At 56.3% G+C, this 41,152-nt stretch carries 37 protein-coding genes and 1 tRNA gene; 18 read left to right on the forward strand and 20 right to left on the reverse strand.

Annotated features, from left to right (window positions below):
* Window positions 1-383: 383 nt before the first annotated feature.
* The 6 genes from VGN12_06760 to VGN12_06785 all read right to left on the reverse strand — a co-directional run bounded on the left by VGN12_06760 (window position 384) and on the right by VGN12_06785 (window position 5,249).
* The gene (locus tag VGN12_06760) at window positions 384-755 is read right to left on the reverse strand and encodes a hypothetical protein (GenBank protein HEY4309137.1); all 372 of its coding nucleotides are present in this window, start codon (window positions 753-755) and stop codon (window positions 384-386) included.
* Window positions 756-959: 204 nt separating this feature from the next.
* A complete protein-coding gene (dapB, locus tag VGN12_06765; GenBank protein ID HEY4309138.1) occupies window positions 960-1,751 on the reverse strand; it encodes a 4-hydroxy-tetrahydrodipicolinate reductase in 792 nt (263 codons plus the stop codon).
* Window positions 1,752-1,853: 102 nt separating this feature from the next.
* A complete protein-coding gene (thrC, locus tag VGN12_06770) occupies window positions 1,854-3,257 on the reverse strand; it encodes a threonine synthase (protein HEY4309139.1) in 1,404 nt (467 codons plus the stop codon).
* 107 nt (window positions 3,258-3,364) lie between these two features.
* Window positions 3,365-3,739: a hypothetical protein gene (locus VGN12_06775; protein HEY4309140.1), complete on the reverse strand. Its 375-nt coding sequence runs from the start codon at window positions 3,737-3,739 to the stop codon at window positions 3,365-3,367.
* Window positions 3,740-4,203: 464 nt separating this feature from the next.
* On the reverse strand, window positions 4,204-4,431 hold the full coding sequence (locus VGN12_06780) for a hypothetical protein (protein ID HEY4309141.1): 228 nt from the start codon (window positions 4,429-4,431) through the stop codon (window positions 4,204-4,206).
* 413 nt (window positions 4,432-4,844) lie between these two features.
* A complete protein-coding gene (locus tag VGN12_06785) occupies window positions 4,845-5,249 on the reverse strand; it encodes a hypothetical protein (GenBank protein ID HEY4309142.1) in 405 nt (134 codons plus the stop codon).
* Window positions 5,250-5,371: 122 nt separating this feature from the next.
* Between VGN12_06785 and VGN12_06790 the strand changes: the two genes are divergently transcribed.
* The 6 genes from VGN12_06790 to VGN12_06815 all read left to right on the forward strand — a co-directional run bounded on the left by VGN12_06790 (window position 5,372) and on the right by VGN12_06815 (window position 9,175).
* Window positions 5,372-5,512 carry a hypothetical protein gene (locus VGN12_06790; protein HEY4309143.1) on the forward strand — a complete coding sequence of 47 codons (141 nt, stop codon included), beginning with the start codon at window positions 5,372-5,374 and terminating at the stop codon, window positions 5,510-5,512.
* 167 nt (window positions 5,513-5,679) lie between these two features.
* Window positions 5,680-6,051 carry a TraR/DksA family transcriptional regulator gene (locus tag VGN12_06795; protein ID HEY4309144.1) on the forward strand — a complete coding sequence of 124 codons (372 nt, stop codon included), beginning with the start codon at window positions 5,680-5,682 and terminating at the stop codon, window positions 6,049-6,051.
* A 337-nt stretch (window positions 6,052-6,388) separates the two neighbouring features.
* On the forward strand, window positions 6,389-6,955 hold the full coding sequence (locus VGN12_06800; protein HEY4309145.1) for a signal peptidase II: 567 nt from the start codon (window positions 6,389-6,391) through the stop codon (window positions 6,953-6,955).
* Window positions 6,956-7,195: 240 nt separating this feature from the next.
* The gene (locus VGN12_06805; GenBank protein HEY4309146.1) at window positions 7,196-7,645 is read left to right on the forward strand and encodes an Rrf2 family transcriptional regulator; all 450 of its coding nucleotides are present in this window, start codon (window positions 7,196-7,198) and stop codon (window positions 7,643-7,645) included.
* 252 nt (window positions 7,646-7,897) lie between these two features.
* A tRNA-Ala gene (locus VGN12_06810) sits at window positions 7,898-7,970 on the forward strand.
* A 143-nt stretch (window positions 7,971-8,113) separates the two neighbouring features.
* Window positions 8,114-9,175, forward strand: coding sequence for a site-specific integrase (locus VGN12_06815; protein HEY4309147.1), 1,062 nt, complete (start codon window positions 8,114-8,116; stop codon window positions 9,173-9,175).
* Between the two features lie 826 nt (window positions 9,176-10,001).
* Here the strand turns inward: VGN12_06815 and VGN12_06820 are convergent.
* From VGN12_06820 to VGN12_06860, 9 genes are all read right to left on the reverse strand, one after another.
* Window positions 10,002-10,265 (reverse strand): hypothetical protein, encoded by a 264-nt coding sequence (locus VGN12_06820; GenBank protein ID HEY4309148.1) that lies wholly within the window; start codon window positions 10,263-10,265, stop codon window positions 10,002-10,004.
* Window positions 10,266-10,275: 10 nt separating this feature from the next.
* Window positions 10,276-10,836 carry a hypothetical protein gene (locus VGN12_06825; protein ID HEY4309149.1) on the reverse strand — a complete coding sequence of 187 codons (561 nt, stop codon included), beginning with the start codon at window positions 10,834-10,836 and terminating at the stop codon, window positions 10,276-10,278.
* Between the two features lie 3 nt (window positions 10,837-10,839).
* Window positions 10,840-12,285 (reverse strand): hypothetical protein, encoded by a 1,446-nt coding sequence (locus VGN12_06830; GenBank protein ID HEY4309150.1) that lies wholly within the window; start codon window positions 12,283-12,285, stop codon window positions 10,840-10,842.
* 4 nt (window positions 12,286-12,289) lie between these two features.
* Window positions 12,290-13,102 (reverse strand): ParB/RepB/Spo0J family partition protein, encoded by an 813-nt coding sequence (locus VGN12_06835; protein HEY4309151.1) that lies wholly within the window; start codon window positions 13,100-13,102, stop codon window positions 12,290-12,292.
* Window positions 13,103-13,112: 10 nt separating this feature from the next.
* The gene (locus VGN12_06840) at window positions 13,113-13,385 is read right to left on the reverse strand and encodes a DUF1232 domain-containing protein (GenBank protein HEY4309152.1); all 273 of its coding nucleotides are present in this window, start codon (window positions 13,383-13,385) and stop codon (window positions 13,113-13,115) included.
* A gap of 391 nt (window positions 13,386-13,776) precedes the next feature.
* A complete protein-coding gene (locus VGN12_06845; GenBank protein ID HEY4309153.1) occupies window positions 13,777-14,028 on the reverse strand; it encodes a hypothetical protein in 252 nt (83 codons plus the stop codon).
* A 192-nt stretch (window positions 14,029-14,220) separates the two neighbouring features.
* Window positions 14,221-16,077, reverse strand: coding sequence for a HEAT repeat domain-containing protein (locus VGN12_06850; protein ID HEY4309154.1), 1,857 nt, complete (start codon window positions 16,075-16,077; stop codon window positions 14,221-14,223).
* A 355-nt stretch (window positions 16,078-16,432) separates the two neighbouring features.
* A complete protein-coding gene (locus tag VGN12_06855; protein ID HEY4309155.1) occupies window positions 16,433-19,687 on the reverse strand; it encodes a WD40 repeat domain-containing serine/threonine protein kinase in 3,255 nt (1,084 codons plus the stop codon).
* A gap of 89 nt (window positions 19,688-19,776) precedes the next feature.
* Window positions 19,777-20,457 carry a sigma-70 family RNA polymerase sigma factor gene (locus VGN12_06860; GenBank protein ID HEY4309156.1) on the reverse strand — a complete coding sequence of 227 codons (681 nt, stop codon included), beginning with the start codon at window positions 20,455-20,457 and terminating at the stop codon, window positions 19,777-19,779.
* Window positions 20,458-21,061: 604 nt separating this feature from the next.
* Between VGN12_06860 and VGN12_06865 the strand changes: the two genes are divergently transcribed.
* Window positions 21,062-21,778 (forward strand): hypothetical protein, encoded by a 717-nt coding sequence (locus VGN12_06865; protein ID HEY4309157.1) that lies wholly within the window; start codon window positions 21,062-21,064, stop codon window positions 21,776-21,778.
* A gap of 233 nt (window positions 21,779-22,011) precedes the next feature.
* Here the strand turns inward: VGN12_06865 and VGN12_06870 are convergent, their stop codons facing one another.
* On the reverse strand, window positions 22,012-24,471 hold the full coding sequence (locus tag VGN12_06870; protein ID HEY4309158.1) for a S8 family serine peptidase: 2,460 nt from the start codon (window positions 24,469-24,471) through the stop codon (window positions 22,012-22,014).
* A 279-nt stretch (window positions 24,472-24,750) separates the two neighbouring features.
* On the opposite strand from VGN12_06870, the gene VGN12_06875 reads away from it, so the two are divergent.
* The gene (locus VGN12_06875; GenBank protein HEY4309159.1) at window positions 24,751-25,356 is read left to right on the forward strand and encodes a hypothetical protein; all 606 of its coding nucleotides are present in this window, start codon (window positions 24,751-24,753) and stop codon (window positions 25,354-25,356) included.
* A 246-nt stretch (window positions 25,357-25,602) separates the two neighbouring features.
* Here the strand turns inward: VGN12_06875 and VGN12_06880 are convergent, their stop codons facing one another.
* Complete coding sequence (locus VGN12_06880; protein ID HEY4309160.1) at window positions 25,603-26,271, reverse strand: hypothetical protein; 669 nt, start codon at window positions 26,269-26,271, stop codon at window positions 25,603-25,605.
* A gap of 183 nt (window positions 26,272-26,454) precedes the next feature.
* Here VGN12_06880 and VGN12_06885 point away from each other — a divergent pair, with 183 nt between their 5' ends.
* From VGN12_06885 to VGN12_06910, 6 genes are all read left to right on the forward strand, one after another.
* The gene (locus VGN12_06885; protein HEY4309161.1) at window positions 26,455-26,796 is read left to right on the forward strand and encodes a hypothetical protein; all 342 of its coding nucleotides are present in this window, start codon (window positions 26,455-26,457) and stop codon (window positions 26,794-26,796) included.
* A gap of 409 nt (window positions 26,797-27,205) precedes the next feature.
* Window positions 27,206-27,526 carry a LuxR C-terminal-related transcriptional regulator gene (locus VGN12_06890; protein ID HEY4309162.1) on the forward strand — a complete coding sequence of 107 codons (321 nt, stop codon included), beginning with the start codon at window positions 27,206-27,208 and terminating at the stop codon, window positions 27,524-27,526.
* Window positions 27,527-27,893: 367 nt separating this feature from the next.
* Window positions 27,894-28,667 (forward strand): PEP-CTERM sorting domain-containing protein, encoded by a 774-nt coding sequence (locus VGN12_06895; protein HEY4309163.1) that lies wholly within the window; start codon window positions 27,894-27,896, stop codon window positions 28,665-28,667.
* A 253-nt stretch (window positions 28,668-28,920) separates the two neighbouring features.
* Window positions 28,921-29,460, forward strand: coding sequence for an ankyrin repeat domain-containing protein (locus VGN12_06900; protein HEY4309164.1), 540 nt, complete (start codon window positions 28,921-28,923; stop codon window positions 29,458-29,460).
* Window positions 29,461-29,971: 511 nt separating this feature from the next.
* Window positions 29,972-31,258 (forward strand): hypothetical protein, encoded by a 1,287-nt coding sequence (locus VGN12_06905; GenBank protein ID HEY4309165.1) that lies wholly within the window; start codon window positions 29,972-29,974, stop codon window positions 31,256-31,258.
* Window positions 31,259-31,365: 107 nt separating this feature from the next.
* On the forward strand, window positions 31,366-31,821 hold the full coding sequence (locus tag VGN12_06910; protein HEY4309166.1) for a hypothetical protein: 456 nt from the start codon (window positions 31,366-31,368) through the stop codon (window positions 31,819-31,821).
* Between the two features lies 1 nt (window position 31,822).
* Here VGN12_06910 and VGN12_06915 read toward each other — a convergent pair whose 3' ends face one another.
* Window positions 31,823-33,067, reverse strand: coding sequence for a hypothetical protein (locus tag VGN12_06915; protein HEY4309167.1), 1,245 nt, complete (start codon window positions 33,065-33,067; stop codon window positions 31,823-31,825).
* Window positions 33,068-33,625: 558 nt separating this feature from the next.
* Here VGN12_06915 and VGN12_06920 point away from each other — a divergent pair.
* Window positions 33,626-34,714 carry a hypothetical protein gene (locus VGN12_06920; protein ID HEY4309168.1) on the forward strand — a complete coding sequence of 363 codons (1,089 nt, stop codon included), beginning with the start codon at window positions 33,626-33,628 and terminating at the stop codon, window positions 34,712-34,714.
* 81 nt (window positions 34,715-34,795) lie between these two features.
* Here the strand turns inward: VGN12_06920 and VGN12_06925 are convergent, their stop codons facing one another.
* Window positions 34,796-35,206, reverse strand: coding sequence for a hypothetical protein (locus VGN12_06925; protein ID HEY4309169.1), 411 nt, complete (start codon window positions 35,204-35,206; stop codon window positions 34,796-34,798).
* Window positions 35,196-36,992 (reverse strand): AAA family ATPase, encoded by a 1,797-nt coding sequence (locus VGN12_06930; protein ID HEY4309170.1) that lies wholly within the window; start codon window positions 36,990-36,992, stop codon window positions 35,196-35,198. Before VGN12_06930 ends, VGN12_06925 begins: the two co-directional genes overlap by 11 nt.
* A gap of 1,205 nt (window positions 36,993-38,197) precedes the next feature.
* On the opposite strand from VGN12_06930, the gene VGN12_06935 reads away from it, so the two are divergent.
* From VGN12_06935 to VGN12_06945, 3 genes are all read left to right on the forward strand, one after another.
* Complete coding sequence (locus VGN12_06935) at window positions 38,198-38,413, forward strand: hypothetical protein (GenBank protein ID HEY4309171.1); 216 nt, start codon at window positions 38,198-38,200, stop codon at window positions 38,411-38,413.
* Between the two features lie 67 nt (window positions 38,414-38,480).
* The gene (locus tag VGN12_06940) at window positions 38,481-38,957 is read left to right on the forward strand and encodes a hypothetical protein (protein ID HEY4309172.1); all 477 of its coding nucleotides are present in this window, start codon (window positions 38,481-38,483) and stop codon (window positions 38,955-38,957) included.
* 310 nt (window positions 38,958-39,267) lie between these two features.
* Window positions 39,268-39,708, forward strand: a complete 441-nt coding sequence (locus VGN12_06945) for a hypothetical protein (GenBank protein HEY4309173.1) — start codon at window positions 39,268-39,270, stop codon at window positions 39,706-39,708.
* Window positions 39,709-41,152: the final 1,444 nt, after the last annotated feature.

Here is a 41,152-nt window from a genome sequence, read left to right on the forward strand (position 1 = left end):
CGATGCATCGCGCAGTCCAGGTCCTCGGGACGGGCGACAGGGCAAGAACTAGACCCATTTGCCGCCGAACGTCGTTAACAAACACAATCGGCCCTCAGGCCGAAATCGGCTAACCACGACTATGCCACAAACGCTGGCCTAGTTTCTAGAGGAAAAATTCGTGGGCAGTCGGCAGCGGGCAGTGACGAAGAAACAGAATGACGAAAGTCTAATGTCGAAAGAAATCTGAAGGGCGGAATGACGAATGGGGTGCCGAAACATTTGCCGCGTTGGTGCAACTCGCAGAACACCGCGCTGCGACGAGCGCTTCGTCATTCGACATTCCTCATTTTGTTTTCTTTAGACATTTGGAATTAGACATTCGACATTACCGCTTCGCGGCTCTACAGCGCTTTGTCGGCATTGCGGGCGCGGATTTCGGGGAGGGGGTAATCGATGATCGCTAGTCCCTCCTGGCCAGAGAGCTCGCGCAGTCGACGCCAACCGCGGGTGACCAGCATTTCACGTTCGCGCACATAGGCCCGATCGAGCGCTCGCTTATCAAAAGGCCCCTCGACCACGACCGGCGCGAATTCATCGTCGACAATGAATTGCGCGAGCGCCGGATTGCAGCGGATATGGCGCTCGGCGGTCGTATGCAGCGTCTCGGGATCGATCATCCCGATCACGTAGCGAAGGTACAGATCGCTATCGACGATTTCCTCGACGTCGCCGCCGCACACGTCACAGAGATAGCCTTCTTCGCATTTAGCCATTAGAAGTCGGCAGAGGGCAGTTGGTTGGCGGGAAGAAAGTACTCGGTAACCGGTAGCCAGTAGTCGGTCGTCGGTAGCTAGACACGATCGAGTGCGTTTTTAGAACCCCTCTCCCTCTGGGTGAGGGCAGCGTGAGGGACGATGCGATCGGATCGTGCAGCTAATCCGCGCGTCGATTTCAAATCACCGCCCAACTACCGCATTCTACAGTCCCAGCACGTCGCCGATGCCGTACAGGCCGATCGGTTTGCCGGCCAAGAATCGTGCCGCACTCAACGCGCCGTGGGCGTAGCAGTCGCGATTGGTCGCCCGGACGGTGATTTCCATGGTCTCGCCCAACAGGCCGAAGATGATCGTGTGCTCGCCGGGATTGTCGCCGGTCCGGACGGCGTGAAAGCCGATTTCGCCATGCGGGCGAGCGCCAGGCCGGCCTTCGCGACCATGCTGCTGGTGCTTCTGCCCCATCTCGCCGGCAATGATCTCGCCGAATCGGAGCGCCGTGCCGCTGGGGGCATCTTCCTTAAAACGATGATGCCGCTCGATGATTTCAACGTCCGCGCCGGTTGGATGATCCTTAAGCGCCGCGGCGGCCACGCCTGACAGTTTCATCGCCAGGTTCACGGCCAGGCTCATGCTGGGGGACCAGAGCAGCGGAATCTTCGTGGCGGCCGCTTTGACGTCAGCCAGTTGGGCAGCTTCGAGTCCGGTCGTCGCCACGACCAGCGGCAACTTCTTGTCGACGCACGTTTTGGTGATCGCCACGGCGCCGGCGGGGCTCGAAAAATCGATCACCACATCGGCCGGCACGTCGAGCGTACTGCTCAGCTTCACGCCGAGCGGGCTGACCCCGGCCAACGGTCCGGCGTCCTGTCCGAGTTGCGCGTGGCCCGCCCGATCGATCGCCGCAACGATCTGCAAATCCTTTTCGGCCGCGGCCAGCGCAATCAAGCGTTGTCCCATGCGGCCCGCGGCTCCGTGAATGGCAATGCGTGTCATAGCAGGCAGTTGGCTGAGGGCAGTTGGCAGTGAATGAATTCGGCAAGCAGTTATGAAGGAAGCGGACCGAGCAGTTTCTTACTGCCCACCGCCTACTGCTCACTAACTATAGAGTTGAATCGCTTTGACGATTTCGTCGAAGTCGTTGGGCACGGCGACGGCGCGGTTGGCGTAAGCGGCCCGTTGCACGCCCCGGCTTCCGAGCACCTCGTTGAACTTGTCTTGATCGGTCGTGTGATAGGCCACGGTGGCAGTCGGATCCTTCAACTGGTGGCCCGTCAGGATGCAGACCACGCGTTCGTTGGCGCCAATGACGCCTTCGTGACGAAGCAATCTTGCACCGGCGACGCTCGCGGCGCTGGCCGGTTCGCAGCCCAGCCCACCGGCGCCGACCTGGGCCTTGGCGTCCATGATTTCCTGGTCCGAAACCTCGCGGACCACGCCGTCGCATGTTTCCAGGGCACGCAAACACTTGTTAAGGTTCACGGGCCGATTGATTTCGATGGCGCTGGCAATTGTCGAAGCCCGGCGTCCTAGGCGATCGAGCTCGCCGTAATACGTTTCGACGACGTCGACATTGGGCGTGCCGTCGTTCCAACGCACGCCGCGGCGATCGTATAGTTCGTACAGCGTATTGGCGCCGGCCGCATTGATCACCGCCAATCGTGGCACGCGATCGATCAGACCAAGGTCGCGCAGCTCGGAGAAGGCCTTGCCGAAGGCGCTCGAGTTGCCGAGGTTTCCGCCCGGCACTACGATCCAGTCAGGGACCTGCCAGCGCAGCCCTTCCAGGACCCGGTACATGATCGTTTTCTGCCCTTCCAGCCGGAAGGGATTCACGCTGTTGACCAGGTAGATGCCCAGTTCGCGCGAGGCTTCTTTGACGCGCGCCATGGCGTCGTCGAAGTCGCCTGCAATTTGCACCGTCAGCGCGCCATAATCGAGGGCCTGCGATAGCTTGCCGTAGGAGATCTTGCCCGTGCCGATGAAGATGACCGCCTTCATCAACTTCGTCACTGAGCAGTAGGCCGCCAGCGAGGCGCTAGTATTGCCGGTCGAAGCACAGGCCGCGCGGCTGGCCCCGATCGTGCGGGCGTGCGTGAACGCGGCCGACATGCCGTTATCTTTGAAGCTGCCTGAGGGGTTCATCCCCTCATATTCCAGGTACAGCCGGTCGGGCTGCAAACCGACGAAGCGGGCGACCGAGGGGGCCAACTGCAAAAGGGTCTGCCCTTCGCCGATCGTGACGATTTGCGACAACGGGGCGAACGGCAGCAGCTCATGAAAGCGCCACACGCCGCTCAGGCAGAGCGGATCGAATCGGCGCGACCATTTCTCTTCGAAGTAGGCCAGCGACGTGGGGGGGCGCAGCCGGTCCCAGTCGTAAACGACGTCCAGCAGATCGCCACACGCCTCGCATTGGACCCGGACCTCGTCGATGCCGTAGGTCGTCCCGCAGCGCGGCGAGATGCATTTCTGGAAGGCGAGATCGGTCTTCGCTGCCACGCTAATTGCTGACGCCTCCGGCGGTTTGGCGCGTCAACGACGCGCAAGAGAAATAGTCTACGCCAGGGTCGTCAGAGCATCAAGTTCGGACGATTGCCGGTGGTGCGTCAGTCTGAAATTATCTCAGGGTGCTCGACGGTCAAAATGCTGACGCACTGATCGTCAACAAGCAGGTATTCTCGCAGCCCTTTGACGACAACGTGAGAGTTAAAAAGCGGTCGCTTTTTCTCCAGTTCAAGCCATCCTCCTTGCTCAACCTCGTAGAGCCATCCGTTGCCCTCGTGGTAATTATCCCAGAACTCGCATAGATCGCGCTCGTCCAATACGCGAAACCATACCGGATTATGAAAGATGACTCGTAACGTGGATGGTCCCACCGCCTGAATCCGAATTACTAAGTCCCCGTCAAATTCAATGGATTGAATTTCGGTTCGCTTGAAGCGAGCAGCGGGCGGAAATGGCAGGCATTTGGGCTGGTTCATGCCCCCATGATATACCGCAGGATGGGCGCATGAAAAAGCCGCCCTGAGGGGTTGTGGGGCATTCTGAAATCAGGAATTAACCATATATGCTGACGAGGAAATAGAACAACGCGGAAGCGATCGCCTCGGTGGCCGCAAATAAGACCAAGAGTGTCAAACTTGCCTGTTTGCGGCCGAGCAAAAAGCCCGCAAAACCAATGGGAATCCATATCGGGCTAAGGGCAATAATTAGAAACCAAGCCTCCGCGCCGATACTGCGAGCGACGAACCTTATTGCCGCCAACGTGATGGCACCGAACGTGATGACGAGAAACGCGGTGGCAAGCGAAAGATGAAGTTTCCTGCCGCGATGGTACCTGGCGGGATGGTTACGGACGAACGCAGCCTAGACATCGCCGATTGCAGAACGACCAGCTACCCATCGCCAATGGTGGTCAGTTTGAAGCTTGAAGTCCAAAGGCTATTCACCCGAGCAAGCGTTGTCGGGCACGCTCAACGGCATGGAGGAAGTCGCACAATTCGACGCTGTGCAAGATTGCCGCCTCGTTCAATCCAGGGCCGGGCGTTTCAAGCATGATCGTTCCGTCATCGCATGAAAGGCGAGCAAAAAACTTACCGCGAAAATAGATCTCGGCGAACAGGCCGTCGTAGTCAGGCTCGCTCGCAAGAATGATCTCGGCTTCGCTCATCATTCTATGATACCCGGCGGGAGGGACGGCTTGGAAATCGCAGACTCAACTACTGCCCAATCGCAGTCAGTTTGAGGTTGGCGATCAGGAAAACCTGTGGTGGTCTCGCCGGAGTTCATCGGCCCAAGCACGCAACTGTTCGGCGTGTACACCGGGGAATGTTGAAGGATTTTCCGGTTCTATTTCGAGCCGGACGAGTCGGACGCGGACCGATTCGAGCAATGTGTCGTGGTAATGCTCAATGACGAATCGCGACCAATTCTCTTTATCCAAGTGACCGGCGGCCAACGCAGTCAGGAAAGTGGCAAAATCTTCGCGAAGTGATTCGTTGATTTTACTCATCACCCCATGATAGCCGGCGGGAGGGGCGGCTTGGAAATCTCGGACCGCACCACGACCCCATCGCCGGATGTGAGTTAACTCGGGTCGGTTGTCGGTCGTAGGTGCCAATCAGCGCCGCATTCCAGGCATTGCTGGGCTAACGGGGCTCGTAATGGCTTTCCGCAATGCGAACACAGGACGACGGGCCGCTCCGTTACCTTTTTCGGTACGAGTTTGACATCTGCGCCATCCAAGCTTTGCCGCAGGAGATCGAGAAAATCGGTTGTGCCCAGGAGCGCCCGATAGCGGACCACCTGCTGGGCAATGACACGGCGACCGTCACTGCCGCGCACTAAGGCGTCTTGGTAGCCCGACCACCCACGCCAGCGCTCCTTGGCCCGGCGCAGCGTGTCAAATGCCAATATTGTCTTTTCCTGCATGACGGTTCGCCCCATGTGGTAATTGTCTTCGGCAGGAGGGCAGATTTCTGGGGGCCGCATCCGTCGTTGTATTGCTTGATCACCCGCGGCTGTCGCTGGCAGAATCCGTCTACCACATTGAGGGTGACGGTATGTCCTTTAGATTGCGGACCTAAGCGCCAAACTCTAAAAACACTGTCAGAATGAGTAACCTACTGGCAGTGGATCTGTTCATCCACGACACGTATTTCATCGTTGGTTGGCCGCAGGCGGCGATCCTAGGAATCGCGCTGCTCGCCATCCCGGCCGGCATCGCCTGGGCTGTCGCACGTAGTCGGCGATAGGCCTAGCGCAATCGCCGCTGGCAAGCGGCGGGACTTTGTAGCTACTGCGCGATCTGTTCCACCGGCTAAATGGCAATTTGACAGCCGTTTTGAGGCGTTTACAATGGAAAGTCTCTGCACACCGCACGCGGGGTCCGTTGAGAGATTTCTGCCGGAGATTGCCTCAGATGAAGAAGGCCGAGTCGAAAGTCTACAAGGAACGGCTGCTGGCACTGCGGTCCCGACTCCGCGGGGAAGTGAATCAGCTGGCGAATGCCGCTTTGAAGAAGAACCGCCCTGACGGGGCCGGTGACCAGTCGTCGATGCCCATTCACATGGCCGACCTGGGAAGCGACAATTTCGAGCAGGAATTCACCCTGTCGCTGATGGAAAACGAAGAGGATACGCTAGTGGCCATCGAGTCGGCCCTCGAGCGGATCGAGGACTGCACCTACGGCCAGTGCGAGGAATGCGGGGTCAAGATCCCCAAAGCCCGCCTGAACGCGATCCCCTACGCTCCGCTGTGCGTCAAATGTGCGTCGCAGCTCGAGCGGCGCTAGTTTCCCGCGGCGGGATTTCCGGCGGCTAAGATACCCCAGCTTGGCTTCGGCGCCTCGCTGGTTGATCTTTTACCCGCGCTGCCAGCGTCGCCGATGCCCAGCCTGCCGGGCTAGGCATTGTCTCGTGATTTCGCCCCCGGCGACGAGCCCATTCACCGCTAGCCGACCTCCTCCGCGCCGAGGATGCGAATCGATCCCCCCCCCAGCGGTGCTCCGCCGCTCGCGATCTTGACGCAGGGGCCTCGATAGCCCTAAGGTCGTAGCATTCACGTGGCGAAGGCGGGTAGAGTCCGCCGGTTTCGCCTGGTTCATCGCGAAAAACAGAGACCGACCTGCCATGAAGCGGGTTCCCCTGAATCGATACCTGGTGTTCGTCACGATCGCGGCTATCGGCTGCGCGGTCGACCTGGCGACCAAGCATTGGGTGTTTGGCTGGCTGGGCATGCCCCGCCACGACGAGTTCAAAGTCTGGTGGATCTGGGAGCCGTACTTCGGCCTGCAAACCAGCACGAATCAGGGAGCCCTGTTTGGAGTCGGACAGGGCAAAGTCTGGCTGTTTGCCGTCGCGTCGTTCGTCGCACTAGTGGGAATCAGCTATTGGCTGTTCGTCGCCGGCGCCGCGCGCGACTGGCTGCTGACCGTGGCGCTGGCGGTTGTGATGGGGGGAGTGTTAGGCAATTTGCACGATCGGCTGGGATTGTGGGCCATCCCGGAAATGCCGGGGGCGCGCATGCATGCCGTCCGCGATTGGATTCTCTTTCAGTGGCCCCCCTGGCAGTGGCCCAATTTCAATATCGCCGACAGCCTCCTCGTCAGCGGGGGTGCCTTGCTGTTCGTCCACGCTTTGACGCAACCGGCGCGCGGTGATCAAAAACACGCCACGCCCGCCAATCATCACGCGTGACGAAAAACCTCGAAAATTACTCGGATTCGGCGCAAGAGAGATTGATTTTGCATGCGGATTGCGGGTATTAAGGAACGGGGATGCCCAAAGGTAGTAACTTCGATTTCGTTGTTGCCGACCTTGGGCTGGACTGCAACACATGCGCACGCCGGTTAAAGTCAGACTTTCTCGCGGGCAAGACGGGGGCCCGCTGAGGGCGCCGTGGCGCATGGGCAAACGGAAAGAATCCGGGGCCACATCATGAAGCTGTCGCGCACCGTCGTCTACGCGATCCAGGCAACTTTGCAATTGGCGCAGTCGAAGACTGGCGCGCCGGTTCCTTGCAGTCAGCTTGCCGCTAGTAACGCGATGCCGGAGCGTTTTCTGCTGCAGATCCTTCGCAGCCTGGTGACGCATGGGATCCTCAGTTCGACGCGCGGTGTCGTGGGAGGCTACATGCTGCAGCGCCGCCCGCAGGACGTCACGGTGCTGGATCTGCTCGAAGCAATCGAAGGCCCGTTGACGGCCAGCGTACCTTCGAACGGCTCACTGGCCGAGTACACGTTGACGAAGCTGCAAAAGACTCTGGAGGATGTGACCGCTGCAAAGCGTCACGAGCTGAGCCAGATCACGCTGGCGGATCTGCTGCCTCCGGAGGACCCCCAGGCAAACCCTCCTAGCCCGCCGGCCGCCGTCAATAAAACGTGCTAAGGGGCAAAACCCCAAGCACGCAAGAACCGCCTCGCCGGCGTCGAGCAACCAGAGATCTGATACTCTTCCGGCCACGGTCCCCGCACCAGGGGACTTAGTCCTAGCGCCGCGGACGCGCTGTAGCAAGCCACTCCGCACCTCGCGATCACGACAAATACACCGCCTATGCCGGGCTTTTGACAAGGCACGTAACCAAACCTAGAATTCAGCCCATTCGTGGGACTCAGCAGGCGGCCTGTTTGGTCGCATTCTGGGGCGGTAGCTCAGTTGGGAGAGCGCTGCGTTCGCAATGCAGAGGTCGAGGGTTCGACTCCCTTCCGCTCCACTATACAGCGTAAAGACTTGCGTTAACTCAAAACGACCGACCGGCCCGCGATACCCACAATAGTACCCACAATCACGGGTCGCGGGCCGGCCGAATCGGACTTTCCAGGACATGGTCAACCATGTTTTTTCGGGAGGTCCGTCATGTCGCGTCGTCATCTTCAAAAGCCTTGGCTCCACGAAGCCAGCGGCTATTTCTGCACCTCCGTCAATCGTCGGCGGGTCTATCTGGACAAGGACTTCCAGGTCGCCTGCCGCAAGTTGCGGGAGCTTCGGGCCGAGCAAAAACGTGGCGCCGTCACCCGGGACTGGCTCGATGCTCCATTCGCCGATTTGGCTGACGAATTCCTCGACGACCTCAAGGCTCGTCGGAAACCGACGACACATCAGAGCTACCGCTACCGGTTGCTGCGCGCCCTGAAGGTGCTGGGGGGGCAAATCCGCGTCGGCGAACTTCGAAAGCTTCACTTGGCAAAGATTGAACAGCAGTTGAACACCCGGTATAGCCCTACTACGCTCAAGGACACGATTGCCGCCGTGCAATCGGTTTTCTCCTGGGCTGTGCGCCACGACGTTCTCGTCGATAATCCGCTTGCGGGTTACGTCAAACCTCGCGCCCGGATGCGGACTCGAGTGATCGAACCATCCGAATTTCGTGCCTTGTTGCGGAATAGCGACGCGGCCTTTCGAAGAGTCCTTGTTTCCTTGCGGCTTACCGGATGCCGGCCGGGCGAACTTCGTAAGCTGAAATGGGAATGGGTCGACCTCGAACAGGGAGTCTGGATACTCCCTGACCACAAAACGATCACGACTCAGCGGCAGCCAAAACCACGAGTCATTCCGCTCCCCGACGCGATATGGAAGCTTTGCCGCTGGCTGGCCCGCGCCAACCACCAGCCAAGCGACCGAGTGTTTCGTAATGCTCGCGGCAAGCCATATTCGAAAGACTGCCTCTGCCGAAAGATGGATCGCATCCGTATGCGTTCGGGCCTCGGCCTTAAAGCCGGCGAGCGATTGGTCCTCTATAGCGCTCGCCATACCTTTGCTACGGAGACATCGGGGGCGATTAGTGATATCGAACTCGCGGAACTGCTTGGACAAACCGATACCCGCACCACTCGGCGTTACGTCCATTTCAACGTCGCCCGTTTACGGGAGATTCAACGACGGGCTCAGGCTGGTCGGCAAGCTCAGGGAAATGCCTGAACGCCGCCGGTGTGCCACGTGTTCGACGTTGCGGACGAGCTGCCGCCTCCTCCGCCAGCGCGCCGGTAGCCCATCGCTGCTCGGCAGCATGAACGACTGCCAATGGAATCTTGGTGGTGGCACCGTAGCGACCGGCGGACGGTATCTCGAATGTCCCTGGAAGTTCCCCCTTGTCTACAAGTGTCCGCACGCGCGAGACACTCACACTCCAGCGCCGCGCCAGTTGGCCAATCGTTAGAGCTTCGGATTGTGTCTTCGCACGTGGCATGAAAGTTTGTAGGAAACGTCGAGTAACGATTTAGGGCGTCCGCACATCCCTTCGGATTGACACAGGATTCGACTTTCTAGGGTTGAACGCGATGGTCCGTTTTCCTTGACTTCCCACTGACCATCGGAGGGCAGCCATCCACAATCCAATCTTCAATGTCCGATAGGCGCCAGCGAATCGTTTTGCGGATGCGGACGGGTGCCGGTATTAGGCCTGCTGCCTGAAAACGCCAGAGAGACCGTTTGGAGACGTGCAACAAAGTCGCCAACTGTTCAACAGTGACCAAGATCGTGTCTGGCGTTACCCCAATGCCCTTAAGAGAAACTCGCACCCTATTTAAAGCTTCAGCGGGACGTTTGGGAGGCGAGTCGTCCGAAGAGTGCTTGCGCCACGGCGGCTCAAGCTGTTCATTCGAAACCATGATTTGCTGGCATCGAGGGCAAGACGATTGCGATAGATGTGCAAACCATTTCGCATCACAGCGATCGCAAACGAAATACCGCGAAGACGGGTTCATGATTACAAAGCAGGTTCAGTTTAATCGCTTCGATTCCTGAGTTACCGCTCCATGTCCCGCGTCTGCTCACGTTCGCTGGCCCTGCTGTCGTACCGATCCAAAAAATCCTGAAAGGACGAATGGCCTTGAGCCTGTTCGGTCACCATTTGCGGAGTGGGATTACCAAGCGTGCCAGGCTCTTCCACCGTTCGGATGCTGCTCGGGAGTGCTTGTAGCGCTTGACTGAATTCCTTGCTTCCTTGCCTGAGGGCTGCATACAGGGGCGCACTGAAGGCCGGACGCTCGCTGGGTTTGTTGTTCGCCATATCGATTCTCCTATGAGTTTCGTTGTTTAAATCGATCCAGTAGTTGCTGCATTTCGATTTCGGCATCACGCATGTTCTGAAGCCGTTTGCGACGGATTTCACTGTTGATGGCGGTTTTGAACAGCAGGCTGAAAAAGCCCAGGAACACAAAGTGGCCAACAGCCTGATCGAATTGACACAGGTATGAGCCAAGTGGGAAGCAAACGAATGCCTCCCAGATCTTGGCCGTGTCCTCTCTACGCACAAATGGGACGAGGAATCCAAGCCAGGGATAGCCCTCGTAACGGCTATGCGCGCGCCAACCGAAGCGCACGCGGATGAAAGTGACGATTCGTTGCAGTGCCAAAGCGACGAACCAAACCTCTCCGAACAGAAAGACAGCCGGGCTATTGCTGTAGCACAGGTAAGCGAAGATGACGCCCAACGCCGCCAGTCCGTTAGCGCCGAGTGCCTCGACGCCGAAGCTATGACGGGTAAAGACTGTCATGCAGGTCGCGTGTCCGCTCACCAGCAGATAGAGCCAATGGAAGCCGCCACGAATATCGGGGCCATTGTTTGATTGTGGTTGCATGGCTCAGCCCTGACGAAAGGTGACAGGAATCCAGTTCTCGCCTGAGGCAAACGGCTCTCCGGAGCGTGTTAAGATCCCGTCGCAGAGGAAATCGTTACGAGGCCCGCCGGTGCGCAGGCCATTCAGAAAAACGCCCGTCTGCAACACCGGCTCATAGTGGGACGAGAAGCTCCCGGAGAACCGCGAAAAGCCTACGAGTTCATCAAAGATGTCCGTCGCTGGCTGCAACGAGCCGCCAACGAGCATTTCCAAACGATTTCCCAGTAGACCACTCGCCCATTGAGCAGTCTCAATGTCCCCTAACGCATGAAAAATACGATGGCTGAAGTTTGCAAGGAGAGCTTGGGCTTGATGGCCATTCTCTCCTTTGAGGGCACTGTAAAAGGAAGGCAGAGATTGGGCGAGGAACACCAAGCAACCAAGATGTGAGCGGCACTGCGCGACATAGTGGCTGTCAAAACTGTTTACGAATTCCGCAGCTTCATCACACCAGCAGACATGAAAGAAATCGTCGGTGTTTGCCTGACGGCGTAGCACTGCGAGCTGAGTCAAATACTTCCAGCCGGCGTTGATAAGGCGCCCCATGTCGCCAAACCGTGCCGGAGGAGTATTCACCAATACCCATTTGCCCTTTTCGAGCATGATCTCCGTACCGACATTGCTTGTCGTCGACACCAGCTCGCGGACGAGCCCGGTATTAAAGACGTGAAGAAGGCCAAGCGCGCCGGTTAAAATCGACGACCGCGTGCGATCTGCCATAGCTACAAACTCGGTGAGCCAATAATCGGCTGCCAACTCGAAGTCATGCGATTCCATTGCCGTTTTCTCGCTGTCGAAAGCATCATTGAGACAGCGACAATGAAAGCCTGCCTTCCAAGCGGTGTCATGAAGTTGTGCGCGGTCGAATGCAGCCGAAACAATGAAGCGCTGGATCTCCGGCGCCAAAATAGCGCGACGCGCCAGCTTGAGTACCTCCACAGCGTTATGGATCATGCGTTCTGTTTCGCGTTCCCAGAACGCACTATCCTCTCCTCGTCCTCTTTGATCTCCAGCACGTAACGTCTCGCCGATGGTTGTCATGCAGCGAGTGATTTCGCGCGTCGAACCGTGTTTCGCCGCCTCCGCTAGAAAGTTGAAGCGCAACGGGCTTTTGTCGGCGTCGAACACGAGCAGGTCTTGCTGTCGTCCAGCGGCCGCGAAGACGCCATGCCACATGGCTACGTCTTCGGGCTTGGGAATAAGAATAAGGCCGCAGCTTTTCGGATGAGCGACAATGGCACGGCTAACTCGAAAGCCGGAGGCTGAAGTCTTGCCGCCGCCGCTACGTGATACCACCAGCAGTCCGCCATTGAGCAGGTCGCGTACCCGATAGGCGTCACGCGCCGACCAGCGGAGAAGCTCGGAATCCAGCGGATCGGCATTTCTACGAAATCGTTTTAGCCAAGACATGAGATCATCCTCGCGCCTGGTCGCGCGTGACTTTAAGAAAGGTGGAGAAAGAGAGAGCCTGAGCACGAGCCTTTTTGGCTTTCACCAGCGCGGCTTCGCAGGAAGAGATAAAACCTTCAAAATCGAGTGGCTCGCCAGTTACGGTAATTGACCGGCCGTTGTCTAAGGTTACGACTGCGCGCTTTGCGGCCGGAGCAGAAGCGAGCTGGCCCGGCTTTTGCAACCGTTTGGCAGTTCGCGCAACGCCGTCGCGTTGTAGTCGGCCTTGGACGACTTCGTTCGCAAGGGCCGCTTGGCGTTCCACATCGGATACCTTGGCAATCTCATAGGCGGCATTCAGACCGATGAGGCCTGCGCCAACCTGTTCCAAAATTGCTTCCGGTAGTTTCAGGATCGTCAGGAGCTTGGTGATCGTCGTCTCGGACAGTTGCAGGCGTCGCGCCACTTCCGCTGCACTGTGGCCGCTCAACCGCAGCAGCTTGGCGATATTTCGTGCCCGATCGGGAATTGAAACATCCGTACGGATGGAGTTCGCAACCAGCTGTGTCTCGATGTCCTCCGCTTCGCTGAGTGTCCGCTCTTCAATGATGGCATTGAGAGTTGTCCAGCCGAGTTTTTGGGCAGCCAGCCAGCGATGCATTCCGTCCTGGCCATCGTAGCCGTGCGCTGCATGACAGACGCGGATCGGAACCAGTTGGCCATGAATGTGCAGACTGGATGCGTAGATATTGACGCGAGATTCGTCGATCGACGAGCGAATATTCTTGTCCCACCGAATTGCTCCCAACGGAATCTCTTGGACTTGAGCCGTGGCCATGGAATGCTCCTTAGGAGTGACGGCCATCGCCGGCTCGATAGGCGGCAATCGCGGACGAGGCGCCGGCGACGATCGCCCCTAGGTCATCGACTATGCCGAACGGCCCCAAGAAGGCTTCGGGGATAACATCTATCGGAGATATGACATAGACGCCACAGAACAGGGCAAAGACCCAGCCGACGATCTGGACGAGCATGTCCCGCAACGGGCTATGCGGAAGCGAAATGAGAATCATCAATGCCAGGAATAGGACCGTGCCACACGTCGCCATAAGAGAAAGCATGTCGAAAAAGTTCATAAATCACCTTTAGGGGCTTAGTCGTGTCGCGTTGACGCTCTTGCGAAGTACAAAGCGGCCAAGACGCGGGCAATCTTGGCATTACCCACGTCTCAGCCCCGAGGATCAGGGACTCACCGGGCCACCGGCGATGATCCAGACGATAATCGTCCCGATCACATGCGCTACGATCGCTTCGATCATGGCGATGCTCCTTTTGCAGGGTGTCTTCGCCCTCCGGTGTGCCGCAACCGTTGCGGCAATCTGCACCAACGGCGATCGTTCTCATGTCGCGACGTTTGTCGCAACGCGAGTGTCTTTTAGCAAACCGATCGAAAAGGCCTCGGACTGCGCACGAATCGTGCGCAGTCCGGCAGACCAAGGAAATAAGAAGGTGTTAGGGCGCTCGTCTTCCCAGTGATGCTTCTGCCTGAGCCTGGGCAGCTTTTTCCAAGCCCCGCAGCGTTTCTTCGGCGTGCTTGCGCCCTGGCGAAATCGCGAAAAACTGATAGTCGTCGGTGAGAGCCGCCCGGAGGTCTGCCAGGCTATTCTGCGGGTAGGGATCTGGCCGACCCAGCGCCAAATCTAAGGTCTTCGCGATCAGCGCCGTCTCGTTGGCGCGCATGGCGACATAGATAGCGCCGTTCAAATCTTCGTCAGAAAGATTCGATTCACGGCCCGCGTATGCCGGATGAAGCCGCGGATTGGCGGCAAGAACGGCCTCACGACCGAGCTGATCGCTCGGAATCTTGAGCCTAAGAAGGTCGTAACGCGATTTGTCCGTAGCCATCGCAACAAAGGAGTTGTTCGCCGATGGCTATAGCGCGATACGAGGACCTTGTCAATCGCGGACTCGGTTTTCTGCATGGCGGCGTTTGGCCGCCCGGTATTTTTCGATTTCCGCGAACAAGTCACGTCCCGCCTGAGTAAGTCCCCCCTTTTTTTGGCGCGATGCGCCACGCTCGATGAGATGAACGCTGGCTTTGCCCTTGCTCTTGCCAACAAGTTTTTCCAGTCGCTTTAACGCTGTCCCGACATACGCATCGCTACAGGAAACGCCCAAGGGCAACGTGCCATTCTTCTTCCGTTCAGAAAGACATATAGCCAAACCACGGTTTGTTGATGGGCCACCATTATTGATGATGTCTGCCACGATCGCGAAGAATTCCAAAAGGCGGTCGTCACGTAGCGCGCTTAATCGAGTTTCGGTACAGGGCGCCTGGCTCGCACCGAGCCGGGTTGTGATTCGCTGTAAGTGGCGTTGCATCGACGGTTCAGTCGACGTTTGATACTCGGCGATCATCGGTATCGCTTCATTGCCGATGCTCGCCAAGGCTTTTTCAATCCAACCTCCAAGATCATCATCCGCGTTCTTCAGTAACGCCAACAAGGCCGGTACGGCATCTTGCCCGCCCGGACCGATCGCGGCCAGGGCCATTACCGCGCAGCGGCGTCTGTTATCGTCGCCACGTTCGATTGCAGTGATCAGAATCGGTACGGCAGGCAATGCTTGTGGCCCCATCAGGTACAGGACCGAAGCCAAAGTCTGCTGTACAATCGGATCGTCTACGTCCACTATCGCTTGTGCCACTTCCCTGGCGGTCGTTTTGCCGATATGCACCAGCGCGATACCGATTGGTTGTCGCGTTCGCACGTCCGATTTACGCAAGGCGGAAATAAGCTCAGGAATTGCCGTCTTTCCCGCGACGCCCAGCGATTCCACGATTACCTCTAACACCTCATCGTCGGTTTCAACCAGAAGCCGACTAACTAACGCGGAAATCGCTATCGCGATCTGCTCTTTGAGGTCGCATAACGCCCGTGCTGCGACACCTCTAATATTTCGATCTTCTGATCCGAGTCTCTTGATTAGCAGCTTGACCGCATTAGCGGGCATCTTGATCCCCGGCTTCCGCAGCGCAATTGCTGCGCTAGAAACTACCTCCCAATCGTCGGACACTAGTGCCTCGAATAAGGCTTCTTCTACACCTCTCACGCTACGGCTGAATTCTCCAAAACAGGTGGCGATGGACGATCGCACCGCGACATGGACCTGTTCATCAATCATCATTCCACGCAGTACCGGAACGACGGAGCGTGCCACATTGCCCATGCGCCCGAACGTCGAAATAATCGCGCACTGGGCCACGGGAGAGGCGTTTGGAAGCGCCGCTGTTAGAAAGTTAATTGCATCAGATGTCCTGTCCTTGAACTCAATCCGCGCCAGGGCTGCTGCAGCCAGACTGATCAACGTGTCTTCGCCACTATTCAACGCCTGTTCCAAAATGCGTAAAAGGCGTAACCCGAACTTGGGTGTCGTGCTCAAGGCGCCCGCGGCAGCTGTTCGAACATGCTTGTCGCCGTGTCGCATTCGTAGCTTGAGCGCCGCAACGGCGCCCGCTGGAACTAGCCCGCTGTGGCAGAGCATAGAGGTGGCCATGCGAAGACCGTCAACGTCTTCGCTCATCAGGGCATCATGTACCGCGGCCTCGGCAGTCGCCGCAAGCTCTTTTTCTATCAGGTCCGGTCGATGCTTTCGGAAATAAAGCAGGGATACGGCGGCGACCACGCGTTTGGTGCCGTTTAATGATTGTACCGCTTTGGAAAATTCAGGGACCGCCGGGGCCAACCCAATCGACTGTAGACTACGGACGGCTTCGTCAGCGTGAAGCAACCACTTGTCGGGGCTCGTCATCATCGCGAGGAAATCGCGGACGACTTTTGCAGGCCTCGGTCGGCGTGGTCCAGGTTCTATCGACACCTGCACACATCCCTATGCTATTTCGCCAGCCCATACGTGACATTACGGCATGATTACGCAGCCATCCGCACTTCCTGTGTCGAGGCAACTTTGGCCGAGGTGCCCGAAGCCTGCTCAAGCTGTTGCGCAACAGGCCATCGACATCTGACTGATGGCTCGTTGTCGAGCTCCGGCCTCGCAATAGCGATGCCCGCAGATGTTGCGCGCGCTTCCCATGCAAGATCCCAAGCTGCATCTAGAAAACGGCTCAAGACGGGCTGGGCCCGGAGACTCAGATTCAATTATCGACAACTCAAAATCGTCCGGGTAAAGATTGGGGAGTAGCATCAAGGGTGGAATTACCTTCGGGAGTCAAAAGACGGTGAATTTCAATTCCATATCGCCCTTTGCTTTCAATACCGAGTGCCAGGAGTGTTCCATCTGAACTCAGATCCATATTAAGCATCTTTTCCTCCGGACCGCCCAGTGTTAGCAGTTCGCTACTTGTAGGAACATGCCAGAACCTCACCGTATCGTCCGTTCCTCGAGTGATGAGCGTTTGATCATCGCGAGCGAATCGTATGTCTACGACCGGCCCTGCGTGACCGACCATTTTTTTATACGATGAAGGCCGCCTGAGGTCCCAACAATAGATAATGCCTTCCGCCCCCGTAGCCGCGACAATCCAACCATCCCGTGAGACGTCCACAGCGTAAAGCCGTTCATTTGGGCCGCGAAGAATAACGCTGGGCACCTCGTCTGTTGCTCTTCGCAATCTGCATTCTCGTGACCCGAACATATCGAACCACAGATCGCCGCGGCCAGTATGAATCTGGCCGAGACGTTGAAAGTTCTTGCTATTGGAAGATTCGATGGCACGATTACTTGCGCGATCCAGGACGACATGCGTATAGTCCAGGTCGCGAGAGCGTCGCGGCGAACCGTTTTCTGAATAGTAATTCTGTAGAAGGACATATATACATTTGCCATCGAGAGAGTACGCGACGTTCTCACAGACTGTCGATCGTCCCGGATCGAAACGTTGGACAATGGCCCCCGTATGAGCCGATCGTATCTGCAATTGCCCACCTGATTCTAGAACGACAACGTCCTCTCCATCGGGCGAGAACCGGCACCGATAGCCCCAATAGTCCATTCGCCACGTGCAGTACGGTACTACTCGTGCTTCCCATTGCGGCACTTTTGATTCAACGTCGTACATTCTTGCAATGGCGCTGTCGTTTTGCGTCCGTTCAACGATCATGAGTTGCTCGCCGGAAGGGCTGAAGCGCACTCCCCAAGGGCGTCCAGCGAGCGAAATGTCGAAGCCAGCGACCACATTAGCTGTTGACCAGACCGAAAGATTTCCGTCGGCGCCCGCCGAGATTAGCCTCGAACTATCAGGTGAAAATGCTGCGGTGACCACTCGGCCCGCGTGCGCGAGACGTGGCGATGCAACGGCAGGTTTCCCTTTCTCGACATCCTCGATATTTAAGATTTGGATCGTGCCGTCCACGAAAGCAATTGCTGCCGATTCGCCGTTTGACGAACAGCAGATGAACGAGGAATTACCATGGAGCGTACAGAATTCCTCAGGCGGCGGTCCTTCAATCTGGCAAACAGAAATCGAATGCGTCAACGCAGGCGAGGCTTTACTCTGGGTACTAAGAAGTAGGCGAGGAACGGCACCGGGTATTGGACAGGCGACATAAACCCCTCCGCCGAACATCCAGGAGCGCGGCGGCGTTTGCGTTTTTGGATATACAAACTGCAAATCCTGGATGCCTTGATGATCGGCAATCAGAACTTCGCCGCTTGCTAAATAGCTAAGGCCTCTGATGCCATCAATCGGACCGATAGCATGTTCGAGTTTCCGGTCTCGCGTCAGTAGAATCTCGTCTCTGGCTCTGGTCTTTGGGTCAATGATGACGATTTTGGAACCGTCGCCTCCGGCTGCAAGCTTTCCCTCAGAGCCTAGCCAACTGAGGCACCAAATGCGCCCTCCGATAACCGCCTCGTCGAAGATGACCGTTTGATCGGGAACCGACCGCACGACGAGACTCCCGTCGTCACGGCCCATCGCTAACATGGAGCCATCGGCCGAGAAGGCGAGCGCATTGACATCTATTCCCATAGGGGAATGCCAAGACGCCTGCTTGGACCAATCGCGAGTATCCCAAAGCGCTACATAATCGTCCTCGCCTGACGATGCCAAGATATCGCCGCGGGGTGAAAATCCAACGGCGAAGACTCCCCCCGGATGCGCAACGAAGGATCGCTCAGCGCTATTGGCTTTTTTCCAGAGCCATTGCCATTCAAAACCATTTGCAATACGGCCAGGCGACCTGAACCGTGATTCCTTCAATAGCTCCACCGCCTCACCCTTAAGGCCTCGCTGTACGGCGAGCGCAGCGCTTCGGATCGTAGATGCGTACTGATGCTCGCGTTCAGCCTTTTCGGCCATTTTGGTCGCCTCTTCTGCAGCGGCGATGTGCTTACCGGTCGCAACGCGATCCTCTCGCCAGAAAGCAATCGCAAACACAAACAGCAGCATTCCAAATACCGCGCCAGCGAGAACTAACGTAGTCGCGGGCCGCCGCCGTGCCAGGCGAATTCCGCGACGTGCCAGAGACGGCCTCCGTATGTGGATCGGCTCATCATTGAAAAAGCGGCGCAAGTCGTCTCCTAACGCTCCTGCGGTGGCGTACCGATGATGAGGGAGTTTCTCCAAGCACTTTAAGACGATCGTCTCCAGATTTTTGGTGACCTGCTTGTTGAGGGTCCGAATTGGTTGCGGCTCGTCTTCTCGAACTCCGCGGCGAATGTCGTCCGAAGTGCGTCCGCCGAACGGACGCCGCCTCGCGAGAAGTTCGTAGAGAATGACCCCCAGAGAGAACACGTCCGACGCGGCCTCGACGTTAGAGTCCCCACGAGCCTGTTCGGGCGACATGTAGAAGTCAGTGCCGACCGCGACACCGGTGAGCGTAGCGATCGAGAACGCTGGATCGTCGGGCCGTCTCGCCAAACCAAAGTCCGAAACGACCGGTTCGAACGCTGATGTCGAGCCCGGACTGGGACGCAACAAAACATTACTGGGCTTTAAATCTCGATGCACAATGCCTTGTTGATGCGCGAAGTGCACCGCCTTGGCGACCTTCTCCATCACTAATACAGTTTCCGTGATGGTAGGAGGCGTCTCACTTGCGGCCCATTGCTCTAACGTGGGCCCTTCGATGAGTTCAAGGGCAATGAAGCAGACGGCGTCAAGCCACCCATAATCGTAAATCTTAATGATGCCCGGATGGGCCAGTTCAGCTGCAATCGTCGGCTCTTCGACAAAGCGACGGCTGGCCGCAGCGCTGAACATGACCGCCGGCCAAGCGATCTTAACAGCAACATCGATACCCCGCTCCAGGTCGGCAGCAGCGAATACGGCACCGTACGCTCCGCGTCCCAACAGTGCGTCGAGCCTGTAACGTCCCACTAGCCTTGGAAAGGCAAGATGGCTTGACGGCTCCGTCAAGTCGGTGGTCGATGCATCGGGCGCAAAGGATGCAAGCCAAACCATGAGGCTCAGGGTTTCCCGGTCACGGTCGTAGGTCTCGCCCACCGAGCGCTCAACAGCCGAGGCAGCGCTATCATTTCGCATGGAAGACATCAGCGCCTCTCAACTGACAGGAACTCTGCCTTCAATCGCATAACCGCGCGTTGGTAGGCCTTACGCACTGCCCCGACATTGGCCCGCATGGCGGTCGCGAGTTCCTTACAGCTCATTCCCTCGAACAGCCGGCTACGAATGATGAATTGATCGTTCGGATTCAGTCGACCAAGTGCCTGAAACGCCAATGCCTGCTGTTCTTTTTGCGAGATGACATGGGCAGGCGACAATCCATCTAATCCATCATTGAAACGGCTGCACAACATCCGCCAAATGTGATGCCGGCGCTCGTGGTCGCCATGTAATCTGGCGTTCCGCGACCAATGCAACCGCCTGAAATACAATGTGCTTCGTACGTATTGCCGGAAGTCGGCAAACGACTCCCCTGGAAAGTTTGCGACGGCCCCAGGAACGCCGGCAAGTGCCTCTTGAATGAGATCGGACATGCTGCGCGAAGGGCTGAGGCCCGATGGGCGACCGCGACGGCCGTACCCGATCCATAGATGATCATTTAGTCGCGACACGAGCGCATTGAGTGCTGCCGGCTCACCAGTTCGGGCTTTTGCCAGCAGTTCATTGAGATGAGTCGCCGAGTTGCTGTCCTTCTCTATGCCGTGCTGAACCGGCACACCGTCGGAGGTAGGATTGCCATCTTCTGTGGTCCGTAGCGTGTCGCTCATTAGCTTTCAGTGACCGGGGACAATTGTATGTAAACTGACCAAATATCGAAACCATGGCGATTACTATGATGGTTGCAGACTCAATATTCAATGACATGCGCAAGAGCCTATAGTGCCTAGCCTTAAGGCGCGTCTGTCTCATTTCTGATCGCTGCGCATACTGGCAAACCGGCGCTCCGCATGGCTGACACTCCGGGACAATATCAAAAACTAGATGTCTCGTTTTTGCGTCTGGCGCATTTAATAAATAGTCATCTGCACACTTCAGGCTGCAGGACCTCAAAGAGCGCCGTATCCCGCTTTTTGCAGGACTATCACTTAGATCTAGAGCTAATGATTATCGATACGATCGCAACATAACGACAAAGCCGATTGCCGAACGTTCGGCCACTTTGCGATCATCTTTACGGCTAACCAAAACAGCCGTACTAACTGCCTGGCGCCATTGGCGCCGGATTTATTTCCAAAGACGTCCAGGATTCAGAATTCCTGGTCATTTGACGGAGCTTAGTGGCCCTGTGGGCGTACTTCGTTGAATTGAATTTGGATTTTATTCCAATATTTGGGCTTCAGACCAAGAACTTAACCACTGGAGAATCGAGATATGAACCACGTTGCCAATCACTTCCGGCTCCGTCTTATTGCAACGTTATGCGCTATCCTTGGCCTTCTCGGAACACATGCAGCTGCGACCGTCATTTCTCCTAACCTTCCGCCGGGCAGTAAATACGAGCTTCTTTTTGTCACACTGGATAGCACTGCTGCGACAAGTACAAACATCGCAACGTACAATGCCTTCGCTGCCGCGGAGGCACAGCTTAGCCCCGCGTTGAAAACGCTTCCGCCTTCAGTGCAATGGCACGCAGTAGCATCTACCAATTCCGTTAATGCGATCGTCAATGCTCAAGACAATGACATACCCGTGTATAACACGCGCGGCGTTTTGGTGGCGACGGCACTGTCTGGACTTTATGACAGCGGTCTGACCAGTCCAGTTCAGTTTAACCAATTTGGAAATTCTGAAACGACATTAGTATGGACAGGGTCGAACGGGCTCGGCGGCGTGGTGTCAAACGGCCAGATGGGCAATGACAATGATGTTGCTCAGGGTTTATCCAGCGCGGTGAATACCAGTTGGATTTTTAACCAAAATACGACTCAGTCCGTCAATTCCTTTCCCATATACGCTCTCAGCTCCCCGATCACAGTTCCAACTCCTGAGCCCTCAACCGTGGCAATTCTCGGTTCTGGTCTATTAATTCCCATTGGACACTACTTCCTGCGTTGGCGGCGCTGGCATCGTAAGCCCACCGGCCAGTGAACGTCGCCACCATCGAGATTCGACAACCATTCTGCTCGCCCTGAGCAAGCTTAGTGGCACCGGGAGCGTTTTGTGATCTACAGGCTTGTTGGTGGCAATCGCCAGCGCAGATTAGCCTCTGGCGATCGCGTCCGCGCATCTGAGCGCCCCGTACTATTGGCTATAAGGCCTCGGAAGGCTCTTTGCAGCATAGTGCGAAATTAAGGATAGGCGTAATAAGCGGGATTGGGCAATCAAAACCTATAGGCTGCCCCGACCAGCCCCACGACATCGGTATTGCCTGCGATGTTGTCCGCGTCGTGGCGGGCGGTGAGGGAGAGATTCCACTCGAAGTTATCGTGCACGGGGGCCTGATAGGTGGCGCCGAGGTCGAACTCGCTGCCGTTCGGTTTTAAGCTGAAGCGCTGGCTGCCGAGGATGGGCGTGCCGTCATCGGCGACGGAGGCGGTGATGAGCGACGCCGAGCCGGAGACGACCTTGAGCGGCGATTTAACGGAGAGCGAGAAGCTGTCGCCGTCATCGAGCAGGTCGCGCTGGCTGAGCGATGCGCCGTAGCTGGTGGCGATGAGCGGCGAGACGCTCTCGATGAGTCCTGAGCCGATGGAGCCTTTGGTGCGGGCGGCGGCGGCTTCGAGCAAGAGGCTGGTCTTATCGGCTAATGCAAATCCCGATGATACGCCGAACGATAGGGTCTTGTTGCTGTTGCCGAAGTTCAAAAGACCATTCGGGTCATAGCTGCTGCCTAACAGGCCGGATTGCTCGTCGAGCAGGCTCATGGAGACGCCCGCCGTCCAGCTATCCGTGATCTTGGTGGTCAGGCCCATGCTGGCGGCATTGGCGTTGGGCGATGCCCAGCCATTGTTCGCTATGGGATCGGACGCCTTGGTCTCGGACCAGGCGAAGGCGACGCGGGTATTCTTGCTTACGTTCGTTCCCATCGCGGTGAACATGCCGCCTTCGGCAAGACTGGCGACACCGGAACTGATGCCGAGCGAAGAAGACGCCAGAGAGAGCAAACTGTTCGATCCCCACAGCGAATCGGCAAAGGAGGCCGAAGCCGGGAAACCCTGCCCGGCGGCGAAATTAGAACCGGAGGCGTCGGTGAAGGACACGAACCAGTTCTCATCCGCCGCGTGGCCCATTGTATGATTCAGATCCATCGCATCCTGGCTGCCGAAGGCAAGCTGGCTGCCGTCGGCAAAGTGCGTGGAGCTGGTCTGTGCCTGCGGCGCGGCCATCGCCTGCGCCGTAGAGGTCGATGAAGGCTTGTAGCTGATGAGATAAGAAAGGTTCTGGGTGAAGTCGCGCTGGAAGCTATCGAAGACGGTGTAATTGGTCAGCCCCGCTTCAATCGCCTGCATCGCGCCTAAAGGTCCGCCCGCTCTGATGCAACTCACCACCTGATCGACCGAGACGTTGCCCTTTGGCGTCAGCACACTCACACTGCCGATGGGGTTGAACGCCGCCGTCAGGTTCAACAAGCCATTACCGTAGGTGCTTGGGTCGCCCAAGTTCGTCGCCGTGTCGAAGAGAACCTGCGTCGTCGTGCCGTTCTTGAAAAGTATCGGCCAGCGGGATTCCAGCAGTGCCACGGCGCCCGTCACATACGGCGCCGCAAACGACGTCCCCGATCCCTCATTCGGTATGTCGCCGGGAGCCATGAGCCACACTGAAGACAATAACGCGGAAGGCCCGGTCAAGGTGGTAACTAACTTAGGTGAGCAGACCGTAACGTCTCCACAGTAGTTGGTGGAATAAGTGCCATCGGTAGGATTCAAATATAATACCTCCTGCGTTCCTGTCGTTCCAATAACCTGATAGCTCGGTGCGCTACTCCAACTCTCCACCATATTTGCCGACGTGACGGCTCCCACAAGAATAATATGGCTTAATGCCTGCTGACTATATCCCAAGAAAATATCATCGTTGTAAACATCTCCCCAGTTCCCACCTGAGATGACTATAGCAGCGCCCTTACCGGCAGCATAATTAATACCGGTCACACTGTTGATAGCGCCCTGCATACTAACATTAATAACTTTTGCTCCGCCATTTACTGCTTCTTCAATACCCACATCATAGCTATCTCCGATAACATCAATTGCAGCCTTCGGTGCAACACCTATCTGCAATGGATTGGCACCAGCGGCGACTCCGGCTACTACAGTGCCATGACCAATAGTATCTTTGATGCCAGTGGCAATACCGTACGTCAGGCAGATCGCGCACGTGCTCAACGGCGATATGCGCCCGGCAAACGCGGGGCCGCTCGGTTCCTGAATGCCCGTATCGACGATGCCAATGGTTACGCCATCGCCGTAGTTGCCTTCAGCTGCTATCGCCTGCGTCAACCCTATCTGGCGTAAGCTGGAGGCGTTGTAGCCGCTCGTATATGCGCTCGCGGGCGGCGCAGGAGTGGAATCGACAACCTGCTGGAACGTCGGTCCGGCTTCTAGCCAATTGGACGATACCAGTGCCAAATCCTGTGCATTGACAACACCGTCACCGTTCGCGTCTCCCGCTCCGTAGCCAGCGCCCCAATTGGACGAGATCAGCGCCAGATCCTGCGCGTTAACGATCCCGTCGCCATTCACGTCGCCGGGCGTGAGGTTGAGTTGTTGGGCGTGGGCAAGCGAGGCAAGCATCGACACAGTAACTGCCATTGAGTGCGTAATCGCTTTTCCGCTAATCATATGCCCCCTCCGTTCCACCTCTTCTGCGCAGGTCCTGTAGCCAGCTCCGCCCGATCCGATTTATTAACGTATTTTAACTCTTGCGTATTGCAGTTATATGACACATATGTGACAGTTATGTGACAGTTGCATTAAAGTATTTGTGATGTGTAGGATGGCACTGCTTGCCGGCCGACACTCCTAACCTCCCGGCTAGGCAAGAGCTATTCGCCCACCTCGGTATACTCAGCGGCCATTTCGCACCGACTGGGTTACCAGTAGATCAAGATGGAGTCGGCTTTGGAAATCGCCTGCCTGGGATGGGGGTCGCTCGTCTGGGATCCAAAAGACCTCCCAATCCGGAGCCCCTGGTTCAGCGATGGTCCATTCCTTCCGATCGAGTTTGCGCGAATCGCAAAGGACGAAAGGGTCACGTTGGTTCTGTCGCCAAATGCCCGTCCGGTTAGAATCTTTTTTGCGCTTCTATCGCCGACGGATCTTGAAGAGGCAAAGTGCAAGCTGGCAAAGCGAGAAAGATTCGACGACTTTGCTCAGAAGCCGAACAATCGCATCGGGTGTATATTGAAGAAACCAGACAGCGGATCAATCGAAATCGCGCCGAGAAAAGAGATAGACCGAAGCGTTATCGAGAAGATTCGGCTTTGGCTTGGCGTCGTTGGCATGGACGCCGTGATCTGGACGAACTCCAAGCCGAAGATGTCTTCCGCCGACAAGATCTATAGGAAGCCAACTCTGCCTGAGGTGATTCGGCATCTCCACTCGCTGCCTGACGCGCAGAAGAAGGCGGCTGAGGAGTATATTAGAAAGACGCCTCGACAGATCGATACGGAATACCGTCGCCAAATTGCAAGCGAATTCGACTGGTGGCCCATTGGCGACGTTTGAGTAAGACGCCCGAAGCCCGTGTCGTATTAAGGCTTCAATTAGTGCTCTGTCGTCCCGTATTACTGGGACTGTAATGCCATACGATCCCAACCAGTAGTCGCACGTTCGGCCGAGCTTGCTGTCGTGCGCGGCTGATGTCTTTTGCTGACTTGCGTCGGTGCTCTTAACTGATGCGATCAGAATGGCGCCCATGCGCCAGTCAGCGAACCCCTCACGCGATTGGCGATTCACCACTGGAGAGAAGCCTTATTGGGGCGGCAAGTGGGGAGCAAAGGCCAGAAATCTCAAAGACCGTAATTGGATGCTCCCCCGACGGCGTTTTGCACAGAGCTGATGTGCGATGGCCTGGAGTGCGGCCCAATTCTCCGCTTGATCGAGCAGAGCCATGGTTTGCTTTACGACATCACGAAGATTCAGGTGCCTCCAGGTAGATTTCTCTAGGAAGATTTTCTGGTCACTGCTGCTGAATCCTTCGCCGGAAACGTCCAGCATGTGGCTCGCGTCGTCAGGGACGGTGAATGCAGTCCTGAAACTCCCCGGGCACTCTTCCCTTCGTGGCTCACCGATGAAACGCAGAAGATCATGCAATGGTGCATCGGATGCAAATTGCACGGTCAGATTATATCGCTGACTCGCAATGTACTTGGCTTCCGCGAGGACACCGGCAAGCGATACGATAGCCCTTCCTGGAGTTGAAGGATGTGGCTTCTTACGAAGGCGACCGCTCTGACCAAACCAGCGCTCTTTCGCCTCGCAATAGAAGATCGCAACGCGCCCATATGGGATGCTGTGGAAATGGCCAGCGACTACGTGCCCTGCCTCGTGATGAGCAGCTTCCACCATCCCCGGATTCATATTCAAAATTACCTCGTTTTTTACCTGCGCGGCAAGAAATGCACGAAGGTCGGCCGACAATACCACGCATGCAACGACTGTCGAAATGCTAGCGCGCTAACCAGCGCATCCGGCCAGCGGCTTAGCGTCATTCAAGCACGTAGATGCCGCCATGCTCCGGTGTTGTCCGTGCCTACATGATCCCCGCCGACGAGGGGCGAGTATTACACGAAAGTTCTACTATCGTTATGCTTTGGAATGTAAGTGGGTCAACAACAATATTGTTTTAGAAAAGGAATCATCGTGCCACGTACGAAGGTCAACAAAGCCGCCAAGATACGGGAGACGTTTGCAAGACTGGGTGCGGCAGCGCGCCCTAAGGATGTTATTGCCGAACTGGCTGGCCACAAGATCGAGGTCTCGTCTGCCCAGGTCAGTAATGTCAAGGCCACCATGAATGGACATCGCAAGAACGGCCACGGCAGGCCGGCCAAGTCCGGCACAGTTTCCATCACGGAACTGTTCGAGGCAAAAAAGCTCACCGATTCGCTCGGTTCGATCGAGCGGGCCCAAGGTGCCTTGGCCGCACTCGCCAAGCTGCAATAGCTCAAAAACCGCAGGGATGCGGTTTTTTTGTCCGTACTTTATGGTGACGCAGGCGTCACGGCCACTTACTCTTCCAGGTGGCGCGTGGCCGAGTCGTTCGCGAGCCGCACAGGGTTTATTTCTTCTGGATCATGGTGCGCGCCCAGCTCAGCCTCCTTTGAGGCCATGAACTGGTCGCGTAGAATGATCGCCAATCCATTGCCGCGAGGTGATGGTGACAATTTGAATTGACGCGCAAGCGCGTCAAGACGCTGCTTCCGAGAAAACTGCGACGTTTTATTTGGAGAAGTAGTGCCTTGCAGCCGCGCCCCGATCGGGGCGTCGGCCAGGGCACGTTCTCCATACCCTGTCGCAGGGGTTCTCGGAGCGTCCTTGTGTCGACGCCCTCTTTTTTCCGGGGGAATGGCGAATGGCTGCACGTCTCTCGAAGACCCCGGCTGATCCTCTCGAAGCACTGCCTTCTCTACCGCTGGACGAGCGCGAGTGGCAGGCCGTCGTCAAGTCGCTCCGACTCTCTCCCCAACAAGCCAAGGTCGTGCGGCTACTATTGCGCAGCGCGGCCAACAAGCAGATCGCCTTCGCGCTAGGCATCAGCGAGCCAACCGTGCGGACGCACTTGGAACGAATCTTCTCTCGAACAGGAGTAGGTGACCGCATGGAACTGGCCATGCGCGTACTAACCGTCTGTCGAGAGTTAGCCCTCGGAGACGCGTGTCCTCCAAATCGATGACGGTAAAGCTGCTGACGTGGAAAATGACGACTGCCGGTTCGTTTCACGTCCCGTTAATCTTCGGGGCATCAATCGCCTTCTCGGATTTCGTGGTAAATCCGCGGCGACGTGAATCCTCTGCTCATCGCTAATGAACTCCGTGCGCCCACGCCGCCAACCGACATCCACGTCACTTACGTCGGATTTACGGGACCGGTGATGGCCTTCGTTTCTGGTCGGCTCTCTTTCGGGCAGTGCTGTGGCATCGCCGAATAGTACCGATCATCCACTGAGACGTTCGGAAGGCGCCATCAAGAAATGCCCATTTGAGGCGTTGGGCTGCGCCTGGGATTCAACTTCAACGATGATCATTTACAAGGGGAACTCGATGATGCAACGTTTGCAAGGTTGGCAACTCTTGATTTTCTGCGGAATCGTGCTGGGCGTGACCGACAAAAGTTCGGCCGCAATTCTCGGTTTTGGCGATTTCAAGCAGTTCTCGGTCAATAAGAACGATACGCAATCCGCGCCGAACTTATCGCCAGGCCAGATCGAAATAACCAGCGGCGACTTTGGCGAATCACGCAGCGTCTTCGCTCTGACGCCACAGGCGACCGCCGGATTTACCGCATCCTTCACATATCGAGCGACCAATGTACTGGCCGACCTCGGCGATGGCGCCGCATTTGTTATTCAAAACAGTCCTTCCGGCGCCGCCGCAAAAGGCGCGACGTTCGGTGACTTCGGCTACAGCGACATCACAAATAGCGTGGCCCTGGCCTTCGACCTTACTAGCTCCGAGGCAGGACTATTCACAGGGGGCAATGGAGGGCGAGGGGCATCTCCACTGGGATCGATTAACCTCGTCTCAGGTGACGCGATTGACGTCGCGCTATCGTACCATGCCAATTCGCTCAGCGTCTTGCTTACGGACGAGACAACGAAACAGACTTCCTCGTTGCTTTACCAGATTGATATTCCTGCAATGGTCGGGGGCACGACCGCCTTTGTGGGTTTTACCGCTGGCAGCCCCGACCCCACAAGCCAGTTCATTTCTAATTTTACGTATACCGGGATACCCGAGCCATCTTCAATCGCTTTGTTGGCGATCGGCGGCGCCGCAGCGATCGGCCTTTCCCGGCGCTTTCATAAGAAACAATGAGCGCGAATCGCCTTGCAATCAGCATGGCGCCGCGCAACGCCGGTTGTTGCGCGGCGCTATTCTTGCACCTCTAAGTTTTCGATTACCGAGGCGACGACGACGATGATGAAATCATGGCCGCCGATACGATCCGCCAAAAGATTGAACCGATTGACAGAAACTAGTTGCCCAACCGTGCAGCGTTTTGTCCTTCCTTTAAACTTCTTCGCTTGCGCGAAGCGTTGATCCGGTAAATAATTAATGGAGTGCAACGATGGTCAAGGAGGACAACATGGCACACCTGAAACTGACGCAACGAGAATTAGACCGACTACTTGGGGAAGCGTGCCTCAAGAGAGACCTTGACAAAGCACGTCTAGCGATTGTCGCAGGTGCCAATGCAGATGAACCCAATGGCTGGTGCATCTCTACCGCAGCTCGCCTCGGAGATAAGGACATGATTCAATTGCTCATTGACGAAGGTGCAAACGTGAATGCCCAATCGTCAAACGATCTCAGAACAGCCCTGCACTACGCAGTCAAAAATGGTGCGACAGAAATCGTCCGAGTATTACTTGATTCTGGAGCCAACACGAATGTCGCAGAGAGCACGGGTTTTACGCCTATCGATCTTGCGCACCAACTCGGTAATCACGAGCTAATTGCCCTCCTTAAGAAGGCGGCGGACAAGCACAAAGTAGGGTCCGATCCGATCCACAAGCTTCTTAATCGCAGGGCCGGCCAGCAAGATCACACGGCGCGCCTTACCGAGGATCGCGACGACACTGGCCAGAAATATGTTGGTGATCTCTAGCGCTCTCCAATAAAATTGACGTTGCGCACCTTCTATGTTCAGATCGTCGATAATCCAATCCTCGTTCGCGAAAGCACCTGACGCTATCGGCAAATTTCCAGTGGATTTCTCCTTCAACTGATATAGATAGAGTGGAATTTTGCCATGGGGCCTGCAGTTTAAGGGCTTCTACGGCCCGAGCAGGCCAAATCCACGTGGTTGTCATGAAGCCTTACTCGTTCGTCCCATACGTGTGCCTCCTCGGGGGGGCGCCAATGGATTTCCAGTGAAAGTGAATAGCGACGCCGTAATGCGAATCAGAATTCTAATTCTGTCCCGGAATTGTGCCAAACATGGCTCGATCAATCCCGCCCTCAATTCCGTAGGTTACAAGTGGAGTGACCAGGCTCGCTCCTTCAGGTGCGATTGATCCATTCTCCTGCGTAGACCGGGCCCGCCGCTTGATCACCTGCAGAGGTAACCTTAAGATGCGCAGCTTTCCAACTCATCGCTGCCTGCTTACTACATCAACATGCCAATCCGTGAAATCCTACCCTTTACGGACGACGGAGATGGTCTCGACTTTGGCGAGTTCTGGAATGATCCGGACTTGGTCGGCGCGGCGATTCGACGGCTGTTGGTCGCGCTTCAACCGTGCATTGGGTACTGCTTTCGCTTGCACGCGGTACATGACGGCATCTCTTGGTTCGAGCCATATGGCACAACCGGATTAGTCTCCGTTCCAACGATTACCCTGCCCGCTAAAGTCAAGTATTCACGGCTTCTTATTCAAGAGCCCAATCAGGAACGATGGCCCATCCTTGGGCAATGGACCGAAGGCATTTCAACAACACTTCATCCGAGCGCGATCAAAGATTCCTGTCATATTCAGATCCGGCTGAAATCTGGGAAAACCTATGTAGGCTACTTCAAGCTCGCCCTAAACAGGAAGTTGCCACCCGAGGACGACGAAGTCCGAGTAGCGTTTCGGGACGTCAAGCTGTGGCTCGACGCTACGATCGCTAGCCGGGAACGAGCAAACATTTGGAGTACGCCGTCTGCCGTTTCGGCCCTCGCAAGCACGCATGAAGACATCGAGCACGACATCAAAACTGGGCGTCCAAAGGCAGCTATTCAAAGGCTCGCCAGCCTGCTGACCTCGCACATTGGCAGCGCGATGAACAGGGCGATCCTTCTTTGGCCAACCGCCGACGATGCACTCAGCTGCATTTATGCTCATGGAGGTGACTGCAGCGACGAATGGGCTGCGCGTATACAAGCCGGATTGGCGCATAACGTGCGGTCTTTTTCGGCGCTGCAAGGACAGGTTTCATTGGAAATGCCACCGATTAGTGATCCCCTGTATCGTGATCTCGCAGGCGGAAATCCGTTACGACTAAAGGACGTATCAACATCCAAGCATTTGATTGCTCAGATTTGGCGAAGGGGGGGATCATTAGAATGGATACCCCACGAGAACGCTGTAGAAGACGAGCCTCCGGTCATCCGAGAACTTTCGGATGGCGGAATGCTCGTGAGCGCTAGCCCCATGTACAACATAGCCGCCAGATTCGACTTCAATGATTCTTGGTTGGCAGAGGTGCGTAATGAATGTGTCGACTCGTCGTTTTTCCTCAACAAAAACGGCACGGTATTCGCCCTGACTTGGTTTTGGGAGCGGACACCGCTAGGAATTTGGCTCTTTGATTTAGGTGCTTGGAGCAGGTTCGACTTACGTCATGATATTGTTCCAAGGCTGAAGGCAGCGAAAATCATTCTGGAACAATTTTCCCAGCACTTCGTGGGGTTAACCATCTAGAAAAATGGCACAGTTGGTCAAGAAAAGTGAAAATCTGGACGAAGAAACCAGCACGGGTGGTCGTGCGCGCTGCGATGGCGAGCGCAGCTTTTCGAAGGAGAATTCGTGTGAGCGTATTCATCGATGCAGCCGCGGCGGAAGATATCTCGCGCGAGGCGTACTTCTTGCTCGAGCAGCATCTGCAAGGACTTCGCTTAATGGTAATGCACGTCTCGGCAAATTTTGCCAGACATGAAAATCCCTATCAGGGCGTAACGCGCAACCACGTACATAAAGCGTTGGAAATCGTTGCGCAAAAAGGGCTAAATCTTCGGATTGATGACGACGAGCCAATCGGCGACTTTCCTCAAGACACGTACATCTACTTGGAAAAAAGGCTGCACAATCTTAGGCTTTTTGTGATTCGCTCTGCAGCGGCCATTGCCAAACCGGCTGGAGCTTCGACTACGGCAGAGCCTCGTCGAATTGCGGCCCAGCACATTGAATCCGCTTGGAACGAGCTGGCGGACGCATATTCGATTTTGCGATCGGTCCTGGTCGCAGACAGTGCGACTGCCGCCTGACTCAGGATTGTGATCCCGGTGTGGACGGCAGTTTGTGAACTTGTAGGGCGGCGAACTGCGCCCATTCGAGTGTCCCAAGTCGCCGCTCGTCGAGGCCCGAGTCTCTGATCATTTGGTCGCCTTCAATTGTGATCGCCTTGTTCCAGCAGTTGGACAATCCCTGCGCCCCGTACTCGTCGGCCAAATGAAAGGCCAGGGGACTTTCCTTTAGCACCTCATCGTTCGCAAAAGGCAGGCTCGCCAGATCGTTCTTGTTGAGGACGAGCAGCGAGTCCGGGTCAGGAACCCGGATGGCATCCACTACTGTCGCGATGCTCCTAGCTTCGTAGCTGAAGTGAGCCCGCGCAATGAATGCTAACAAGCCGCGTGGCACAGAAACGCATGATTTGAAGCGGTGTCGCAGCAAATGCATGGCTAAAGCAACTTTATCCGCTCTTGACTCAGTTGCTGTCAACGAGGGGACCTCGATCACGCCCCCATTTATGCGAGAAAAAAGGTCGACGAGTTTGTCATCTTCGTTGCTGACATGCTTCCTGCCTCGCGTAGTAAACATCTCACGAGCATCCCCCAATCTTTTTGGGAGGCTATGCCGGCTGCCTGCCAAGAAGAATACGCTTCGCCCAAGTCGCAGGTCGCGATTGGCTACCCCAAGTTCGCCATCCCAAAGCAGTGGAAGCAGCAGCGGGTAATACCGCTCATCACAGTCAAATTCGTCCAAGAACACCAACGGCAGCTTGCCATCAATCACTACGTTTCGTGCAGCATCAAGTACTCGAAGGAAGTCCTCTTTCGATTGCATCGTGGCCATATTAAATGGCACTAACGTGATCGGCGAGTCGCCAAGCTTCTTCGCAACGGATTTGACGAGCTGACTTTTTCCTGATCCGGGATCGGCCAACACTAAGAAATTCAGCGGCCGCTTCAAGGTCCTATCTTTATGGTATTCTTCGATTCGTTGCACGACTTCACGGATGCGACGAATGTGTCCTTGGTTTAGAGTGGCATACCCAGGAAGCTGGCACAGGCTCGCATATGAGTATATCAGGACCGCCTCCGCGATCTCCTCGTCGGCCGTAACACTTTCGATGCCACTCACGATTGTCTGACGCGCCTCCGAAAGAACACGTTCATTTCGAGCTCTTTCGTCGTCATCACCTATTGAGGACTTCGCGCCAAAAGTATTAATGAATTCATACGCCCGATCAAGCTCTGCCGAGTCAGAACGCGGTTTTTTCTTGCGTGCCATTAGCTTATATAAGAGACGAAAGAGTGTGCGATTTAAGCCAAGAAAAAATCCGTCGCCGGAAGATGCCCGCGTTTCTATGTCCGCACAATGTATCAAGCTATCACGGCCAATGCGAGAGAGATCGTGGTTTCCCGACTGGCATGCAACTGTTATTACTACAGCGCTCGACGATATACGCGACGACGATTTAAAGGCGTAGCCTTTCGGCGATCGTAATACTCAAACATATCTCTGCAAGTACCGAGCCGGCCGTTGCTGCATCTATAGAGCGGCGAAAGGGTAGCACGACATAGGGCTGTGACCTTCGACCAGTGTCTCAGAGCGTGTTTGACGAAGCAACCCAAAGATACGTGGCCGATTATCATGTCGCCGAGCACAGTTTCGCAATTAGTAGCCTTCGCGAACCGCGACGAAGACTTTGTCTTTCAGCTTACGCGCGCTCGCGCCGCTGTTAGGGCTTACGAAGGCCTGCCGATTTTTAACGGTATCTCCCCAGTCGTCTCGTGAATGGCGGAGACAGCCGAATTTCCGGCCAAGAAGTAGGTAAGGCCAGGAACGATGACGACCGTAAATGATCTGAAACTCGAAGAACACGTATATCGCTATTTGTTCGCCTCTCCGGCCGAGTTTCGGGGAGAATGTTTCGGGCACGGCTTCTACTTGACAGTAGCGTTTCCGAGTTGGGGAAAAAGGAATGCCTCCAATCGAAACGGCGACGGCTCACGATTCGTCTTTTCCATTCGAACCGAGCCTCCGGCGAAGGACGGCATCGTCGTTGAAACCTATGTGTGGGCCGGAGAGGAAGTCAGTGCACTGCTCGGGGCGTTTTACGGCAAATTGATCTTTAACCTTGGCCAAATTCAAGCCGGCAGAATACAGACGGTCCCGACGACTCCTAGCAAGCGACTAGATGACACTGCGCGAGCGCCTTTCAATTCCGAGCCGCGCAAGCCGAATGGCCCACTAATCAACCTATTCGAAGCCCAGCTCCTGATCGAAAGGTATATTTCAGGGCAGGGCGAAGAAAGGCTTGCCCGGATACTGCAGGCTGCCAAGTTCTACCGAATTGCTCTTGAGAGCATTCAGACGCGTCCCGAGATTGCGCTCGCGATGTTCTGCGCGACGCTTGAGACGCTCTTGCCCCTGAGGGTCTATTCGGAAGACGAACTCTATGATAAGTCCCTTGCGGCGATACTTAAAAGAATTGCCGAAGGCTATCCAGGCGGCGAGCGAATTGTGCGAGGTCTGAAATCCCGACTTTACCAAATCAAACGAAAAGTAGTCGCATTGGTCAACCAGTACCTACCAGACAGCTATTTCGATCAAAGAGAAACATCGTTGTCGTGGGCCGTAGTCAAGTCACGCGCGGAGCTTCTTTCGAGAATCAAGAATACTTACGACTTGCGAAGCAGGATTCTGCATACTGGAGATCGCAACGGACTCTGGTATTTGGAGAATGATCGACAGGGCGCCGAGATAGGCGCCGGTTCACCGGTGCTGGAGAACAAGAAGCTAGAGAAGGTATTGGCCGGCGCCATGACTCTCACCGGGGTCGAGCGAGTTACCTCAACGGTCCTGCGAGCCGTGATCACCGAGTGGCTTGGGTCTCCACCTGAAAGGCCTCTGGCGGTCAGCTTCGCTGACTAAAGAGGTTTTCTTGGCACATGCGCGGTAGGAGAGCGCGCTGGCAAGCCGTTGACGCGGCAAGTCCGATACTGACGCACATCATCAACTCTCGATCTCGATTGTTTCGATTACGACCATCTCCTTGGATGACAGTAGTGCAGCTGCCTCGTCGGCTTCCTGGACCCACGGAACACGGTGCCGGATGATGCATTCAAAGAGCCGCACGCCGGGCCGAATTTCCGTGTTTAGGTTCCGGCCTTCGATGGTCACCTTCGTTTTGCCAAAATACAAGGTAATGCCATTTGAAGGATCGAACTGCACGTCGTGCAGCCAAGCGTAGCCCAGTGCGCGCCGCCGTCCGTCTTTATGCCGCAATTCCAACATGAGTGCTCGGTCGTGAATGCCTCGTAGCGCAGCAAACGCGCCCAGGTCGTCAAGACTGTCCACTGGCTCTTCGCCAGTGGACTCATCCGGTTTGGCTGGAGCATATTTTTGCAGCAGGTTACCGCTCACGGATCAACTCCTGACGCTCTCGTTCCGGGGCTTGCCTGTCGATCGCGCGCTCCTCGTGTTCTCGAAGCTCCGCCATCTGCCGCTGCGGAATGCCCTTGATTAGTTCGGTCGCCGTGAGACGCTCATCCGAGCGATTCACGGCGTCGAGCAACTCGTCCTTGTCCTCGGTATAGATCGTGACGCGTTCCCGTGCCCGCGACGAAGAAACATAGAATTGTTCCCGGGAGGATGCCGCGAATGACAGCCGTCCCTGCGCAACAAAAACGCGATCAACGGTTTTGCCTTGGCTGGCATGAGAGGTGACAACATAGCCATGAGCCAAGTGGCCGAAATCCTTGGCGACAACCCAGCCGTTATTCAGCACGATATTGCCGTCGGCGGCGAAGCCTTTGACATTATATAAGGCGCCGTTGGTCAGCCTATGCCTGCCGTCAGCGGTCGTCCCGTTTTGGGTAATCCGCACCAGATCGCCTGCAGCCAAGGCGATCGATTCACGATGGAATAGTTGGAATCGAGCAGCTTGATCGAGAGGCAGCGTCTTATCTGGAGCAACATGAATTCGATCGCCACGACTATGGCCTTTGGCGTTTTGGTGGAAGATCAGTACACCTCCGTCTGAATAGGCGAGTCGGTCGCCGCGCTCGGCTTGGGTGAGATGAGCATTGGCAAGCTTGATGAAGATTCTTTCTTCCCCACCGAGTTTGCCGGACTCGCGTAGCCTGCGACGTACTTCCACCGTCACTCGTTCTCCCTCCACGTGGGTCGGGCAGACAACCAGGGCGGTTTTGCCTTCGGTTGTCGATGCGGCGTAATCACTTGCCAGTTGCTTGTAGCGTTCGGCATAAGGCAATTCCTTGATCCAGCCCAATTTGTCGAGCTTGTGGTAGCCATCGGCGATGCGATGCTCGCTCAACGCCTTGACGGCCTCCTTGTACATTCCGGCCTGGCGCTGAATCTCCTTGACTTCCGCCGGCTTCAGTCCGGCCTCGGTCTCAAGCATCCGCAGCGCGTCGCCGCGGCCGATCGATCTGTGCTGATAATGATCGCCGGAAAGTAGCACGCGGGCATTGAAACGCTCGGCCAACGCGAAGACGCTGGCCGTCGTCTCCGCGCTCATGAGCCCGGCCTCGTCGATCCAGATCAGCTGTCCTGCGACTTGTTGCTGCAGTTTCTCATTGAGCAGCAAAGTCGCCACAGTATCGGCCTCGCTGAAACCTGCCTCACGCAAGACGACGCGGCTGGCATCCGCCGAAGGGGCAAAGGCAAAGACCTTCGTGCCGCGCTCCTCAATGGCCTCGACTGCCTCTTGCATGAGTGTCGTTTTGCCGACGCCAGCGGCGCCGCGGACGATCATGACCCGGTCGCGCGATTCCAGGATGTGACGCACGGCATGTTTTTGGGCGTCGTTGAGCCAGTCGCGATGAAAATCGTCGAATCGCTTTGCAATCGGCGCGCACGTCCCTCGCCCGTCCCGCGCAAAAGCGATCACACGACATTCCTCATCGAGCACCTTACGGGTTGTGACCATCCTCCGGCCGTTCCGTTCCCCGACAATGAGCCGACTGACATCGGCCTGGCGATGAACCTGGTCGACCGTTGCCTCGCCGACGGACTGCTTGAGAGCCACAGCAAGCAGTTGGCGTTCGGGGACAACGCTTTTACGCTCGAAGACATGGCCGATAGAGTATTCAATTGCCCGGCGGGCGGCCGCTTCATTGGACGGCGCTCTATCTCCGCCGAGTTTTTCGGCCAAGGCCGCGAGCGAGGCACGTTCTTCCGGCACCATCCGCTCGTGCCAGATCGATTGCAATTCTTCGAACTTCAGATCCTTCTGCTTGTGCTCGCGGCTTTTGGCTCCCAACTCGGCCTTTTGATCTCTGTCGGTGATGCCCATTTCCTCCGCCAGCTTCTCGATTTGCTGCGTACGGCGTGAGAACTTCTCGATGAGATGCCGATCAATGCCGGACAGTTCCCAGCCGGTCGCTGTTCGTTCCACTGGCAGTCCCAGCTCGACCAGGCTACGGGCGAAACGCGAATGAAACCCGGCTTCGAAATACGGAGCATCTCGCTTAATTTCGCGGAACTGCCCGGCCTTCCATCGCTGCTCTTGTTCGTCGAACGTCGTGTTGAATACGTAGCAATGGGCATGTAATTGCGGATCGGGTACCCCGCCCACAGGGCGCGAAGTGAGGTGGATATACTCCCCCCACGTCATGTTGTGTGTAAAGCGGTTCTCGTTCTTGCCGTGCCTGCGAACGCGGGTAGCCATCTCACGTTGCATATCGCACATGGTGCCATCAACGGCATAGCGGAAGGCGTCGATGATCCGCTCGTCCTTCGTAGCCGCGTAGAGGAGCGAGACGCTTTTCGGTACGTGGAAGCTGAAATCGTAACCGATCGTGCGGTCATCGCGCCGACGAACGGTTAGCTGCTCGCCGGTCCCGGGATGGCGATTGTCACAGAGCGCGTCCCAGTGGTGTCGATCGATCGTTCCTTCCAATCCCAACAAACGAGCGCCCTCGCCCCGCCACCGGCCGATGGTCTCTCGTCCCTCGGAGTAGTAATCGGCGGCCGAGAAATAGCTCTTCGCGTGGTTGATGCTTCTGCCTTGCATGATGCGCAACATACCGAACTATACGAACCAGACCGCCTTACGTTCGTCAATTCTCGCACTGTCGCCGATTGTCTCTGAATGGCACAGCCTGACTCGTTTTTCTGGTTACCGTGTCGGAGTTGCCACACTCCTTCGCGCGAAGTTGTGAACCGTTCACGCACACGGCCTTCTTGCTGGGCACTTACGCAGCGTCGCCGGTGCGGCAAGCAGAAAATCGTGCCCCTCCCGATCTTCCTGCGCTTCGTTCCGTGCAGACCGGGGCCCTCCCGATTTTCAGCTGGCCGCAGCGCCAAGAGGCTCCGGCTGGCCCGCTGCGTTTGAGGTGCCGCAAGGCCGCGATAGGCGTGGCCGGTAACTCAACGCGAAGGAGACAAACAATGTCCGACACCAACACCAACCAGAAAAGCGGCAAGGCCCCGAGCCACATCGCTTACCACGTGCGCGAAGTCGAAGGACGCGAGAAGGCGTTCTGGACTCGTATCGGTAGTGCCTGGGCTCATGCCGACGGCAAGGGCTTTAACGTGCAACTCGAAGGACTGATTCCTCTCGACGGCCGCCTCACTCTGCGAGTGGCCTCGGAAAAGAAAGACTAATCCATCGGCCGGGGCGGGCATGGACGCCCGCTCCGGTTTTTAACCTTACAAGGAAAGGATTCTGACTATGACAACTACACTCGAAATCGATCTCGCCAACATCCTGTCGCAGAAATATCCCCGCGGCTTTCACGCTCCGGCAGATATTGAAATCGGCACGTTTCTGGAATTCGCTGACGACGACTGGTCATACCAATTGAACGTCGAAGACTTGCTGGCGACCAAGCAGCTCATCGGCATCATTTGGAACGTCCGACTCATCCTCGATGAGCGCCCCGACCTCACCAATGACCAGGCGTGGACGGTCCTACAGGCTTGCCAATCCCATTTCGAACAAGTCACCGACCCAATACGGGGCACCGTCCGGGCAGTGGCCGATGAGCTATTCCCAAGATCGCAGGGCAAAGTCGCGGTACGAGCGTTATTGACTCAAATCGAGCAGCGACTTGAGGCATTTTCCGATCACAAACGCATTGATGCTGCGGCATACGACGCCATCGCGTCTACCCTCGAAGGCATTGCCAAAATCTTAGGAGGGCAATAGCCATGCGCACAGCTATTAATCCCTTTTATACCTCTTCCACGCGACGTTCGAAGACAGTGCCCGTTGCACAAGTTCGGGAGCCGGTCTATGCCAAACTGCCGCTCGCCCCGATCAATGCCAGCCCCGTACCTCATCTTACCAGCCTCTATCACAACGCCCGTGCCGGCGAATACGGCAATCGATCCTATCCCGGCAACTGCGGTGGCAATCTGATCAAGGATTTGTTGCTTTACTTCCAACCACATCTAGTCTGCGATCCGATGGCTGGCAGCGGCACTTGTCGCGACGTATGCCAAGAGCTTGCCATTCCTTGCATGTCGTGGGCATCCACGATGGCTTTGACGCCTGCGACCCAGGGGCCTTTGCGACCGCAGCGACGTTTGACTTCATCTGGGCTCATCCGGCCTACTGGCGGATGGTGCTGTACGCCGACGATCCCCGAGACCTATCACGAGCACCAACGCTGGAAGACTTCCTGCGCCGGTATGGCCAGTTCATCCGCAACTGTGCGAGGGTACTGAAGCCCAATGGTAAACTCGCCATATTGATGGGCGACTATTGCGACCGCAAGGCGGGGTTTATTCCGCTTACCTGGCACACCAAACGACTCGCGTTCGAATGCGGTCTTACTCAGCACTGCACTGAGATTATTCGGTTCAGCCATGGTGCGTCGAGTGGTCGAACGGTCTATCGTTCATCCTTCATTCCTATTTTGCACGATACCTGCATGGTATTCGAGAAGCCTAAATAATCGCCCTGCGAATTGGCAGCGGCCCGCCTTTAAGGGCGGGCCGCAGCTCAAATTCTCGCTTGCAAACTGACTGAGTTGAGGCAAGCCTTTTCAGAACATTGCATAACGGCCATGATCACGGCCTAGTCCGCAAAGTCCCGCCCCATTCTTTTCCCTATGCCGTGTATTAGAGGATTCTGACCCGTATCGTCGAAGTGATCGCGATTTTCGACTATTGCCTCGATCCAACATCCATTCGCTCTCAAATTCGCGCCCGGCATTGAAAGCGCCCCAATGACCGCCGTGCCGTCTGACTGGCCGGCGGCGGGTCAGATTAATGGGCTGCCGAACCGCATTTCACGGTGAAATCGAAGTCCCAATACGCCGACTAACCCCCTTCGCCGTGTCAATGAAGTGCCAATCATTTGCCTCAGCCTGGCACACGCGACGGGGCGAGTTTCCCGGGGAAAGTCTACAAGAGATCTCGTCGCTTAGGCTGAGTGAGCTATCTAGCTGAGGAATGCATCTAAAGGTGCAACTTCGTTGCAGACGTCTTCCCTAAGCGGAGCTTAGGAGGAGTTTCACGGTCAAACGGATTACGGTCGTTGATGCTAGGTCCGTGCCGACCGGCGCGGCGGCGGTGTATCGAAGCGGTGAGCGGTCGTCAGATTGGACGCTCAGGACACGGCCTCATTGCACACTCCAACTCGCACGTCAGGGATTGCCGACCCGTTGCGCGGAAGAGAATTGATAGACGCAGGCCGATCAACCAGACTGGTCGTTCAGGTTGCGGTAGAATACCGTTGCGTCGCACCTGTCGCCCCCCGGAAACAACGCATATCCTGGAATATCACCAACACGGAGCCATCCAAGGCGATCGTATAGATGTGCAGCCTCGCTGTTCCTAGCGGCGACTAGCACCAATAAAGTCCTATCGCTGTCGCGTGCGGAGGCTTCGGCCGCCTTTATTAATGCCGTGCCAATTCCCCGGCGTCGTGCACGCCGATGTACAAGTAATTTCACTAGAGTGGCGAAGTGCGGTTGGTTCTCGGGCTGGTGCAAAAGTAGCTGTACAGTTCCACACACTCCGAAAGCGTCTACTGCAACTACGAGAGCGCGATTTCCCACTGCGATATCTTGCCTGACCACGCACCAGAACGCAATTGCGCGCTCACGGGACAGACGATCCATAAAGCCGACCGCTGCGCCACCTTCGACGCAATCGACGAGAACATCAGCCAATTCACCGACTTCGAGATCGGTCAATGCGTTCAGATGTCGGACCGTGAATCCACGATCGGGCATTACTTTTCACTCACCGGAGGCCTTTAAGCCCAGCACTTTGGCACTGACTATATATCCGCCACTGCCACGCCCGAGTCAACCGCGAACACCATTACATCGGCTCTTGCACCTTGGTTCTGCCACCGATGTCAATTGCAGTCGCGATGATTACGACGCTCGA

The sequence above is a fragment of the Pirellulales bacterium genome, from assembly GCA_036499395.1.
In the GTDB taxonomy this organism is placed as follows: Bacteria; Planctomycetota; Planctomycetia; order Pirellulales; family JACPPG01; genus JACPPG01.

What these genes read in the sequence shown, in the direction of transcription:
- VGN12_06935 (HEY4309171.1), top strand. Translation starts at nt 38,198, where the DNA reads ATGTCCGACACCAACACCAACCAGAAAAGCGGCAAGGCCCCGAGCCAC.
- VGN12_06790 (HEY4309143.1), top strand. Translation starts at nt 5,372, where the DNA reads ATGAGTAACCTACTGGCAGTGGATCTGTTCATCCACGACACGTATTTC.
- VGN12_06795 (HEY4309144.1), top strand. Translation starts at nt 5,680, where the DNA reads ATGAAGAAGGCCGAGTCGAAAGTCTACAAGGAACGGCTGCTGGCACTG.
- VGN12_06855 (HEY4309155.1), bottom strand. Translation starts at nt 19,687, where the DNA reads ATGGTTTGGCTTGCATCCTTTGCGCCCGATGCATCGACCACCGACTTG.
- VGN12_06775 (HEY4309140.1), bottom strand. Translation starts at nt 3,739, where the DNA reads ATGAACCAGCCCAAATGCCTGCCATTTCCGCCCGCTGCTCGCTTCAAG.
- VGN12_06785 (HEY4309142.1), bottom strand. Translation starts at nt 5,249, where the DNA reads ATGCGGCCCCCAGAAATCTGCCCTCCTGCCGAAGACAATTACCACATG.
- VGN12_06900 (HEY4309164.1), top strand. Translation starts at nt 28,921, where the DNA reads ATGGTCAAGGAGGACAACATGGCACACCTGAAACTGACGCAACGAGAA.
- VGN12_06835 (HEY4309151.1), bottom strand. Translation starts at nt 13,102, where the DNA reads ATGGCCACGGCTCAAGTCCAAGAGATTCCGTTGGGAGCAATTCGGTGG.
- VGN12_06850 (HEY4309154.1), bottom strand. Translation starts at nt 16,077, where the DNA reads ATGATGACGAGCCCCGACAAGTGGTTGCTTCACGCTGACGAAGCCGTC.
- VGN12_06760 (HEY4309137.1), bottom strand. Translation starts at nt 755, where the DNA reads ATGGCTAAATGCGAAGAAGGCTATCTCTGTGACGTGTGCGGCGGCGAC.
- VGN12_06820 (HEY4309148.1), bottom strand. Translation starts at nt 10,265, where the DNA reads ATGGCGAACAACAAACCCAGCGAGCGTCCGGCCTTCAGTGCGCCCCTG.
- VGN12_06860 (HEY4309156.1), bottom strand. Translation starts at nt 20,457, where the DNA reads ATGAGCGACACGCTACGGACCACAGAAGATGGCAATCCTACCTCCGAC.
- VGN12_06865 (HEY4309157.1), top strand. Translation starts at nt 21,062, where the DNA reads ATGAACCACGTTGCCAATCACTTCCGGCTCCGTCTTATTGCAACGTTA.
- VGN12_06930 (HEY4309170.1), bottom strand. Translation starts at nt 36,992, where the DNA reads ATGGTGCCGGAAGAACGTGCCTCGCTCGCGGCCTTGGCCGAAAAACTC.
- VGN12_06815 (HEY4309147.1), top strand. Translation starts at nt 8,114, where the DNA reads ATGTCGCGTCGTCATCTTCAAAAGCCTTGGCTCCACGAAGCCAGCGGC.
- VGN12_06805 (HEY4309146.1), top strand. Translation starts at nt 7,196, where the DNA reads ATGAAGCTGTCGCGCACCGTCGTCTACGCGATCCAGGCAACTTTGCAA.
- dapB (HEY4309138.1), bottom strand. Translation starts at nt 1,751, where the DNA reads ATGACACGCATTGCCATTCACGGAGCCGCGGGCCGCATGGGACAACGC.
- VGN12_06830 (HEY4309150.1), bottom strand. Translation starts at nt 12,285, where the DNA reads ATGTCTTGGCTAAAACGATTTCGTAGAAATGCCGATCCGCTGGATTCC.
- VGN12_06920 (HEY4309168.1), top strand. Translation starts at nt 33,626, where the DNA reads ATGACGACCGTAAATGATCTGAAACTCGAAGAACACGTATATCGCTAT.
- VGN12_06905 (HEY4309165.1), top strand. Translation starts at nt 29,972, where the DNA reads ATGCCAATCCGTGAAATCCTACCCTTTACGGACGACGGAGATGGTCTC.
- VGN12_06780 (HEY4309141.1), bottom strand. Translation starts at nt 4,431, where the DNA reads ATGATGAGCGAAGCCGAGATCATTCTTGCGAGCGAGCCTGACTACGAC.
- VGN12_06895 (HEY4309163.1), top strand. Translation starts at nt 27,894, where the DNA reads ATGATGCAACGTTTGCAAGGTTGGCAACTCTTGATTTTCTGCGGAATC.
- VGN12_06940 (HEY4309172.1), top strand. Translation starts at nt 38,481, where the DNA reads ATGACAACTACACTCGAAATCGATCTCGCCAACATCCTGTCGCAGAAA.
- VGN12_06800 (HEY4309145.1), top strand. Translation starts at nt 6,389, where the DNA reads ATGAAGCGGGTTCCCCTGAATCGATACCTGGTGTTCGTCACGATCGCG.
- VGN12_06890 (HEY4309162.1), top strand. Translation starts at nt 27,206, where the DNA reads ATGGCTGCACGTCTCTCGAAGACCCCGGCTGATCCTCTCGAAGCACTG.
- VGN12_06825 (HEY4309149.1), bottom strand. Translation starts at nt 10,836, where the DNA reads ATGCAACCACAATCAAACAATGGCCCCGATATTCGTGGCGGCTTCCAT.
- VGN12_06870 (HEY4309158.1), bottom strand. Translation starts at nt 24,471, where the DNA reads ATGATTAGCGGAAAAGCGATTACGCACTCAATGGCAGTTACTGTGTCG.
- VGN12_06915 (HEY4309167.1), bottom strand. Translation starts at nt 33,067, where the DNA reads ATGGCACGCAAGAAAAAACCGCGTTCTGACTCGGCAGAGCTTGATCGG.
- VGN12_06840 (HEY4309152.1), bottom strand. Translation starts at nt 13,385, where the DNA reads ATGCTTTCTCTTATGGCGACGTGTGGCACGGTCCTATTCCTGGCATTG.